This window comes from Pedobacter ginsengiterrae (assembly GCF_039537385.1).
Taxonomy (GTDB): Bacteria; Bacteroidota; Bacteroidia; order Sphingobacteriales; family Sphingobacteriaceae; genus Pedobacter; species Pedobacter ginsengiterrae.
The window spans coordinates 57,672-115,342 of record NZ_BAABAK010000009.1; the positions used below are offsets into that span (position 1 = coordinate 57,672).

General features: G+C 34.5%; 60 protein-coding genes (1 of these 60 only partly in view). 25 read left to right on the forward strand and 35 right to left on the reverse strand.

The genetic code is table 11. The annotated features are described in order from the left end of the window. The first annotated feature begins 40 nt into the window (after positions 1-40). Positions 41-451: a hypothetical protein gene (locus ABD692_RS08100; RefSeq protein WP_344766126.1), complete on the forward strand. Its 411-nt coding sequence runs from the start codon at positions 41-43 to the stop codon at positions 449-451. On the opposite strand, the gene ABD692_RS08105 is transcribed toward ABD692_RS08100, so the two are convergent. From ABD692_RS08105 to ABD692_RS08145, 9 genes are all read right to left on the reverse strand, one after another. After that, positions 441-944, reverse strand: coding sequence for a lipocalin family protein (locus ABD692_RS08105; RefSeq protein WP_344766127.1), 504 nt, complete (start codon positions 942-944; stop codon positions 441-443). The two genes, ABD692_RS08100 and ABD692_RS08105, sit on opposite strands and share 11 nt — an antisense overlap. A 50-nt stretch (positions 945-994) precedes the next feature. After that, entirely contained in the window at positions 995-2,053 is a 1,059-nt protein-coding gene (locus ABD692_RS08110; protein ID WP_344766128.1) for a hypothetical protein, read from the reverse strand. Continuing rightward, complete coding sequence (locus ABD692_RS08115; RefSeq protein WP_344766129.1) at positions 2,046-3,701, reverse strand: NAD(P)-binding protein; 1,656 nt, start codon at positions 3,699-3,701, stop codon at positions 2,046-2,048. The genes ABD692_RS08110 and ABD692_RS08115 overlap by 8 nt, the downstream gene beginning before the upstream one ends. Beyond that, positions 3,679-5,190: a polyamine aminopropyltransferase gene (locus ABD692_RS08120; protein WP_344766130.1), complete on the reverse strand. Its 1,512-nt coding sequence runs from the start codon at positions 5,188-5,190 to the stop codon at positions 3,679-3,681. Before ABD692_RS08120 ends, ABD692_RS08115 begins: the two co-directional genes overlap by 23 nt. Before the next feature lies 1 nt (position 5,191). Next, complete coding sequence (locus ABD692_RS08125) at positions 5,192-5,473, reverse strand: DUF350 domain-containing protein (protein WP_316763878.1); 282 nt, start codon at positions 5,471-5,473, stop codon at positions 5,192-5,194. A 123-nt stretch (positions 5,474-5,596) separates the two neighbouring features. Next, positions 5,597-6,913, reverse strand: a complete 1,317-nt coding sequence (locus tag ABD692_RS08130) for a hypothetical protein (protein WP_344766131.1) — start codon at positions 6,911-6,913, stop codon at positions 5,597-5,599. After that, on the reverse strand, positions 6,913-7,266 hold the full coding sequence (locus tag ABD692_RS08135) for an S-adenosylmethionine decarboxylase family protein (RefSeq protein WP_344766132.1): 354 nt from the start codon (positions 7,264-7,266) through the stop codon (positions 6,913-6,915). Before ABD692_RS08135 ends, ABD692_RS08130 begins: the two co-directional genes overlap by 1 nt. Positions 7,267-7,335: 69 nt before the next feature. Then, the gene (locus ABD692_RS08140) at positions 7,336-7,728 is read right to left on the reverse strand and encodes a cupin domain-containing protein (protein ID WP_344766133.1); all 393 of its coding nucleotides are present in this window, start codon (positions 7,726-7,728) and stop codon (positions 7,336-7,338) included. Next, positions 7,682-8,224, reverse strand: a complete 543-nt coding sequence (locus ABD692_RS08145; RefSeq protein WP_344766134.1) for a methylated-DNA--[protein]-cysteine S-methyltransferase — start codon at positions 8,222-8,224, stop codon at positions 7,682-7,684. The genes ABD692_RS08140 and ABD692_RS08145 overlap by 47 nt, the downstream gene beginning before the upstream one ends. 251 nt (positions 8,225-8,475) lie before the next feature. On the opposite strand from ABD692_RS08145, the gene ABD692_RS08150 reads away from it, so the two are divergent. The 4 genes from ABD692_RS08150 to ABD692_RS08165 all read left to right on the forward strand — a co-directional run bounded on the left by ABD692_RS08150 (position 8,476) and on the right by ABD692_RS08165 (position 11,709). Next, a complete protein-coding gene (locus ABD692_RS08150) occupies positions 8,476-9,141 on the forward strand; it encodes a heme exporter protein CcmB (protein ID WP_316763864.1) in 666 nt (221 codons plus the stop codon). A gap of 70 nt (positions 9,142-9,211) precedes the next feature. Further along, the gene (gene ccsA / locus ABD692_RS08155) at positions 9,212-9,874 is read left to right on the forward strand and encodes a cytochrome c biogenesis protein CcsA (protein WP_316763860.1); all 663 of its coding nucleotides are present in this window, start codon (positions 9,212-9,214) and stop codon (positions 9,872-9,874) included. 61 nt (positions 9,875-9,935) lie between these two features. Further along, positions 9,936-10,154, forward strand: coding sequence for a CcmD family protein (locus ABD692_RS08160; protein WP_344766135.1), 219 nt, complete (start codon positions 9,936-9,938; stop codon positions 10,152-10,154). A gap of 133 nt (positions 10,155-10,287) precedes the next feature. Next, positions 10,288-11,709 (forward strand): Glu/Leu/Phe/Val family dehydrogenase, encoded by a 1,422-nt coding sequence (locus tag ABD692_RS08165; protein WP_316763855.1) that lies wholly within the window; start codon positions 10,288-10,290, stop codon positions 11,707-11,709. Between the two features lie 280 nt (positions 11,710-11,989). Here ABD692_RS08165 and ABD692_RS08170 read toward each other — a convergent pair whose 3' ends face one another. From ABD692_RS08170 to ABD692_RS08185, 4 genes are all read right to left on the reverse strand, one after another. Beyond that, positions 11,990-13,600, reverse strand: coding sequence for a Na+/H+ antiporter (locus ABD692_RS08170; RefSeq protein WP_316763852.1), 1,611 nt, complete (start codon positions 13,598-13,600; stop codon positions 11,990-11,992). A 74-nt stretch (positions 13,601-13,674) separates the two neighbouring features. Then, a complete protein-coding gene (locus tag ABD692_RS08175) occupies positions 13,675-15,015 on the reverse strand; it encodes a hypothetical protein (RefSeq protein WP_344766136.1) in 1,341 nt (446 codons plus the stop codon). Between the two features lie 75 nt (positions 15,016-15,090). Continuing rightward, entirely contained in the window at positions 15,091-17,154 is a 2,064-nt protein-coding gene (locus ABD692_RS08180) for a hypothetical protein (protein ID WP_344766137.1), read from the reverse strand. Positions 17,155-17,216: 62 nt separating this feature from the next. Then, positions 17,217-17,897: a hypothetical protein gene (locus ABD692_RS08185; RefSeq protein ID WP_344766138.1), complete on the reverse strand. Its 681-nt coding sequence runs from the start codon at positions 17,895-17,897 to the stop codon at positions 17,217-17,219. Positions 17,898-18,163: 266 nt separating this feature from the next. On the opposite strand from ABD692_RS08185, the gene ABD692_RS08190 reads away from it, so the two are divergent. The 9 genes from ABD692_RS08190 to ABD692_RS08230 all read left to right on the forward strand — a co-directional run bounded on the left by ABD692_RS08190 (position 18,164) and on the right by ABD692_RS08230 (position 25,267). Further along, complete coding sequence (locus ABD692_RS08190) at positions 18,164-18,598, forward strand: cytochrome c maturation protein CcmE domain-containing protein (protein ID WP_316763842.1); 435 nt, start codon at positions 18,164-18,166, stop codon at positions 18,596-18,598. Between the two features lie 5 nt (positions 18,599-18,603). Further along, complete coding sequence (locus ABD692_RS08195; protein WP_344766139.1) at positions 18,604-21,069, forward strand: heme lyase CcmF/NrfE family subunit; 2,466 nt, start codon at positions 18,604-18,606, stop codon at positions 21,067-21,069. 1 nt (position 21,070) lies between these two features. Further along, a complete protein-coding gene (locus ABD692_RS08200) occupies positions 21,071-21,835 on the forward strand; it encodes a Rossmann-like and DUF2520 domain-containing protein (protein WP_344766140.1) in 765 nt (254 codons plus the stop codon). 40 nt (positions 21,836-21,875) lie between these two features. Continuing rightward, positions 21,876-22,208: a 2Fe-2S iron-sulfur cluster-binding protein gene (locus ABD692_RS08205; RefSeq protein WP_344766141.1), complete on the forward strand. Its 333-nt coding sequence runs from the start codon at positions 21,876-21,878 to the stop codon at positions 22,206-22,208. A 58-nt stretch (positions 22,209-22,266) separates the two neighbouring features. Next, entirely contained in the window at positions 22,267-22,512 is a 246-nt protein-coding gene (iscX, locus tag ABD692_RS08210; RefSeq protein WP_316763830.1) for a Fe-S cluster assembly protein IscX, read from the forward strand. A 76-nt stretch (positions 22,513-22,588) separates the two neighbouring features. Continuing rightward, positions 22,589-23,116 (forward strand): KdsC family phosphatase, encoded by a 528-nt coding sequence (locus ABD692_RS08215; protein WP_344766142.1) that lies wholly within the window; start codon positions 22,589-22,591, stop codon positions 23,114-23,116. 171 nt (positions 23,117-23,287) lie between these two features. Continuing rightward, the gene (locus ABD692_RS08220; protein ID WP_344766143.1) at positions 23,288-24,118 is read left to right on the forward strand and encodes a universal stress protein; all 831 of its coding nucleotides are present in this window, start codon (positions 23,288-23,290) and stop codon (positions 24,116-24,118) included. A gap of 118 nt (positions 24,119-24,236) precedes the next feature. After that, entirely contained in the window at positions 24,237-24,626 is a 390-nt protein-coding gene (locus ABD692_RS08225; RefSeq protein WP_316763823.1) for a hypothetical protein, read from the forward strand. Between the two features lie 77 nt (positions 24,627-24,703). Further along, positions 24,704-25,267, forward strand: a complete 564-nt coding sequence (locus tag ABD692_RS08230) for a Maf family protein (RefSeq protein ID WP_344766144.1) — start codon at positions 24,704-24,706, stop codon at positions 25,265-25,267. A gap of 15 nt (positions 25,268-25,282) precedes the next feature. Here the strand turns inward: ABD692_RS08230 and ABD692_RS08235 are convergent, their stop codons facing one another. From ABD692_RS08235 to ABD692_RS08250, 4 genes are all read right to left on the reverse strand, one after another. Further along, positions 25,283-26,197 carry a Ppx/GppA phosphatase family protein gene (locus ABD692_RS08235; protein ID WP_344766145.1) on the reverse strand — a complete coding sequence of 305 codons (915 nt, stop codon included), beginning with the start codon at positions 26,195-26,197 and terminating at the stop codon, positions 25,283-25,285. Between the two features lie 2 nt (positions 26,198-26,199). Continuing rightward, positions 26,200-26,916, reverse strand: coding sequence for an SDR family NAD(P)-dependent oxidoreductase (locus ABD692_RS08240; RefSeq protein ID WP_344766146.1), 717 nt, complete (start codon positions 26,914-26,916; stop codon positions 26,200-26,202). A gap of 116 nt (positions 26,917-27,032) precedes the next feature. After that, positions 27,033-28,373: an ABC transporter permease gene (locus ABD692_RS08245; RefSeq protein WP_344766147.1), complete on the reverse strand. Its 1,341-nt coding sequence runs from the start codon at positions 28,371-28,373 to the stop codon at positions 27,033-27,035. Between the two features lie 3 nt (positions 28,374-28,376). After that, positions 28,377-29,273: an ABC transporter ATP-binding protein gene (locus tag ABD692_RS08250; RefSeq protein ID WP_316763809.1), complete on the reverse strand. Its 897-nt coding sequence runs from the start codon at positions 29,271-29,273 to the stop codon at positions 28,377-28,379. Between the two features lie 515 nt (positions 29,274-29,788). Here ABD692_RS08250 and ABD692_RS08255 point away from each other — a divergent pair. Beyond that, complete coding sequence (locus ABD692_RS08255; RefSeq protein WP_344766148.1) at positions 29,789-30,634, forward strand: DUF6882 domain-containing protein; 846 nt, start codon at positions 29,789-29,791, stop codon at positions 30,632-30,634. Between the two features lie 97 nt (positions 30,635-30,731). Here ABD692_RS08255 and dnaJ read toward each other — a convergent pair whose 3' ends face one another. The 6 genes from dnaJ to ABD692_RS08285 form a co-directional block, all read right to left on the reverse strand. Next, a complete protein-coding gene (gene dnaJ / locus ABD692_RS08260; protein WP_316763800.1) occupies positions 30,732-31,895 on the reverse strand; it encodes a molecular chaperone DnaJ in 1,164 nt (387 codons plus the stop codon). A 92-nt stretch (positions 31,896-31,987) separates the two neighbouring features. Beyond that, positions 31,988-32,569 carry a nucleotide exchange factor GrpE gene (locus tag ABD692_RS08265; RefSeq protein ID WP_344766149.1) on the reverse strand — a complete coding sequence of 194 codons (582 nt, stop codon included), beginning with the start codon at positions 32,567-32,569 and terminating at the stop codon, positions 31,988-31,990. 194 nt (positions 32,570-32,763) lie between these two features. Next, a complete protein-coding gene (locus tag ABD692_RS08270; protein ID WP_316763794.1) occupies positions 32,764-33,444 on the reverse strand; it encodes a cell division ATP-binding protein FtsE in 681 nt (226 codons plus the stop codon). 1 nt (position 33,445) lies between these two features. Further along, the gene (locus tag ABD692_RS08275; RefSeq protein ID WP_269415359.1) at positions 33,446-33,649 is read right to left on the reverse strand and encodes a fructose-6-phosphate aldolase; all 204 of its coding nucleotides are present in this window, start codon (positions 33,647-33,649) and stop codon (positions 33,446-33,448) included. 46 nt (positions 33,650-33,695) lie between these two features. Next, on the reverse strand, positions 33,696-35,612 hold the full coding sequence (locus ABD692_RS08280) for a T9SS type B sorting domain-containing protein (protein WP_344766150.1): 1,917 nt from the start codon (positions 35,610-35,612) through the stop codon (positions 33,696-33,698). Positions 35,613-35,681: 69 nt separating this feature from the next. Beyond that, positions 35,682-36,695 (reverse strand): acyl-CoA reductase, encoded by a 1,014-nt coding sequence (locus tag ABD692_RS08285; RefSeq protein WP_344766151.1) that lies wholly within the window; start codon positions 36,693-36,695, stop codon positions 35,682-35,684. A 78-nt stretch (positions 36,696-36,773) separates the two neighbouring features. On the opposite strand from ABD692_RS08285, the gene ABD692_RS08290 reads away from it, so the two are divergent. After that, a complete protein-coding gene (locus ABD692_RS08290; RefSeq protein ID WP_316763782.1) occupies positions 36,774-37,124 on the forward strand; it encodes a 4Fe-4S dicluster domain-containing protein in 351 nt (116 codons plus the stop codon). Between the two features lie 138 nt (positions 37,125-37,262). Here ABD692_RS08290 and ABD692_RS08295 read toward each other — a convergent pair whose 3' ends face one another. Continuing rightward, complete coding sequence (locus ABD692_RS08295) at positions 37,263-37,715, reverse strand: universal stress protein (RefSeq protein ID WP_344766152.1); 453 nt, start codon at positions 37,713-37,715, stop codon at positions 37,263-37,265. A gap of 109 nt (positions 37,716-37,824) precedes the next feature. Between ABD692_RS08295 and ABD692_RS08300 the strand changes: the two genes are divergently transcribed. Beyond that, a complete protein-coding gene (locus ABD692_RS08300; protein WP_344766153.1) occupies positions 37,825-38,616 on the forward strand; it encodes a C40 family peptidase in 792 nt (263 codons plus the stop codon). Here ABD692_RS08300 and ABD692_RS08305 read toward each other — a convergent pair. The 11 genes from ABD692_RS08305 to hisG all read right to left on the reverse strand — a co-directional run bounded on the left by ABD692_RS08305 (position 38,613) and on the right by hisG (position 48,103). Then, on the reverse strand, positions 38,613-39,512 hold the full coding sequence (locus ABD692_RS08305) for a WD40 repeat domain-containing protein (protein ID WP_344766154.1): 900 nt from the start codon (positions 39,510-39,512) through the stop codon (positions 38,613-38,615). The genes ABD692_RS08300 and ABD692_RS08305 overlap by 4 nt on opposite strands. A gap of 17 nt (positions 39,513-39,529) precedes the next feature. Further along, on the reverse strand, positions 39,530-39,913 hold the full coding sequence (locus ABD692_RS08310) for a hypothetical protein (RefSeq protein WP_344766155.1): 384 nt from the start codon (positions 39,911-39,913) through the stop codon (positions 39,530-39,532). Positions 39,914-39,993: 80 nt separating this feature from the next. Further along, positions 39,994-40,602 (reverse strand): bifunctional phosphoribosyl-AMP cyclohydrolase/phosphoribosyl-ATP diphosphatase HisIE, encoded by a 609-nt coding sequence (hisIE, locus tag ABD692_RS08315; RefSeq protein WP_344766156.1) that lies wholly within the window; start codon positions 40,600-40,602, stop codon positions 39,994-39,996. Between the two features lie 88 nt (positions 40,603-40,690). After that, positions 40,691-41,446: an imidazole glycerol phosphate synthase subunit HisF gene (hisF, locus tag ABD692_RS08320; protein WP_344766157.1), complete on the reverse strand. Its 756-nt coding sequence runs from the start codon at positions 41,444-41,446 to the stop codon at positions 40,691-40,693. Between the two features lie 100 nt (positions 41,447-41,546). Further along, complete coding sequence (locus ABD692_RS08325; RefSeq protein WP_316763763.1) at positions 41,547-41,750, reverse strand: hypothetical protein; 204 nt, start codon at positions 41,748-41,750, stop codon at positions 41,547-41,549. Between the two features lie 5 nt (positions 41,751-41,755). Beyond that, positions 41,756-42,505: a 1-(5-phosphoribosyl)-5-[(5-phosphoribosylamino)methylideneamino]imidazole-4-carboxamide isomerase gene (gene hisA, locus ABD692_RS08330; protein WP_316763760.1), complete on the reverse strand. Its 750-nt coding sequence runs from the start codon at positions 42,503-42,505 to the stop codon at positions 41,756-41,758. 53 nt (positions 42,506-42,558) lie between these two features. Next, entirely contained in the window at positions 42,559-43,149 is a 591-nt protein-coding gene (gene hisH / locus ABD692_RS08335) for an imidazole glycerol phosphate synthase subunit HisH (protein ID WP_316763755.1), read from the reverse strand. A gap of 499 nt (positions 43,150-43,648) precedes the next feature. Next, positions 43,649-44,782, reverse strand: a complete 1,134-nt coding sequence (gene hisB, locus ABD692_RS08340) for a bifunctional histidinol-phosphatase/imidazoleglycerol-phosphate dehydratase HisB (protein WP_344766158.1) — start codon at positions 44,780-44,782, stop codon at positions 43,649-43,651. Positions 44,783-44,785: 3 nt separating this feature from the next. Continuing rightward, entirely contained in the window at positions 44,786-45,826 is a 1,041-nt protein-coding gene (hisC, locus tag ABD692_RS08345; RefSeq protein ID WP_344766159.1) for a histidinol-phosphate transaminase, read from the reverse strand. A gap of 87 nt (positions 45,827-45,913) precedes the next feature. Next, positions 45,914-47,191 carry a histidinol dehydrogenase gene (gene hisD / locus ABD692_RS08350; protein ID WP_344766160.1) on the reverse strand — a complete coding sequence of 426 codons (1,278 nt, stop codon included), beginning with the start codon at positions 47,189-47,191 and terminating at the stop codon, positions 45,914-45,916. 60 nt (positions 47,192-47,251) lie between these two features. Next, a complete protein-coding gene (gene hisG, locus ABD692_RS08355) occupies positions 47,252-48,103 on the reverse strand; it encodes an ATP phosphoribosyltransferase (RefSeq protein WP_344766161.1) in 852 nt (283 codons plus the stop codon). 270 nt (positions 48,104-48,373) lie between these two features. On the opposite strand from hisG, the gene ABD692_RS08360 reads away from it, so the two are divergent. The 8 genes from ABD692_RS08360 to ABD692_RS08395 form a co-directional block, all read left to right on the forward strand. Continuing rightward, positions 48,374-49,939 carry a L,D-transpeptidase family protein gene (locus ABD692_RS08360; protein ID WP_344766162.1) on the forward strand — a complete coding sequence of 522 codons (1,566 nt, stop codon included), beginning with the start codon at positions 48,374-48,376 and terminating at the stop codon, positions 49,937-49,939. A gap of 110 nt (positions 49,940-50,049) precedes the next feature. Further along, positions 50,050-51,588 (forward strand): L,D-transpeptidase family protein, encoded by a 1,539-nt coding sequence (locus ABD692_RS08365; RefSeq protein ID WP_344766163.1) that lies wholly within the window; start codon positions 50,050-50,052, stop codon positions 51,586-51,588. A 55-nt stretch (positions 51,589-51,643) separates the two neighbouring features. Next, positions 51,644-52,048, forward strand: coding sequence for a hypothetical protein (locus ABD692_RS08370; RefSeq protein ID WP_316763738.1), 405 nt, complete (start codon positions 51,644-51,646; stop codon positions 52,046-52,048). Positions 52,049-52,108: 60 nt separating this feature from the next. Further along, a complete protein-coding gene (locus tag ABD692_RS08375) occupies positions 52,109-54,148 on the forward strand; it encodes a vWA domain-containing protein (RefSeq protein ID WP_344766164.1) in 2,040 nt (679 codons plus the stop codon). After that, positions 54,145-55,401, forward strand: coding sequence for a dihydroorotase (locus ABD692_RS08380; RefSeq protein WP_344766165.1), 1,257 nt, complete (start codon positions 54,145-54,147; stop codon positions 55,399-55,401). The genes ABD692_RS08375 and ABD692_RS08380 overlap by 4 nt, the downstream gene beginning before the upstream one ends. 44 nt (positions 55,402-55,445) lie before the next feature. Further along, positions 55,446-56,114 carry a hypothetical protein gene (locus ABD692_RS08385; protein WP_344766167.1) on the forward strand — a complete coding sequence of 223 codons (669 nt, stop codon included), beginning with the start codon at positions 55,446-55,448 and terminating at the stop codon, positions 56,112-56,114. Positions 56,115-56,128: 14 nt separating this feature from the next. Then, positions 56,129-56,701: a DUF4199 domain-containing protein gene (locus ABD692_RS08390; RefSeq protein ID WP_316763726.1), complete on the forward strand. Its 573-nt coding sequence runs from the start codon at positions 56,129-56,131 to the stop codon at positions 56,699-56,701. Positions 56,702-56,835: 134 nt separating this feature from the next. Beyond that, a protein-coding gene (locus tag ABD692_RS08395; protein WP_316763723.1) for a glycosyltransferase family 2 protein crosses the window boundary here: on the forward strand, positions 56,836-57,671 show its 5' portion. 118 nt of this gene lie beyond the right edge of the window; only the first 836 of its 954 coding nucleotides appear in the window; it begins with the start codon at positions 56,836-56,838; its stop codon lies off the right edge, out of view.

Below are 57,671 nucleotides of genomic sequence, written 5' to 3' on the forward strand. Positions count from 1 at the left end.
ACAACTAAACAACTAAACAACTAAACAACCAAAAAACAATATGTTAATACTAAATAAATTCAGGGCTTGGTTAGGTATTTTATTATGCGTAATAGCTAGTTTCTGTCCGATGTTAAAAGTGCCGATTAAAGGCAATTGGAACTTGTACCAGTCAGACGCTCGCTTGTTTATGATTACTTATGCGATTATCGTAATCGCTATTCTTTTGCTATTTATTAGAAAGATAGGCGCGTTTAAATTTATGAGCTTCGTAATGGCTATTTGGTATGTTTTAGCTGTTGTAGCAGTGTACTTTACGGCAAATAATTACACCAAATATGACTTTGCCAATAAATTAATTGGCAAGGTTGTTCATTTTCAATGGGGCTGGATTGTATTTTTAGTTGGTGTTTTATTTATGCTTTTCAGTACAAAACGCGGAGAGAAAATTATAGCACAAACTAGTCTTTAAACTGCGCTGTAAGTTTATCAACTTCATAACCTTTAGCCTTGCAACGGGCAACTATTTCATCATGAGTTTTTTTCGGCATCGTTTGGTTACGACTCATAATGAATAGAAATTTATGATCTGGATGACCAACCACTACGTAAGAATAATCATTGGCCAATTCTATAATCCAATAATCAACTTTAATTGGCCATATAAACTGCGCTTGCAATTCGCCATTACTGCCATCTTCTAATGGAAACATTTTAGAGTTTCTCGAATAGATTTTCTCGTCTTTAGGTTTTTTGTAAGTGGTTAAAACATTGTAAAACCCCTCTTTATTAAGTGTGTATTTTGTTGTAGTTTCTCTACTGCCTTTATCAAAAATAGTAGGAATAGAGTATAATGAATACCAGGTGCCAGCATATTTTTTTAAATCTAACTTATCAACAGGTAAGTTTTTGTCAGCATGAAAAAAGCTGGTTAGAATTAATATAATGGTGCAAATCGTTTTCATAACATTAAAGGTTTAATGTTATTTACGCAACAACAGATTCATCGGTTTTACTAAAATTTATTTTTTGCCTTCCAGATAAAACCATCAAGCACATAATGAGTAGCTTGTGGTAATGCCAATAAGGGGATAAGTAAAGTAAGGAGCTCGCTGCCCATAACTTGTGGTAAACTGGCGAAAGGTTTAAATACAGATTGATGTTCTCTCCAAACTAATCCATCCCATAGCCCTTCTTCGAAATAGGCAAATAAAAATAAAATAACCAGAAAATAGAAAACTCCAAATTTTCCAAAACACAAATTTGTTAGTTTACTTCTTAAATTTGTATGAGCTAATTTTTTCTTTTCAAAAAACCAAATAAGAGCCATATAGGGAATGCCATGAGAGATAACATTTAAAGTGGTAAATGCCATATCGCCATTGAAATAAACAATACCAAAATACCAGGATAGAAGCGTACCAATTATAATAAGGTTTCTTGGGACATTGAAAGATTTTGTTTTTATCACTAATAAAAATTCTTTTATTGTGTAAACGGCGATAATTATTAAATAAACTACTGTTGTATATTTAATAATTATTTCGTTTTGAAACGAGAAGAAATCGCCCTCAATAAACCAATTGAAATTTCGAGCAGGAGTAAAGTGCCAAAATGTTAATGGATAAATCGTGGCTGCATAAATGGTTATTTTATCAATCACTTTAATCCATGAAGAATTTTTTTCATTTCTTGAATACAAGCTCATAAAACCATATTGCTGCCTAATAAAGTGATAAACAGCTAAATAAGCCAGGGTTCTCCAAAACCAAAGTGCATCGAAATGATACAGCATTACACCAATTATATAACAAATAATTGGGATTATTAGAAGCAGTGTACTATGTTTCTTTAAGGTAAGTGGATTGAAATAGGTTCGATAAAGTGTACTGTAAACATGTGCAACATCGATAAATACAATTAACAATACCCAATAAGCTAAAGGGATTCCAGCAGCATTTTGAAACTGGGCAGGAACAAGCAAAACCAAAAACAACGACAAAAAAGCTGGCGATAATATGAAAATTATATCGCTTGTTCTGCCATTTAGCCAAGGTTGATTCTGTTTATCCATTAGAATTTAAAGCTTGTTTTGCAGCATTAATTCCCTGATGGAAGGCTTCTTCGAAAATAGATATTCCGCTTAAATCAGTATGTGCAAAGAAAATTTTATCTGAAATTGGTTGTTTGGCTTTTTCTAAATACTCGCTCCAAATAAAGTTTTTTGTTGGTGCAATCATTCCGTGTCCCCAAATCCAAACATCTATATTTTCAATGGCTGCTGTAATGTTTGGGTGAATCATCTCTAGTTCTGGAATTATAATGTCTAACCATTGGTCGAAATCTCTTGTAAAGGCGGCTAATCTGGCTATCGATGGCTCAAAATCACATAATGGTAAATAGTAAGTAAGTATTTTTTTGTCTTCAGAAAGTTTTAGGTGTTGTTGTGCTGAATTAACATAACCAACCGACGCCGTGTTATATGCAACATTATCCCAGCATAAAGGTATTCCTTTAGAATCTGGTAGCTCGTTAATTGTAATGTTTGCAACCAACCATGGAGAATAGCTAAACTGTTTATAATCAATCCCTCTGTTAAAATTTCTAAGCAAACGATTATTTACAAATTGCGGCGAACATAAAATTATTTTTTCTGACTGTATAGATTCGGTAGTGCCATTTTGGGTATTAAAAACTATGGCATTTAAACTTCCGTCTGGATTCGGCTGAATGTCATAACATAAATTTGAAGTTTTAATATGGCTTTGAAGATTCTTTTCCAATTGCTTCATAATCCAACCATTACCTTCGGGCCAGGTTAAGATTGCATTCTGTTCTGCATTGGCAGCTTTTCCTCTACGCGATGCAAAATAATGTAATCCAGCCCACGCTGATATTTTATCCATTTTCTGCCCGTAATCATCTTTACATGCATAGTTTAGGTACCATAACAGATATTTCGAATGATAACCTTTTGTTTTAAGATAACTTTCGAACGATATCTTATCTAGTTTTCTGTAGCTTTCATCATTAGAGGATGAATTTACTGGAATATTGAAAACATATTTTCCATCGTTTCCTTGCGTGTTTTTAAGTTTATCTACCTCTGATAAAAAATCGCGAATTTGTTTTTTATCATCAGCTGGAACACCAAAATCAGGAATTAAACCCTCCTGCCATTCCCCATTAATTAGTAAACGCTCTTCAGGATCGAATGTTAAATAATAGTCGTTATAGTAAGGTAAACCTTTTTCGAAATGGGTAATTATATTTATCTCTTTAAGAAAATCGATTAATAATTTATCTTCATTATTGGCAATGGTAATATAATGAGCACCTAATGGGTAGGACGATATCTGATTGGTTCCAAAGTGAGCATTTCCTCCAGCATGATTTTCGAGTTCGAGAATTTCAAAATCAGATTCTCCATTTTGCTTTAACCACCTACCAGCTGATAAGCCAGAAATACCACTTCCGATAATTAAGGTTTTTACTTTCCTGGTTTTTGACGATGCTGGAATTTTTATTTTATCACGTAATATATGACCGGCTTTTGCATTAGGACCAAATAAATTCCCTTTAATATTGTACTTGTTAGGTTTTAGTTTTTTAAAACAACTGTTTAAAAAAATGCCACCAGTTATTAATCCAATCCTTAGAAGAAACGAACGCCTTTTTAAATAAGCAGAAAAATCATCTTTATAAAACGTTTGCCCACTCATCCTCAAAGTACTTTACTAGAATTTGGTTATTTAGTTTATTTATGTCAGTTTCAACCTTGCTCATATCTTTCGGAAAAAAAAGCATTAAGTCTAAACTTTCTTTCGACATGAATTTTAGTCCATGCAAATATTGTTGCGGTTTTTTGTAAACATTATCGGGCTCGGTTGCCATAATATAACCCCATTCGCCAAACGATGGAACATAATTATGATAGGGTATTGTTTTTAAACCTACACTTTCTAAGGTTTTATTAACAGTCCAGAAAGATTTCGGAGCAACGTATGGCGAAGTAGATTGGATTACCATTAAACCTTTTGGGGCTAAGATGCCTTTAACTAAAGTGTAAAATGAATTGGTGTACAATTTACCTACAGCATAGTTAGAAGGGTCTGGGAAATCTATCACAATGAAATCGAATTTTTTGCGCTGGGCTTTAATCCAGCTAAAGGCATCGGCATTAATAACCTTTACTTTTGGTGATAACAACGCATTTTTATTTAGACCCAGAAGAATCTTATTTGATTGAAAAAGCGTAGTCATGCCTTTATCCAAATCGACTAGAGTTACAGATTCAATATTAGGATACTTCAAAATTTCCCTAACTGCTAAACCATCACCGCCACCCATCACTAAAACATGTTTAGCAAAGGGAAGTGCTTGCAGGCCAGGGTGTACTAATGCTTCGTGATAACGATATTCATCATCTGAACTGAATTGAAGGTTCCCGTTGAGAAATAGTCGCAAAACTTTATTCTTTTTGGTTAAAATAATGCGCTGATAAGGTGTGCTTTTTGAGTAGATGATCGTATCGCTATAGGTTTGGCTTTCTGAAAAACTGGTAATTTTATCAGCATAAACAAATCCAATCAGCAAGGCAATTAAACTTAAAAATGATGCGCCTTGTAAATATTTCGATGCTTTAATTTCTTTTTTGAAGTTTAAACAAACAATTAATGCCACAGCAACATTTAGCATACCAAACATATATGCCGTTTTCACCAATCCCAGATGAGGGATTAAAAGAAGCGGAAATATCAGTGATGCGAGCAAAGCTCCAATATAGTCGAACGTAAAAACCTTTGATACTAAATCTTTAAATTCATAACGATCTTTTAAAATTCGCATAAGTAGTGGAATTTCTAGTCCAACAAGAATTCCTGTTAGACTTACAAATCCATAAAGTACGATTCTGAATGAGGCAATATTTTCAAAGACTAGAAACAGAACCGTTGAGCTGAAACCACCCACCAAACCGACTAAAATTTCAATCTGAATGAACCAGGAAAGAATATTTTTTTCGAAATATTTAGAAATCCACGAGCCTATACCCATTGAGAATAGATATACGCCAATTATTGTAGAAAATTGGGTTACAGAATCGCCAAGTAAATAACTAGCAAGTGTGCCAGCAATTAGCTCGTAAATTAAACCACAAGTTGCTACAACAAATACAGAAATTAATAAAAGAGCTGGAAGTTTTTTGTTCATTCTAACTGTGTATTGCCGAGCTAATGATAAGCGCTATTGCAATAATAAATGCTGCAAAAACTACTGCCAGAGCCATGTTTTGCTTTTCTAAAATTTCTTTCCAAAGATTTTCTGGCGTAATTTTTTCAATAACCCAGAATGCGAGAAAAAGTACAATTATCCCTATAACGGAATAAACCAAAGAGGCAATGATGTACTTCATGCTGATTAATTCATTTAAACTCATATTGTTTTTATTTATGATAAAATCTGTTGACGTGACCAGAGTTGGTTCTATTTCCATTGAACTCTGTATTTTTTTCTACGTTGTCTTTATAAAATGCCAAGCCAGTTAAGCCACTATAGCTATAAAAACCAATAATAACTAGCAGAACAATCAGGTAATATTTAATAGGTTTTATATCCATTAATCTTCATTTACAAATGGTGAGTAATCACTATTATTCCATCTCCCTTTTTCAAATTTGCGCATTAAATACCAACAAATTGCTGGATAAATACAAAGGAATAATATTGTTAAAAGCGTATTCCTCCACATGGTAACATTACTGGTTGCTTTTATATAAAGATTGTTTCGATAAACATCTCCAGAGGATGGATAAACATTTAAATGATATTTACCTCTAGGTATTTCGGATAAAAGAATTGTTTCTTTAGTTGAACCTTCACTCCACCTTTCTCCATCTTCATAACCATGATAAAATTCTATTCCTTTGCTTACTTCCCAGGTTCTATTATCTCCTTCGTTAACTAAAACAATTGTAGTTTCCAACCAATTATTATCTACTGCCGAAGCAATTTCAAATTCTATATTCGATGATTCGTCATCAATATAAAAAGATGGCGTAATAAATGATTTAAAAGAATCTCCTCCCGTTTTTTGATCATATGCGATCAAAAAGTCGGAGTTAACTAATTCTTTGTTGGGTTTTATTATCCCAAACAGCAGATGCAATAACAACACAAGAACAATAGCTATCCCTGTAATTTTTAATGAAGAAGTCCATCTGTCGTATTCTTTAGAGGGTTGATTTGCACCGACTCCCACCTTTTCAGGGAGTAAGCTTAAGTCAATATTAAAGATGTTTGCAATTACCTGTGGTTCTAAATATTCGCCGATATAATAATCGGTTGAAAGATTAGTAGTACCCGTAATCTCCTTTACAACCATGTATGGCGGGGCAATATATTCTGTTGCATTAACCTTTTCGTTTACAACATCCCAATCCAATTCACCAAGCATAGAGGTTACTATAGGGCTGTACTTATTAAAAATGGTGTATTCAACATCATTATAGCCAACACTTACGCCATAAGAAATTGGTGTTTTGAAATTAGGTACAAACTTTTCTCCACCAATTAAATTCCAGTGTCCATCGAATTCAGAAAGTGTTACATAGCCTTTACTTTGGCTGGTTAAAATATACTCTCTCCAGCAGTAAATTGTGCCAACTTCCCTTTTTTCCAGATATGCTACAACTTTAAATTCATTGTCGTGGATATTTGCGACCGAACCTAATTTTAATACAGGAGTTTTTTCGGGCTTTTTTAATTCTTTATTTAGCTTAGATAATTCGCTGCTGATGATTTGTAAATAAGAAAAGCAATATGAGCAGGTCGTAAATTTACTTCGGGGCGCATCATACAATACAATGCTTTCTTTGCAGATTGGACAATTAATTGTTTCAGATAGCTTAAAGAAAGGCTTAACTAAACTATCCATTAGCGAACAATTTCATTTTTTTGCAATTCCTTACCATCAAAAAAAGCCAATACCGATTTATAGATATTTTTAACTTTTTGCGTATTATCTTTTTGATAATTTGATAGAAAAATATCGAATGTGGCCAGTTTAAATTCGGGCCAGGTATGAATGGATAAATGAGATTCGGTTAAACAGATCACGGCAGTAAAGCCACCATTTTCAAAATCATGATAAACCTCTCCAACTTTTTCTAACTGATTTGATGTAATAAGTTCATCGAAAAGGTCTTTACAATCATAGAAAGAAGTTAATTGTTCCGCTTTATCAGAAGAGAATTCTGATAAAATGTGTAAACCTGGATTGTATTTCATTGGAGCGTTTGGTATAAGCCAAAAATATAAATTATTTTAAAGTTAAAAAGCTTATGAAATGAAATTAATTTATGGTGCTTTGTTTGCCTCGAAATAATCTTCAGCACCATCTTCTAAAGGAATATAAATCCTTTCCCATTCTTCACCCTCTATAATTTCCCAAGTATGGCCAGCACCTTGGGTATCATTTGCTATTAAAATAATTCCTGGTTCAATTATGAAAGTTTCTCCACTGGTAACCTGAAATTTTAATTTTCCTTTTAGGGTGATTACATATTGTCTTCTAGGTGCAGCGTGCGAAGTTTTTTGCAAAGAAATATCAGTTTGAGCAAAGAAATAATTGGCGTTAATATGTTGCCTAATTGGAATTGTCCCTTTTTCAAATTCACAACCGTCGTTTTCGATATTGATTAATCTAACAGCTTTTAAATAATTTTTGGTATCGGCTTTTTCTGATGTCATCTTCAATATATATATGTTTAAATTTAAGTTCTGTTTGGCCTTTTTGAGCAACTTCTCGCTCGTGTTGCAACAGCCACTGTTTTCTCCATAAGCCACCAGCATAGCCCACTAATTTACCGTTGCTACCAATAACCCTATGACAAGGAACCACAATGGCTATATCATTTTTGCCATTTGCTGCCGCAATGGCTCTAATCGCTAACGGATGATGTGCTGAAAATTTAGCATAAGAAGTGGTTTCGCCATACGCAATGGCCAATAAATTTTGCCAAACTTCCTGTTGAAATTCAGTCCCTTTTTGCTTGATCGGGAAATCGAAATGCTTTAAATTTCCTTTAAAATAATCGTTTAATTGCTGTGATACTTTTTTGGTTAGAACGTTCTCTGTTAAGTGATCAATGTTTTTTTCTGCAAAAGTTATGGAACACACGAATTCATCATCAGCTAAGATGGTCAATTTGCCAATCGGCGATTCAATAGTCGATGCGTAATCCATATAATTTATTTTTGCCACGGAAACACGGAGTTTACCAAAATAAAATGGAATCGTATTATATTTTTTAAAACAATATAAACGCCAAGTTTACGTGTATTCGGTGTTTCAGTGGCAAACTCATTTTTTGTCAACTCGATAAATTTTAACGGTAATCCGTGGCAAACTGTTTTGCTGCTTAAACTTTAGACAATATTACAACAATCCAACAATTTACCATCGCAATATTTACCAATAAAAGTATCTTTGCGGTTATGCAACTGGCCAAAGAGGTTAAATATTTAATCCATAAGGAAGTACTGTTAGAGTGGCGCTCCAAATATACCATCAATGGAGTATTGCTTTATGTAGTTTCTACTATTTTTACCTGCTATTTATCGTTTGTAAGTCTTGGCGATAAATTAACCTGGAATGCTTTATTCTGGGTAATTATGCTTTTTGCATCCATAAACGGTGTTTCTAAAAGTTTTCTGCAAGAAACCAAAGGTCAGCAATTATACAGTTATGTTTTAGCAAGCCCAGCTGCGGTATTAATATCGAAAACAGTTTATAATACCATATTAATGTTGGTTTTAACCACCATCGCATTAGGATTTTATACCTTGGTTTTCGATTCATTTACACCTCCAGATTTACTACTTTATTATGTTGCCGTAGTAATGGGGAGCATCAGTTTTTCTACGGTTTTCACTATGGTTTCAGCCATTGCAAGTAAAGCTGGTAACGGCGGAATGCTGATGGCAATTTTAAGTTTTCCAATTATCATTCCTGTACTTATTCTTTTAATAAAACTGGCTAAAAATGCAGTTGATGGTTTGCCATGGGAAAATAGTTATGATGAAATTGGCATGCTATTCCTGGTAAATGTATTAACCGTTGCAACCTCGTTGTTGCTATTTCCATATCTTTGGAGAGATTAATTAACGGGCGACGTAAAATGGATGATGGATCAAAACAATCAAATAACCAATAATAAAACAACAAAAAATAATGAATAAAACTTGGTGGAAAATTTTAGGTTCAGTCTTGGTAATCTATACTGCAATTGCAGGTTTATTACTTGGCGTTCCACGCTTACCTATTTTAAATGAATCAATCAGGAATTTATATTTCCACGTACCTATGTGGTTTGCCATGATTGTATTGTTTTCAATTTCTGTTTTTTACAGTATAAAGTCTTTAAGTTCGAAAAGTGAAATTGACGACATAAAAGCAGTAGAAAGTGTAAATGCTGGCATTATTTTCGGACTTCTGGGTTTGGTTACTGGAGCCATTTGGGCTAAATATACCTGGGGCCAGTTTTGGAGTTTCGATCCTAAACAAAATTTTGCAGCAATTTCTGTACTACTCTATTTTGCCTATCTAATTCTTCGCAATGCGATAGATGAGGAACAAAAAAGAGCTAAAATTTCTGCTATATATAACATCTTTGCCTTCCCGATGATGGTGGTTTTGCTTTTCGTTTTACCACGTTTAAAAGATTCTTTACATCCAGGTAATGGAGGTAATCCAGGTTTTAATAGTTACGATTTAGATAGCCGGATGCGTATGGTTTTTTACCCAGCATGCTTAGGTTGGATATTAATTGGTTACTGGGTTTACACCATCCGTTTCCGATTACGTTCAATAGAAAACAAACAACAACAAAATTAAAGCCGAAAGCTCGATGATTAAATCTCGGTTAACTAATCATTCAAAAAACTAAAAAAACGAAATGAAAAAGATACTTTTCTCCCTAATATTAATGCTTGCTACGGTACAATTATTTGCACAAGATAACGGCGTAGAAATGGCCGATAAGCTGCGTAGCGATGGTAAAATTTACGTAGTAGTTACCTGTATTGTTATAATTCTGGTTGGTTTATTGGCATATCTTTTCTCTATTGATAAAAGATTAAAAAAAATCGAAAAAGAAAACTCGACTAAAAACTAAGTTTAAACGTTTTAAACCTGTTTTTTGAACCAGAAACTGGTGGTGTTGGCTATACACTAAGTGTTTTTTCATTTGGATATATGCGGTTTTTTTAGGCAATTTTGCAGCATACTTAATTCATAAAAAATAAATAATGGCTAATCTAGCAGACGAGAACAAGTTTTTTGCAGATGTATGCAAGAACTTTGACAGTGCGGCTCAATTCACCAATCATCCAGAAGGTTTACTGAGCCAGATTAAAGCGTGTAACAGTGTGTATCGTTTTCAATTTCCAATTCGCAGAGGAAACGGTTTTGAAGTTATCGATGCATGGCGTGTAGAGCACTCGCATCACATGAGTCCAACTAAAGGCGGTATTCGCTACAGCGAAATGGTTAATGAGGATGAAGTGATGGCACTTGCAGCCTTAATGACATACAAATGTGCTATCGTAAACGTACCATTCGGCGGTGCAAAAGGTGGTATCAAAATCAATACTAAACAATATAGCGTAGCTGAGTTAGAAACAATCACTCGTCGTTACACTACAGAGTTAATTAAGAAAAATTTCATAGGTCCTGGTATCGATGTTCCTGCTCCAGATTATGGTTCGGGCGAACGCGAAATGAGCTGGATTGCAGATACATACATGACCATGAATCCTGGTCAGTTAGATGCATTAGGTTGTGTAACTGGTAAGCCAATCGCTTTACACGGGATCCGCGGACGTAAAGAAGCTACTGGTCGTGGTGTTGCTTATGCAGTACGCGAATGTGTTGATGTTGCAGAAGATATGGCTAAAATCGGCTTAAAAGCTGGTTTAGGAGATAAAAGAGTAATCGTTCAAGGTCTAGGTAACGTAGGTTATCATTCCGCTAAATTCTTAGCAGAATTTGGTGCTACGATTGTTGGTTTGTGCGAGTACGAAGGTGCTATTTACAATGCTAATGGCTTAAATGTTGATGAGGTTTTTGCTCACCGTAAAAATACAGGTTCAATTTTAGGTTTCCCTGGTGCTACCGATTTCAAAAACTCAATGGAAGGTTTAGAGCAAGATTGCGATATTATCGTACCTGCGGCTTTAGAAAACCAATTTACAGAGCTTAACATTCGTAACATTAAAGCAAAAATTATTGCAGAAGGTGCAAACGGACCAACTACTCCAGAAGCTGAAGCTATTTTCACTGAAATGGGTGGAATCATTATTCCAGATATGTATTGCAATGCTGGTGGGGTTACTGTATCGTATTTCGAGTGGTTAAAAAACCTTTCTCACGTAGCATTCGGACGTATGGAAAACCGTTATGCGGCTAATTCAAACGCAAATTTAATTGCTACTTTAGAAAACTTAACAGGAAAAACTATTCTTCCAGAACACCGTTTAATGATTGTTAAAGGCGCATCTGAAATGGAATTGGTAAATTCTGGTTTAGAAGATACCATGATTCATTCGTACCACGAAATCCGTGAGACTTTGAAAAATAAGCCAGCTACACAAACTTTAAGAACTGCAGCTTTTGTTAATTCAATCGATAAAATTGCTGTTTCATATATGAACTTGGGCGTTTGGCCATAGTAAGCTGAAAGTCGAAAGACTAAAGCTTAAAGCGAAAAATCCTTGCAGATGAATAATTTGCAAGGATTTTTTATTTAGAAAATGTATGGTTCTGAGTTTTGTGGGGCAGGGTTGGCCCCGCTTTCGTTGCAATCTTTTGTTAATGTCAGTCTAAGCATGTCGAAGATCTGCATCAAAAGTATTTTCACTCCAATCGGGTTTAGGTACAATAGAAACTGCAAAACAACAAATTATCATTCGATCTATATCGATTTTGTCGTTAATCGACACATTTGGCTGTTTATTCGGAAGAAGAAACACTTAATTCCTCCAAATCCAATCTCCATTCTTCTTTCCTGATAATATCATCATCAAAGTTTTTATTTCTTTTCAAGTGATGTAGTTCATCACGTTGCACCTGAATTAACGCGAGTACAATTTCATGGTAAGCTTTTAAATCTTGCTTATCAATATCACCTTTTTTAAAGGCTTGTATGGTATCCTTTTTTTCAATTAAAGAATGCTGCAACTCTGCTTTTAAATTCACCATCAATTCATTGTGGGTACATTGATATTGGTAATCTGCTTTCAATTTATCTAAAGAAAGATCAATTAATTTTAATTTGATCTGGCTAGTTTGTTCCTGTTCAGAAAGTTTGCTTTTCGCTTCGGGTATATTTAATAACTTAATTACAAAAGGCAAGGTAAGCCCTTGAACAACCAGTGTAACAAATATTACAACAAAGGTTATAAACAAAATCAAATTCCTCAGCGGAAACGGTATCTGATCTGAAATCATTACTGGTATAGAAAGCGCCGCTGCTAGAGATACCACACCTCTCATGCCCGCATAAATAATAATTACAAACGAATGCCAGGTCATATCCTTGTAGCGCTCTCTGGTTTTTTTGTTAAACAACTGCGTTATTCGTGCCGTAGATACCAACCATAAAAAGCGAACTACAAGAGCTAAAATACTAATACCAACACCATAACCAATCGCTTTTGCAATAGGGTAGTTAGGGCCTAAGCCGTTTACAATGTCGGGTAATGCCAAGCCAATTAAAATAAACACTACACCATTAAGCATAAAGGTTAAAGAAGACCATACCGACACCGTCTTTATTCTCGATTGTGAAGTAAGAATTACATGCGATTGACTGGAAAGTAACAATCCCCCAGAAACAACCGCCATTACGCCAGAAGCTTCGAAATGCTCTGCTACAACATACATAAAATAGGGTGTAAGCAGTGTTAAAACGGTATCAATATTATCTGTGGTTGGTAGCCAGCGGTGGATGGCATAAAATATTCCGCCAATGGCAAGGCCGATTAATATTCCCAAACCAGCAACCGATACAAAACTAACAGCTGCATCTTGCATAACAAATGTGCCACTTACAACAGTTGCCAAAGCAAATTTGAACACAATTAAACTGGATGCATCATTTACTAAGCTTTCGCCTTCTAAAAGTGCGGTAACTGTTTTAGGTATTTTTAAACCCTTTAAAACTGCTGCTGCCGCCACTGCATCTGGTGGAGAAACAATTCCACCCAACAAAAAACCAAGAGCCAAAGTAAAACCTGGTATAAATGCCACCGATGCGTAGGCAACTGCAACTGATGTGATGAAAACTAAACCCACTGCCATTAAAAATATGGCCCCTTTATATTCCCAAAAATCTTTCCATGACGTAAACCAGGCAGCTTCGTAAAGTAGGGGAGGTAAAAAAAGTAAGAAAACGATGTTCGGGTCTATTTTTAAGTTTGGCATTCCTGGAATAAATCCGATGGCCAAACCAGCTAAAACCAAAAATATTGGATAGGAAATTTTTATTTTCTGGCCAACCATAACGAGAAGTGTTACGCCAAGAAGTAGAACAAGAATTAAAATCAGGTTATCATGTAACATGCCGAAGAAATATTGTTTGTGGGTTTATGCACTAAATTTATTAAGAAATTTTGGATGTAGGCAGTAGATTAAGTTTACAAGCCTTTTAAAGTTTGATAAAGTGAATTAATATCGTCATCTATAAAGCTTAAATTTCCTTTAATTCTAACTTTGCCGCGATTAATTGCATCACCGTTAACCTCTAGTTGTTTCAAATTTTTTAAGTATGGTTTTAAAACAGGTAGATCCAACTGTCTATTCAACTTTGAGAAATTAATGTTCAATCCAAAAAAATCATCACTAGAAACTACAGATGGATTTAGAATAGCAGATTGCTTGGTGCTGAAAATTAATTGCTTTCCAGCTTCATTAGCAAAAACTTTATAAAGCGGGAATACAGATTTATTAAGTATTCCGCTATCTAAATGAATTACATTTTGTCGACTGAGATAATTTTTAAATCCAGCTGCTGCATCGATGCTGAATATAAAATTCGGTATTTTTCGCTTCTGTAAAGTTACTTTTTCAACCTTTTCAAAATCATCATTGTAGTCGTAGCTAATAACAGAATCAAGTTGATTGATTGTTCCTGTCCATTCAAAATCCAGGTAGCCTTCATAATACTTGGCTAAACTATCACTTTCTAAAACTATAGTTTTTAGTTTTAAAGGTTTGTTTACGGCTTTAGCAAAATCAGCATTCAACCAAAAATTTACACTGCTTTCTACATTGAATTTTCTGTGTTTGAGTGTTTTAGATGGTACAATCGTTTCCAATAAAAACTCAAAACTAAATTTTACTGCACCATTTTCAAAATTGATTGAACCTTGGTTTTTGAGATTTTGAAAAGCAATATGTTCGGTAGCTTGGGCGATGTTTTTAAAATTACTTTCAACAATTTTGATTTGATTTTTCTGTTTTAAAATGTCGGTCAATACCGAATCGTAGTTTGCTACTTCGTTAGAAACCACAAAGGCTGCTGCATCGTTATTATAGAGAATTGTAATATTCCCTAATCTGGATTTTCCATAATTTAAGCCTTCCTTTTTAAAGAGTTGAAATTTCAATGTGCCTTTCAAAAAGTTCTCAAAATCCTTTAAATTATCTATCGCTAACCTGGAGAATAAAGCAGTTTTAGGCTGATTTTGAATGCTGTAAAAGTAAATGCTAGCTGGAATTTTCAATCCATGTTCAAACCCCTCGATTTTTGAAGCTTTATTTTGGTTTGAATCTGATTTCAGATAAAAACCTGGATGAGCCAGTAGGTTTGTTGCCAAACTTTTATAAATCTCATCGGCACTAAATTTTATTAAAGCGGTAGTGTTTTTCGGTATTGAAATCTGATTGGCTTGATACTGTCTGTATTTAAAGGTGCCAACAAAAAAAATAAGCAGTGATAATAAAATCACTGCCGTTATTTTTAAAAATTTCTTCATCAAAATGTTTTTTTACCGCAGATAAACACAGATTTTCGTTTTGAATCTATGTTTTATCTTTGGTTAGTAATTTTACTATTTCGCTGCATTCTCAATTAAAGAGAACAAATATTTCAAAGCATTTTCATGTCCGTTCGGAATTTCAGCGCTAATATCAGCAGAAACTACATTGCCTTTAATCGGATTAGATTTCATGTAAATGTTTCCCATTTTGCCTAAAGTTTCATTAAACTTTTTAGCTGTTTCTTCACCACCAATTTCCGAATCAGGTACTTTGCCAACTAAATTTTTTGCATTAAACAAGAAACTAAAGTTGTTCTTCGCCAATAAATTTTTATGAGTTTTGCTAATAGCCGAGTTAAAACTGTTATTGCTAATGCTTTGCATTTCAGTTAATGAATTCCCGAAAAATACAATCCCATCTTTAATCATAAAATAAATATCTATCGGACTTTTCTTTTCTTCAATTTTATAAATACCGTTGTTCGTGCTAACATAATTCTTATTTATGCCGTATCTTATCAGCTTATTCATCAAACGGGTGTCTTCTGATGAAAACATGAATAAGAAATCGGGCAATGTTTCTTTTTTCGTTTTGGTTACTTCTTTACGGTTATAATCATCATCATACTCGTAAGTTGTATAAGTTACTTCTTTGCTATTTAAGCCGTTAATTACGAACAAAGCATCGCCTTTTACAACATTACTTACGGCTTCTTCGTCCAATAAAAGCGAGAATAAATCAGAACCTAATTCAATTTCCTCATCCATTTTGCCGCCTAAAAATGAGCCATAAGTTTGCTTCAACAACTTAGGGAATTCTTCCAAATAAGCTTTTGTATCAATAGAATAGCCCATAAAGCCTATTGCCTTTTCGCTATCTACATATTTCAGAAACTTTTTATTCAGTTTTCTATCCATAATTTTTTTGTAAGAATCAGCTTGTTCTTTTGCCAATTCTAAACCTGTAGAAATGCGGAAACTTGTTTTATCCATAAACAGTTTAGCATTTAAACTGCCATACCCTTTCATAATTCCAGCTTTGCCATAAGTGCCAAATTCTGGGGCAATTGAATTGTAAGCATCTTGCAAACTCGAGACCCAAATTTCTGCAATCGCTTTTTGATCTAAACTCGAAGTGTAAGATTTATTAGTCTCGATAGATTCGTAATTGGTGCTAAAAATCTTATCTGCTTGAATATTCATCCAAATAAAAGCCAATTGTTTTTTCTTTGCATCTTGTTCTGCTCTTTCTTTTTGATATTCATCATATCGTTCATCAGGATTTCCTGTTTGAGTCATCGCTTCAGCACCATCAACCACGTCAATTTCTTCTGCCATAGGCGCATCTGTAATTTCGACCTCGTTAATTTCTTCAATTTTTTTAACAGCAGGCTTTTTCTTCGCTGGTTTCTTTTTGCTTGATTTCTTAGAGGATGCCTTTTTTGTACTTGCCTTTTTTTGGTAAGCTTTTATATTCGGAGTGTATGGTTTTGATAAAACTGGCGGCGGTGGGGCTAAAACTACATCAACAACTTCATTCGGTTCTGTTGTGGTGGCATAAGTCGAGTCAATCGCTACAACTGCACTATCTGTTAGGTCATCATAATTATTTTGATACTTTATTTCTTTAATACCATAGCGGGCAGAATTAGCTGAATCAGCAAAAAATGAACTTCTTATACTTCCAGTTACAAAGTAAAGCATATTATTATTCCACTTGATAATGCTTGTACTGTCAGGCAAAATCATCGTTCTAATATCACCTTCGGTTTTAAATTTCTTTTCCTTCTCGTTAATTAGGCTTTCAAATTTTGTAGCATCCTTTAATGGAATTAAGAAGCAGTTATAGTTAATGCTATCGCTTAACTGATTAAAATAATACATATTCTTCTCCAGGTTAATCCCAAAATCTTCAATACTTGTAAAATTTTTATCGAGCGATTTTGAGGTTTCGGTTAGCAGCTTTTTACCAAGAAAAGATTCGTTAAAATCTTTAACGAACATCAGTTTAAATACATTATCACCCTTTATTGTGGCTACGGTAAATGCATTTGCTGGAATTTTTTTGACTAAATCTTGCGCCTTAGCTAATTTAAAGCTAAAAAGGAGAGAGAAAGCGATTAGAAGGTTTTTCATTTTATAGATATGTTTTTCAATGATGATTACATGATTTTTAATTATTTAAAATCATGACGGTTTTATTTAGATAGTTGTATTTGGTTGGAAACATTAATTTTTCCATTTATTAAATCCATAATACTGCTCTTTAGCATAACAGCTTTTTTAGACTTTGATACGTTTGATACTGGATTACTACTGCTTGTTACAGGAGATTCAAAACGATAAATACTTGTATAGGTTGCGGTATTAAAAACCGCTTTGTCCTGGCTTTTGAGTTTGTTAAACTCTGTTTTTGCTGTGCTAACAGCCTGGTATTTTCTGCTAAAGGTTTTCGTTGCTTTATTATAGCTGTAAGATGAGTTATTGGTGGCCTTAATTTTCTGTTGAGCCAAGATGTTCTTAGTAATGTTATTAATATTCGAAATATCTTTAAATGAAAAACTTATTGTAGCGATGTAATTATTAAAATCAGTACTGCTTTTAACATTGGATATACCTTCCGATTTTCGGAGATAAGCTACTGCCTCATTTAACTCCTGCTGAATTTTCTGTTTACTCGGAACTTTATAGCCCTGAACACTATCTAAAAGCATAACTGACGCTACTTTCGTTTTACTCTGACTTAAGTTTATAGTTAAAGTCACATCACCTGTTCCATCGTTTTTCATGTTAATTTCTTCAATAACTTGAAAACAAGAACTTAAAACAGGTATTAAAATAATAAATAATAAAAACTTACAGAGCTGCTTAAGCTTCATGCTAAAATCTAATTAAATCTACTGGGAATGTGAAAAAAGGAATGATTATCTGTCGCATCAAATTTAACATTTTAAGCCTATACTTTTAAGCTATTTTACATATAAACTACGTTTTTCTAAGAACGATTATAAATAGTCTCTAAAATTGATTTTTAATTCTACAAAAAATCAGGTATTTGTCAATATAAAGACAAGAAAAATGTAAAAGAATGTTCACTATGCCTATTTTTCTATCTTTGTTACCGACTTTTACAACTAATAGAAAAATGAAAAAAAGTGCAATAATTGGTTTGATTACCATTGCGATTTCAGTGGGAATCTTATTTAGCTTAAATGCGAATACGGATACTTATTCTAATTTCAAAGAAGCATCAACTTCTGGCAAAGAAGAGCACGTAATGGGCTATTGGGAAAAATCAATGGGCATTTACTATGATGCTGTAAAAGACGCCAATCATTTTGGCTTTCACATGAAAGATGAAAAAGGCGAAATTCGTGAAGTAATTTATAACGGAACTAAACCTCAGGATTTTGAAAAATCTGAGAAATTAGTGCTTATCGGTCAGATGAAGGGCGATAAATTCTATGCGTCGAAAATTTTGATGAAATGCCCATCTAAATACAACGATAACTTAGTTGAGATTAATAAAGATGGCAAGGTAGATACAGTGAACCAGAACGGCGAAAAAATATATAAATAATTTTAATGGATATTCAATTTGTAGGCGAGAGCTTGTTACCGGGTAAAATCGGACAGTTTTTTATTGTGTTGGCATTTAGTGCATCTTTACTATCAACAATTGCATATTTTTATGCCAGTCGCGAGAAAAATTTAGAGGATAAATCATGGAGAAACTTAGGCCGAGTTGGGTTTTTGGTTAACTGGGCTAGTATTATTGGTATCGGAGCCATCTTATTCTACTTAATTTTAGGCCATTATTTTGAATATTATTATGTTCAATCGCACTCTTCAAAGCAACTTCCAGTATATTATATTATATCAGCATTTTGGGAAGGACAAGAAGGTAGTTTTTGGCTATGGGCTTTCTGGCAATCGTTTTTAGGCGGCCTTTTAATATGGAAAGCTAAAACCTGGGAACGTCCTGTAATGACTGTTGTGGCATTCTCACAAGTGTTTTTAACATCGATGATGTTGGGTGTCGAGATTTTTGGCGAACGTATTGGTAGCTCTCCCTTTATCTTATTAAGAGATGCAATTGATTTAAAAGCGCAGGCGCCTGTTGTTTTTGCAAATCCAGAAAATTATAAAAACTACCTTAAGTTTATAACGGATGGTAAAGGATTAAATCCATTGTTGCAAAACTATTGGATGGTTATTCACCCGCCAACATTGTTTTTAGGTTTCGCCAGTATGGTTGTACCTTTTGCATACGGAATTGCAGGTTTATGGCAAAAAAGATATAAAGAGTGGATTAAGCCAGCTATGCCATGGACGCTTTTTGCAGTAATGGTTTTAGGTACAGGTATTATCATGGGTTCTTTCTGGGCTTACGAAGCGTTAAACTTTGGTGGTTTTTGGGCTTGGGATCCTGTAGAAAATGCATCACTCATTCCTTGGTTAACCTTAATTGGTGCTGTACACGTAATGATTGCCTATAAAAATACGGGTCATGCTTATTTTACCGCAATTGCATTAGTTTTCTTGAGTTTCTTACTGGTACTTTACGCATCTTTCTTAACCCGTAGTGGTATATTGGGCGATACTTCAGTTCACTCATTTACCGATATGGGTATGTTTGGACACCTGATTCTTTACAATGTTGTTTTTGCAGCTATTGCAGTATTTTTGCTCGTTATACGTTGGAAAGAGCTTCCAATTACAACAAAAGATGAAGAAACTTATTCTCGTGAATTTTGGATGTTTATTGGGGCTTTAGTGGTTACCATTGCCTGTATTCAAGTTATATTTTCTACTTCGGTTCCAGTATTTAACAAAGCATTTGGAACGAATTTCTCGCCGCCAATTGATGCGGTTAAGTATTACAATCAATGGCAAGCGCCTTTTGCGGTATTAATTACGTTAATTTCAGGGTTTTCTCAATATTTAAAATACAAAAGAACCGACCCACGTAAATTTTATAGCAGTTTAGTTTCGGCTATATTATTTTCTATAATTTTAACAGCTGGTTTGGTTTATGTTGCAGAAATTTACACCAATACGATGTATATTTTGATGACTTTTAGTTGTCTTTTTGCAATTCTTTCTAATGCAAGTGTTTTATATCAGGCATTTGGTGGCAAAGCAAAATTAGCAGGTTCGGCCATTGCGCATATTGGTTTTGCATTTTTAATTTTGGGCGCACTTATATCAGCAGCTACAAGTAAGCCAATCTCAATCAATGCGAACAACTTCATCCCTGTTAAGGATTTTGAAAAAACAGAGAAACCTGGCGAAAATATTATGTTGTACAAAAACGAGCCTAAGAAAATGGGCAAGTACACGGTAACTTATGTTAGCGATACAACAGAAGCACCAAATACAATTTACACTTTAAACTTTAAGGTTTACAATGCAGATGGTAAACTTAAAGAAGATTTTAATCTACATCCTCACGTTCAGGATAACGATAAAATGGGTTTAATTGCTTCGCCAGATACAAAGCATTATTTAACTTATGATGTGTACACACATATTACCAGTGCAGCAATTAAAAAAGAAGCGCATGACGATCATGAAGGGCATTCTGATGATGAGAATTATAAAGCACCAAGGATAGTTAAAGTTGCAGTTGGCGATACCATACACACTTCGAGCGGTATTGTAACTGTACAGGCGTTAAATAATAAGCCTGTTGCAAAAGATTTAACTTTGGCAAAAGGTGATTTTGCAGTGGGTTTACCATTAGAGATTAATGCAAGTGGAAAAATTTATAATACCGAGCCACTTTTCTTAATTAAAGGAAATAATACTTTCGATTTTGCCCGTAAGATAGAAGAACTGGATTTAAAATTCAGGTTTACAAAAGTATTACCTGATGAGAAAAAAGTTGAGCTTCAGATTTATGAAAAACCTCAGCAAGCTAAAGATTGGATTGTATTTAAAGCAATTGAATTCCCATTCATTAATTTATACTGGGCAGGTACAATTGTAATGGTTATTGGTTTCTTGTTCTCTATTTTCAGAAGAAGAAAAGAAGCTAAAACAGCATAAAATGAACATTGTTTTATTAGGTTCTGGAAACGTAGCAACACATTTGGCAATAGCATTAAAAGCTGTTGGCGAAAACATTGTACAAGTTTTTAGTCCTAATTTGGAACATGCAAAGCAACTTGCTGCTAAATTAAATACGCAGGCCATTAACAATTTAGCAGAAATTAATAACCAGGCTGATTTATACATTATTTCTGTTAAAGATGATGCGATTGCAGAAGTTGTAAATGGTTTATCCAACGTTGATGGATTAGTTGTTCATACTTCTGGAACAACAGATATTAAAGTTATTTCATCCGTTTTAAACAAAGCAGGTGTTTTTTATCCTTTGCAAACTTTTTCAAAAGCGAAAGAATTAAACTTTAATAATATTCCACTTTGTATAGAATCTACAGATGCCGAACAATTTGAAAAATTAAAAGTATTGGCGCATAAGCTAAGCAATAAGGTTTATGAGCTTGACGGTGAAAAACGAAAAGTATTACATTTGGCAGCCGTTTTTGCCTGTAATTTTACGAATCATTTATATTCGATGGCGAATGAGTTATTGGTGAAAAATGATTTGGATTTTGATATCATCAGACCGTTAATTGCGGAAACGGCAAACAAAGTTTTAATCGATTTACCTGCAAATGTTCAAACTGGACCAGCAGTTAGAAACGATGAAAGTACAATGAATAAGCATTTAAGCATGCTAGCAGACCTGCCTGAATTGCAGGAAATTTATGAAACCTTAAGTAACAGCATTAAATTAGTACACAAATAGTACAATTGCGGCTTTTGCTTATTACTTTTGCAAAATAATTATGAGCATTTTTAAACTAAAAATAAATTTTGAAGAAGCAGATCACGAATCAATAGAATTGCCTATTGCTGCTGGTGAATCTGTTTTAGACGTTTGCCTGGATAACGGAATTGATTTGCAACATAACTGCGGTGGTGTTTGCGGCTGTAGTACTTGCCACGTGTACGTAACGAAGGGCATGGATAATATCGAAGAGATTTCTGATAAAGAAGAAGATTTTATCGATAGAGCTGTTCGCCCAAGAATTACTTCGCGTTTGGGTTGCCAATGCTTGGTTATTAATGGCGATATAGAAGTAACCATTCCTGATCAATCAGGCTTTATGGGGCACTAACTGTCGGGAGCTTTTAGTCAGAGTACGGAAATCAATTAACAATTAACAATAACAAAACATGAATAACGATAAATTCGCTTTACCTTTTTACTGGAACGATTATGAAGACATTGCAATGTCTTTATATGAGAAATTTGGTGATGATTTTAATGAAACTAAAATTTACCGTATTCGCTTTACCGAATTATTAGAGTGGGTATTAGAATTGCCAAATTTTAAAGGAACTCGCGAACAAAGTAGCGAAGGCCATTTGGAACAAATTCAAACTGCCTGGTGCTACGAGTGGAGAGATAATCAAGATTAATTGGCAAGTTAAAAGTGCATATTAGCGGTTTTTACATATAAGCTTTTAAACTGATAATTCGCAACCTGTAACTAATATGTTTCTACAAAAGCTAAAAGATATTACCACTTTCATTTTTGATGTTGATGGTGTTTTAACAGATGGCTCTGTTCAGGTTACTGATATTGGCCAATCGTTACGCACTTTCAACATTAAAGATGGCTATGCTATGCAACTAGCGGTTAAACGTGGGTACAAGCTTTGCATTATTTCTGGAGGCGATGGAATTGCAATGGCTAAACGTTTTGCAAATCTTGGTATAACCGACGTTTTTTTAGGTGTTGGCGATAAAGTTGAAATCTTTAACAACTACCTTAAAAATAAAAATATTACTGCTGGTGAAGTGCTTTACATGGGCGATGATATTCCTGATTTAAAAGTGATGAAGTTAGTAGGATTAGCAACCTGTCCTGCTGATGCAGTTGAAGAAATTAAGGCTATTTCTACCTTTATTTCCCCATATAATGGAGGGAAAACAGCTGTCAGAGATATTATTGAGAAGGTAATGAAGGTGCAGGGCAGGTGGCACGACGACAATCCAAATGCGGCCGATTCGGGAAAGTAGATTACTTGTTGAAGTCTAGTAAAATTCTAATCCCTCTCATTCACTGCCAATATAAAATTATAATTTTCAGACATTAAAAATTTGCTATACATAAGATTATGTACGAAATTTACTTATTATTAATCAATCGATTGATTAATTTATATGGTTAGAAAATATTAAATTTAATATATGAGCACTTATCTTATCCCAGTAGATTTTTCGAAAACAGCAGAACATGCTGCTAAATATGCCGCAAAGTTAAGCAGAACTATGAGTGGCTATAAACTAATTTTGCTTAACGCTTATTACGTTTCTGAATATGAAACTATTCTTCCAACACTTGACTTTGTTATAACTACTGATGCACATATTGCAGAAGAGATTCATAATAGGTTAGAGGCTTTGGAGAAACTTAAACGTAAGCTGCTAGAAATTAATCCAGAAGCTGATATTGAAATTTCATTAACCAGGGAAACGATTCTAAGATCAATTGTAGAAAGGATCAATAAGGAAGAGATTGATTTAATAATTATTGGTAGCAATGGCAAAAAGGCGAAAGACGAAAGTGACATCGGTTCAAATGCGATCACAATTTCCAAAGCAAGCCCAGTTCCTGTTTTAGTTGTGCCGCCAAAGGCCGATTATCAATCTATTAGAAAAGTAATTCTGGCCTGCGATTTTAAAAAGGTAAAAGAGGTAATTCCGATGCATTCATTACGAAATATTTTAAGTAAACATGCAATCGAATTATTGGTATTAAATATCGATTCGAAAGATAATATTGATTCAGAAGAGCAACATTTCTTACATGATATGCTCAAAGATTTTTCTCCAGTTTACCATTATTCAGATCATCCAGATACGATAAAAGGCATTGTGAAATTTGCTAAAGCTGAAGAAGCACAGTTAATTATTGCGCTCCCAAAAAAATATAGCTTTTTCCAAAGTCTTCTGCACGAAAGTGTTTCTCAGAAACTAACAATTAAATCTCATGTACCTGTTTTGTTGTTAAAGGATTAAGGTTTGAAAAATTTTAACAATGCAACAAGTAAGTTACAGTTTGGTGTTAAACTATTAACTTTTTTAGCATTCAAACAAGTCTTAAAAAACAACTAAAAACAACTAAAAACAAAAAAACATGAAAAAATTAATGATGATTTGTGCTTTGTTATTTTCTGTAATAACTTATGCAAATGCACAACAAGGTGGTGGTCGTATGGGTGGAACACCTGAGGAACGAGCAAAAAGAAGTACCGACATGCTAGCTGAAAAATTAAAGCTTAGCGACGAACAAAAAACTAAAGTTTTAGCTATTTATACCGCTCAAGGTGCAGAAATGACTAAAGCAAGAGAAGCAGCTGGTGGCGATATGTCGGGCATGAGAGAGAAAATGACAAAAATGAACGATGAAACTAACACTAAAATTGATGCTGTTTTAACTGCAGAACAAAAACCAGCTTTTAAAACTTGGTTAGAAGAACGTAAAAAAGCAATGGAAGCCCGTATGAACGGAGGAGGTGGTAAATAATCCATTTCCAAATAATTAAGAATAACAAAAGCGGCTTTAAGTCGCTTTTGTTATTTTAGCGGAAAATTAATTCAAATATGCTTCAAAATACACCAATAATACTTGCTTCAAAATCGCCACGCCGACAAGAACTTTTAAAACTAATGGGATTAAATTTTAAGGTCGAATTAAAAGATGTTGATGAAAGCTATCCTGAAGATTTGAGCCCTGCGGAAATTGCTGTTTATATTTCTGAAAAAAAAACTAGGGCATTTTCGGCTGATGACGAAATAGTAATTACTGCCGATACAATTGTGGCTTTAAATGGAGAAATTTTGGGTAAACCAAATGATAAAGCTCATGCACAGGAAATGCTTAGAAAATTATCTGGTTCTAAACATGAGGTTTACACTGGTGTTACTTTAGTGCAGGGCGGTAAAAAAATATCATTTTATGATGTAACTGAAGTTAGTTGTAAAGTAGTTACAGATACAGAAATTGATTTTTACATTGATAATTACAAACCATACGATAAAGCTGGCAGTTATGGCGTGCAAGATTGGTGGGGAATTGTTGTTGTGGAAAAAATAAATGGTTCTTATACGAATGTAATGGGACTACCTACTGAAAAATTATACAATGAATTGCTTAAGCTGATTTAATAGAAAAGCATAGAACTATAGAAGACTTGCTAAAACACCCATTTTTAAATCGTAAGTAGATAAGCTTAGTTGATTTAACTTTAACCTTCCCATTACGTAATTGGTAATTAAGGCCGCTATTACAATCATGTCGATTCTTAAAGGAATCATTCCAGGCATTTCAGCTCTTTCTTGGTGCGTGCTATTGATAAGTTTTAGCGTTGTGGCAATATACTCGTCATAATTAAATGCATAAGTTTTAACTTTGCATATATCAACCTCTTGATTGTTTTTTCTGATAATTAATTCTGCAAAAGTTTCGAAAGCACCAGCCGAGCCAATTAATTTTGTTGGTTGATGTTTTTCACAAATTTCAAACAAATCAACAAGTTGGTTTTGAACATGGTTTAGAATGGCATGTTTTTCTCCATCGTTAATTGGATCTGATTTAAAAAACTGCTGCATTAGTCTTGCAGCGCCAATATTATAACTTTTCTTCCAGATTAGTTGCTCTGTATTGCAAAGAATAAACTCTATGCTTCCACCACCAATATCCATAATTAAAGATAAATCCTGAATTGCACCACTAAGTTTTACACCTTTATAAATCAATTCAGCTTCTTCATCACCACTTATCGTTTCTATTTCGATATCCGCTATCGCTTTAGCTTCAGATACAAATTCCGCACCGTTTTTCGCACTTCTAACTGCTGAGGTAGCTGTTGCTTTTACCTGATCAACATTAAACTCTTTAATGCTTAGGCTAAAATCTTGTAATGTTCTTATACCTCTGTTAAAAGCTGCAGGAATAATTAAATTATCGTTTATTCTCCCTTCGCCTAATTTTACAGGAACGTTGGTTTTATAAAGAATTTCGAAAGTTCCACCGAAAGATTCTGCAATAAGCAAGTGAAAAGTATTCGTTCCTAAATCGATAACTGCAAAGCGCATATTTATAATTTTGTGAATAAATATCGTGGTAAAATTTTAGATATCCACGCAAAGATGCGCCACCTTTTACTTACATAAAGCACTTCGGCACTTCTTTCTATACCAGCAATAATTTGATTAGCTGCCTTTTTAAGCGGTGTAACCCAAAATAAATTATCGCCTTTAGCCATTGCTGTATCCATAAATCCTGGGCGAATATCTAAAATATGAATGCCTAGTTTTTGCTGCTTAGATTTTTTAGATAGTCCTTCTAAATAGTTAATTTGATAAGCTTTTGAAGCGCTGTAGGCAGGTGCTTTTTCGTTTCCACGTAAACCTGCTACAGATGTTATTGCTGCTATGTAACCGTGTCCTTGTTGTTTAAAATATTCGAAAGACCAGGTAATAACATTAGTAAAAGAAACGACGTTGGTTTTTAAAGTATCCTGTTCAATTTGATTATCTAAGTTTTCATTTATTTCGCCGTAACCAGCGCTATAAATTAACATATCAAAACCATCAAGCCTTGCAATAAGAGAACCTAAGTTATCTAATAAATTTGGTTCATCATTTACATCAAAACACGAGGCGAAAATTTTGTTAGGCTTTAAAGCCTCAATTTCATTTAGCAAAGTTTGCCTTTTACCCGTTATGCCTACGGTATAGCCAGCATCCGACATTTTCAGGGCCAAGGCTCTACCAATACCCGATGTTGCACCAATAATTATAACTTTTTTCAAAGCTTTGAGCGTTTAGATTTTTATAGGAAATATTTTGAATAAAGTTAAGCGCAAAATATCGCTTTTATTGTATGTTTAAATTGATGGTTAGGTGTAATTATAACGCTTATTTTGACTTAATTTTTATACCAGAACCATTTCGCCATCTCTTTAAGGCTTGCTTTTTTACCATACATTAAAATACCAACTCTGTATATTCTTGCGGCAAACCAAACCGTACCGATAAATCCAATTACGAGGATGAACATCGATAAGGCCAATTCCCAAGCAGGTACACCATAAGGTAATCTTACAACCATAGCAATTGGCGAGGTAAAAGGAATCATCGAAAGCCAAAACGCAACGCTGCCGTAAGGGTCGTTTGTTACTACGCTTAGCGATAAAGCATAACCTAAAAGCAATGGCATCATTACAGGCATCATAAACTGCTGTGTTTCGGTTTCACTATCAACAGCTGAACCTATTGCGGCATACAGGGCACTGTAAAAAAGGTATCCACTTAAAAAGTAAAAAATAAATACCAAAATAATTTTGGCCAAGTCTAAATTCTGTAAGCTTTGCTGAATATTTCCAAGTGGACCATTAGTCATTGCTGCAGCCTGAACTTGCTGTGCAGAAGGATTTGCAGCCGATACCTGAGCACTCGATGAAACGATTTTCTGAGCATCATCTTTATTTATAAAAACAGTTACAGCCAAGGCCGATATAGAAAAAGTTAATACAATCCAAAGCAAAAACTGGGTTAAGCCAACCATGGCAATGCCGATAATTTTTCCCATCATTAACTGAAAAGGTTTTACCGAAGAAATCATGATTTCGATAATTCTGCTTGTTTTCTCTTCAATTACGCCTCGCATTACCTGCACTCCATAAAGCATAATAAACATAAACATAAGTACACCTGCAACAAATGCAATTATGGTGCTGGCGCCTGCACTACTGTTTTCTTCCTTACCGGTATCGCCTATTTTTTTAGTATCGATCTTAACATTGCTTTTCAGGTTATCTAAATCAGTTTGCGAAATGCCCGATTTTTTTAGTTTATAATCTCGAATTAAATCTTCAATCGAATCTGAAATTCTTCCATCTAAAGATAAGCCAGCTTGTTTCGTTCCAATTAGTTCGATGCCAGCTGGTTTATCAATATCAAAGTCGGGGAGATACAAAATGTAATCGTAATCGCTTTTCTTCAGAGTTTTCTTTAAGCTTTCGAAAGAATCATTAACATAAACATAAGTTACGTTTTTGTTCGAAGTTAGTTTTTCTGTTAAAGTTTTGTTTTGGTTTACAACAGCAACCTTGTCTGTTTTATCGTTAATCCCCTTAATCGAAAAATAGATAATTAAACCATAAAAGCCTGCAATAATTAAAGGCGTTAAAAAAGTCATAATAATGAACGATTTCTTTTTAACTCTCGATAAGTATTCTCTTCGTATAATTAGTAAAATTTTGTTCATAATTTATTTTTTTACACGCTCAATAAAAATATCATTCATACTCGGAATTACCTCAGCCAAGCGATTAATTCGAACTTTGGGTAGCATTTCGCTTAATACATCGTTAGCGGTATAACTTTCTTTAAGCTTAAATTTCAAGCATTTTCCGTCTTTTACATCGCTTGTTTCCAATACATCAAATAATGCATTATTCGTAAAGTCTGTGTCGCCAGCATATTCTATAACATACGTATTATTTCTGTACGATGCTTTAATGTCATCAACTGCACCATCCAAAATCTTTTTCGATTTATCGATCAATGCAATATTGTCGCAAAGTTCCTCAACACTTTCCATGCGGTGGGTAGAAAATATAAAAGTTGTGCCTTTAGCGTTTAACTCAAGAATTTCATTTTTAATTAAATCGGCATTTACAGGGTCAAAACCAGAGAAAGGCTCGTCCAAAATAATTAATTCGGGATTATGTAAAACTGTGGCAACAAATTGAACTTTTTGTTGCATCCCTTTACTTAAATCTTCAACTTTTTTATTCCACCAGGTTGCCATATCTAATTTTTCGAACCAAAATTTTATACGTTTTGTAGCTTCAGATGTGCTTAAGCCTTTTAATTTAGATAGATATAAAACTTGCTCACCAATTTCCATCTTTTTATATAAGCCACGTTCTTCGGGCAAATAACCAATTTGGTTAATGTGATTAGAGTTAAGTTTTTGTCCATTAAAAATAACTTCTCCGCTATCTGGGGCAGTAATTTGAGTTATAATTCTAATTAACGATGTTTTACCAGCTCCATTAGGGCCTAATAACCCAAAAATTTTGCCCTGTTCAACTTCCAGGCTCACATCATCAAGCGCACGGTGGGTTGCATATTGTTTAACAATATTTTTTACACTCAGCATAGTTAAAGTCTTTAATCTATTAGTCGCAAAAAGTATCCAAAGGTTACAAAAGGTAAAATGTTTTTTGAAAAGCAAATACAGAAGCATTTTGGTTACGATAGTCCTGCTGTACATTTTGGCCTTCGTACCTCAGGGCCGCCATTTCCATCAGGTTTATTTAACCCCAAACATTGCTTTTTATTAAAAAAATAATGTAGTAGCCATTTCAGATTTTTAACTAACGAAACATTTTTGTAGAATTTATTTCGTGTAATAAACAACTAAGTAGTTATTGTATAACTATCTGAATTATAGTTATTTAATTATATTTACTTTATCGTTAAACAGCTTTTTGTCAGGTTTTTGTGTTCTTGGTTTTGTATTACATACATTATCATTTATTTTCATTTATTAATTGGCTGGCAGAAACAGAAAAACTTCATTTATCAAACAGGATATGCTATTTTTTGAGTTATACTTAAAACTTAAAAGATTTTAGCTCAATTAATTACAGCTTTTTTATCATAAAGTTATATATGCTGCAGAATGTAAATAATCTTAACCAGAATAGCATTGGCGGAACTTACACCATAGCCGACAGCTTTCGTATAAGCTACAACGCTTTTGTTAGTTTGATAATTCCTGGCAAGAATAGCTTTTTAAGAAAAATTTTTTCTCGTACTGAACAGGAACAACCTGCTAAAATTGTTTCTATGAAATACACCAACTTCTGTAAATCGGAACAAGAGTTGATTGAAAGATATGGGGGAATTGCTTTTGATAAACAAATTGATGTTGCAGAATTAATTGGTGCAAATAGCTGGAGTTTGGATATGATTAATTGTGAAATTAGTTTTGGAAATAACCTGGTTATTCCTTTTCAGATTTTAGGCTCATTTTCGCGTTCATCGCAAAGTTGGCTTTGGGCTTGGGCAAATACTAAAGCCGAAATGGCAACTGATTCTTTAAACCATGCACTAAAGCTTAAAAAGTATGGTGAAGATAATAATATCGACTTTTTAAAGATTGATCATTTTGAAGCTTCGAATATAGATTTACATTTAATTGGTTTAACAGCATCAGGAATGATGAAATCGAGTGGATATTACATTGCAGATTACGGTAAGGGTGCGATGGTTTTTACATTAAAAAGTGATGCAATTGATAAGATTGCTAAAAACGAGCATGAAAGAATTTTAAGTGTTTTTCCTCAGTTAATATCCGATTTTGATGTTAACCATAAAGCTGCATTTAAATGTTATTTAGAAGAAAAAGGTTATAAAGTTTCAATAGAGAAGTATAAAATAACAGGTGTAAAGGGCATAAACCAAATTACCGCAGAGTTTGATAAAGATAGTATATTAACCAATTTGAACGGCTAAAAGCCCATATGAGAAACCAAAAAAACCGATGCTTTCGTATCGGTTTTTTTGGTTTAAATCATAATCGTCTAGAGTGGATATTCTCTAGCTAAATTTCTTATTCAAAATATTCTTTCATTCTATCGAAAAAGCTTTTTTCGTTTTTACCTGGCTGAGGTTTAAAGTTGGCAGAATCACGAAGTTTTTCTAAAATAGTGCGCTCTTCACTGCTTAAAGCCTTCGGTGTCCAAACATTAATATGAATAATTTCATCGCCTCTATGGTAAGAATTTACTTCTGGCAAACCTTTTCCTTTTAAGCGTAAAAGTTTTCCGCTTTGTGTACCTGGGTCTATTTTAATTTTTGCTTTACCATCAATTGTTGGTACTTCAATACTTATGCCTAAAGCAGCATCTGCAAAACTCAAGTGTAAATCGTAAACTATATTATTTCCTTCGCGTTTTAATGTATCGTGAGCAGTTTCTTCAATTAAAATAATTAAATCTCCAGGAACGCCACCATTAGGTGCTGCATTACCTTTACCACTCATACTTAATTGCATGCCTTCGCTTACCCCTGCAGGAATGTTAATTGTAATGGTTTCTTCCCCACGAACAACTCCATCGCCATGGCAAACATTACATTTTGCAGTAATTTGCTGGCCGCTACCATTACAAGTAGGGCAGGTAGATGCCGTTTGCATCTGGCCTAAAATTGTATTGGTAACTCTTCTAACCTGGCCACTACCTCCACAAGTACCACAAGTACTTACCGATGATTTATCTTTAGCTCCAGTTCCATCGCAAGTTTTGCAGGAAATAAGTTTGTTAACTTTTATTTTTTTCTCGGCTCCGTGAGCAATTTCTTCTAACGTTAATTTAACTTTTATACGAAGGTTAGAGCCTTTAGCTACACGGCGTCCGCCACGTTGCTGGCCACCACCGCCACCACCAAAAAAGCTTTCGAAAGGATTATGACCACCAAAAATATCTCCAAAATTACTGAAAATATCATCCATGTTCATGTTGCCGCCGCCATAACCTCCTGATGCACTGCTGCCAACACCTGCATGACCAAATTGATCATAACGTTGTTTTTTCTCAGGATTACTTAAAACTTCGTAAGCTTCTGCAGCTTCCTTAAACATATCTTCTGCAGCTTTATCTCCTGGGTTTTTATCAGGGTGATATTTGATAGCCATTTTACGATATGCCTTCTTAATTTCATCTGCAGGGGCGCTTTTGGTAACGCCTAATACATCATAATAGTCTCTTTTACTCATCTTTTTTATAAAATGATTGAATTTTGAATGGTAGTATTTAAGAATGTTTTCCCATTCCCTAATTCATTCCTTTCATTACTCAATAATTATTTTTATGCTCCAACTACAACTTTAGCAAAGCGGATAACATTATCATTTAACGTATAACCTTTTTCAACTTCATCAATTACTTTTCCTTTTAGCGCATCCGTAGGAGCAGGAATATTGGTAATTGCTTCGTGGAAATCAGTATCAAAATCTTTGTTAATGCTTTCTACATCTTTTAAGCCTTTTTGAGCTAATGTATTCTTTAATTTATGGCTAACCAATAAAATACCTTCTTTAACAGGTGCAACATCTGCAGCCGTTTCCATTGCTTTTAATGCACGATCGAAATCATCTAAAACTGGAAGAAGCGAAACGATTACATCTTTACCAGCAGTTTGTAATAATTCTACGCGTTCTTTTTGAGTACGACGTTTATAGTTGTCAAACTCGGCATATAAGCGTAAATATTTATCATTAAGTTGTTGAACTTCAGCTTGTAATTTTTCTTCGGCAGTTTGCTCTTCAACTTGCTCTACATTTTCTTGATTATCAGTGTTTTCTGGAGTTTGAGCCTCCAGTTTTTCTGATGCATTTTCAGTATTCATTATATTTTCTTCTGTAACGTTATTTTTCTTCTTATTAAACATAATATTAGGCTGAATTTTTTGTGTTAATCGCAACTACTTTGCCATAAAGCGAAATCAGCCAAGCTGGCAGATTTATATAGATTTATCTGAACAGATTGGCTGATTGACTGACAATAAATTTGCGATTGAAGATTTACGATTTTAGATTGGCATTCTATAATTCGTAATTTGTTAATCTAAAATCGTAAATCCAATTAGGCTATTTGTGCATCTTCATGAACAACACCGCTTTCGCATTTGATAATACGTGATGGAAAAGTTCTGATAATGTGGTAATCGTGTGTAGCCATTAAAACAGCGGTTCCATTTAGGCTAATTTGTTTTAATAGGGTTACAATTTCTTCTGATGTTTCTGGATCTAAATTTCCTGTAGGTTCATCAGCAAGAATAATTTCTGGATCGTTTAGTAGTGCTCTGGCGATTACAATACGTTGCTGCTCACCACCCGAAATTTCGTGAGGCATTTTCTTAATTTTTGAACGCAAACCTACTTTATCCAATACATCTTTTATGCGCTCGTTAATAAGTTTTTCGTCTTTCCAACCTGTAGCTTTTAAAACAAATTCGAGGTTTTTTTCTATAGTACGATCGGTTAATAGTTGAAAATCCTGAAAAACAACACCTAATTTACGACGTAAAAAAGGTACTTGGCTTTCTTTCATGTCCTTTAAGTCGAAACCAGCGATATTTCCGTTTCCACTTCCAATATGTAAATCGCCATATAAAATTTTAAGCAAACTACTTTTACCCGAACCAGTTTGACCAATTAAGAAAACAAATTCGCCTTTTTCTATATGTAAGTTTACGCTTGAAAGTACTAGGTGTTTTTGTTGAAATACATCAACATTGCTTAAATGAATTACGTTTTCTGCCATTTTATATTTCTAATTTAGCAATCTGCCCAAAAGGCAAATCTTTTACCATTTGCATAATATAGTCTAGTTTATCGCCTAAGCCTAATTTATCAAGAGATTTATCTGGCCTGTCTACCCTAAAATATGCAAGTAATGTAAACTTGTCATCTCTAAGCTGAACATAATCTGGAATTTTGGCGATGCCTTTTACTTTAATGATATACATTGAGTCCAAAAATAGCTATTTATGCTGAAAGCTGAAAGGCAAAAAATTAGCGAGTTAAGAAAATCCAGCCAGAGTAGGTTTCAAAATCCTCATTAAAATAAACGGTATAGTAGTAAACGGCAGACGGCAAATCTTTGCCTTCAAATTTACCATCCCACGGTTTATATACTCCGTTGCTTTGGTAAACTAAGTTGCCATAGCGATTTGTTATTTTCACTCGGGTATTGGTAAAAGCTTCGGTTGCGGGTATAGTCCAGTAATCGTTTATTCCATCGCCATTTGGCGAAAAAGAATTTGGTATAACTATTTTAGGATAAACTTTTACTAAAACATCATCTGTACTATTTAAGCAACCTGCGTTCGATTGGGCATGTAAAGTGTAGGTAATATCGAATGGAGGGGTTGCTTTCGGATTAAGTTTTGTCGGGTCATCCAAATAATCGTTTGGAGTCCAAAAATAGCTTACATCATCTCCTGTTACTTTACCGTTTAATATTACAGAATAACCATTTAAAGCTTTTAAATCTGCTCCAGCATCAGCTACTGCATTTTTTAAAATTATAACCTTAACGGTTGCCGTTTCTGAACAAATACCATTTGAAGCTGTTACCGTATAGGTAGTAGTTTCTTTCGGATTAGCAATCGGGTTGGCAATTTCTGAAGAAGATAAACTTTCGCTTGGGAGCCATTTATAACTAATTCCACCAGAAGCAAATAATGTAATTGGATTATTTTCGCAAGTTTCAACAGAAGTAAAACTGGTGGTTAAGAAAGGTTCGAGAACCACCAATGTAGTTGTAGAGGTGCTTGCACAGCCATTTAAAGTTGCAGTTACAGTATAATCTCCAGCCATATCGAATTGTGTATTACTAATAATTGGATTTTTATCTGTAGATGTAAACCCATTTGGACCTGTCCATTTAAACGTTGTACCCTCAGTAGCCGAGAGTTGAACGCTGGAGCCAATACAAGTTGGACTATTATTACTCGCAATTGTATTAAATTTTGCAGTAACGGTAATCGTTAAAGGATCAGAAGCTACACGGCAATTTACTGAATTGATATTTTGTCTTTCTGCGGTAATTAATCGATATTGATAAGATCCAATTGCTGCTCCTGTAAGGTTAACAGTGGTTTGCGTAGTGTTTTGTCCTGGAATGTCAGTCCAAATGTTACCAGTTAATGATTGCCATTGATAAACAGCATCGACATAAGTAGATGCAGTAATGTTTGCAGCTAAAGCATAGTTTCCTGAATTACCTTCACACACACTAATATTTGAAGGCACATTATTTACAGATGAGGTAATAATAGGACCGCAAGCTCTGAATGTTATATCATCTAAAGCGATATCATTTCCAATTCCACCAGGACCACTATTTGAAATTTTTAAAACTAAATCTGTTTGGTTGGTTGTTGTAAAAGTGGTTGCATATTGAATCCATTTTGGCGTTGGGCCATCTTCAATGTCATTTGTGTTATACTTCCCCACTGGTGCCCCTGCCGTAGTTTCAATAGTAAAAGTGATATTAGGTTTTTTGCCCGAATAATTTAACAGGTTAATAATCCATGCAGCAAATTCGTAAGTTGTTCCTGGGCAAAGACCTGATATATTTGTTTGATAAAAAATACCAGGGTTTTCAGAAGCATTTACAACCATCATATAGCCATTCGGATCGTTTGGTGTATGGTTAGGTATTTGATGCCAACCATTACCAATTTGATTATGCATACCATTGGTGCTTTTGGCTATGGTATATTCGCCATCATCAGGACTATCCTGAACATACAAATAATTTGTATTTGCCGTACTTAAAGGAGCTGCGAAATTAGATGTTCCAGAGCCAAAATTTATATTTATAACAGGGTCGCCTAGTGCGCCATTACAAACCTGTTGCGAAAATGTAATTGTTGAGAGAAATACCAGAAAACTCGAGAGTAAGACTTTGAGCAGATTACACATTTTGGGGAGCATTTTTATCACAATATCTTAATAAAAAATTAAAATGACCGCAACTGTCTTATTTATTGGTTATAAAACGTTTAAAAAATCAACAGTATTTACGTTATCGGCATAATCCCAAAGTTTTGGATGCTGGCTTTGGCCAAAGTCAAAAGTATTTATGCCTAAATTAGCTTTAGTAATAACGCACTGAATTTGCGCTGCTTTATCTTTCAATTTGTCTTCCACATCTGTAAGATTTTTATATTCTTCATAAAAAAGAGCAGCCAAGGGCGATGTCAAGCTTTCATCTTCTTTTAACAGCAAAAAGCCATTATCAAAGTGCTTAACCATATTAACCAGGTAAATAGATTTATTGTAATCGTAATTGTTGTTATACTTAAAATGATTGATTATTGGTTGATAGCTTTCTATTCCTTCATAAAATTTAGCAATATCGTAGCCTTCAGGGAAATAAATTTTTGATACATTTCTACAACCTAAGCCAAAGTAATCAAAAATATCTGCTCCTAAATTTTGAATATCTTCAAAACTTTCGTTTCCTGTTAAAACTGCAACACTATTTCTGTTTTTTCTGATAATGTTTGGAACCTTACTGAAATAGTAATCGAAATAACGAGATGAATTATTACTTCCAGTTGCAATAACCGCATCGAAGTCTTTAAGCCGTTCTACATATTCAATATTATTTTGTAATGCAGGTTCTAAAATAATCAGCTCCGAAAGAATTGCTGTAATCAGTTTATCATCGGCCGATGAAAGTTTAATTAGAGCGATATTTCCTGTTGCTAAAACACTTAAAACATCATGCAAGCCAACCATTGGTATGTTGCCCGCTAGGATTAAACCAACTTTTTTTGGGGTTGAACTAAACTCTACTGATTGAAACCAAATATCGATATCTTCTTCATTTAACATCTCCGAAAAAGATAAAATTGATTTTTTTATATTCTCAGTAGTAAACCATGCATTACTACTTTCTGCTCCATGAAATGCATTTTCTAGTATGTCAGTAGAGTTGGTAAGGTTTTTGCCAAGCTTTTTAAAGGCAATTATTACTTTTTCTTGAGTTAATGCTGACATATTTAGAATTATTATTAATTGATTATATCTTATATTTGCAGCGCAAAGGTAAACTAAGCAAAAGAATTAGACGAAGACATGGCGATTAAAATAACAGATGAGTGTATAAATTGTGGGGCTTGCGAACCAGAATGCCCAAATAATGCAATTTATGATGCCGGTACTGCATGGCGTTTTTCTGATGGTACAAATTTAGAAGGCGTTATAGATTTTGGTAATCAACAAATTGAAGCTGATGCATCGCAAGAGGCAGTTTCTGATGAAGTTTATTACATCGTATCGGATAAGTGTACAGAATGCAAAGGATTTCATGACGAACCCCAATGTGCTGCGGTTTGCCCGGTAGATTGTTGCGTAGATGATGAAGACATTCGCGAAACTGAAGAAGAGTTATTAACTAAAAAAGCTTGGTTGCACCAGGAAGGTTAATTATTTTCAGTTATGGATAACCATACTGAGCGGAATAAAGATTATATGTTAAAAAAGTTCTAATGAAAATTAGAACTTTTTTTTGGTACTAATTTAAATATTAACAAAGTTTTATCAAATAATTGGTTGCCTAACCAACTAGTCTAGCTCCGATTTGTTTGGAATAATTAAAACAGGGCAAGCCGACTTTCTGGCAACGTGTTCGGCAACGCTACCCATTAAAAAATGATACAAGCCTGTTCTGCCATAGGTTCCAATTACAATTAAGTCTGAACCCCATTCATCAGATTGTTGAATAATTCCATGTGCAGCGGTATCAACAACGCTTAAATAATCAGTTTTAATACCGTTGCTGTATTTAGATTCTATTTCCTTTAATAAAATATGGCTGTTTTCTTCACTATTATCGTAAGTTTCTAAAAATACGGGCGCTAAGGTTAAATCAGGATTTACATTTGCAGGTATTGGCTCAATAATATTTACCAATGCCACTTCTGCACCAAATTTTTCGGCAATTTCGTAACCTGCCTTTGCGGCCTTTTCTGAACAGGTACTATTATCTACAGCTATTAATATTTTTTTAAAATTCATGTTGAGCAGATTTAAATGTGATCATCATAAAAATAACAAATTTGCTCGCAAAATGTTAGCGGGTAAATGTAATTTATTAGTTTTATGCAATAATTCAACTGAGCAAAAAATGGAAAATCAATATGGCATTTGCAGGGTAGCTATTGCACCGTTAAGAGCAGAAGCGTCTGATAAGGCTGAAATCGTATCTCAATTATTATTTGGAGACCATATAGAGGTAATTCAAAAAGAAGAGCGATGGTGGCTAATTCAAAATGGTTACGATGGTTACGAAGGCTGGATCGATTTCCGACAACTGGCACCAATTTCTCAAAGCCAATTTGCTGATATGCACGATTGTAGATTGTTTGCTCCGAAAAACTACAATAACATTTTAAAAGCTGAAGATGGTAGTTTATACCATTTAAGCACGGGAAGTAATTTACCGTTTTACAAAGATGGTTATTGCTATGTTGGAGCAGAGAAATTCGAAGTTACTTTCGAACCTCATAACAGTACAAATGCCGATTTTAAAGCTGAAATTACCTCAACTAGTAAGTTTTTTCAAAACATACCTTATTTGTGGGGCGGTAGAAATATTTTTGGTCTAGATTGTTCTGGCTTTGTACAAACAGTTTTTAAACTGTTAAACATTAAGCTAAATCGCGATGCCTCGCAACAAGCAGAGCAAGGAAAATTGGTTGGGTTTTTGGCCGAATGTAAACCTGGCGATGTTGCCTTTTTCGATAATGCCGAAGGTAAAATTACCCATGTAGGTATTATGCTTAGTGCGAATGAAATTATACATTCATCGGGAAAGGTAAGGATAGATCCAATAGATGATGAAGGAATTTTTAATAAAGAATTAGGCAAGTACACACATAAATTGAGGATCATTAAACGTTTTGTGGATAATACTTAATCTTCCATCTCCCAAACCATCACTTGCCGGTCATCGCCTGTGCTAATTAAATATTTTCCATCATTGCTCCAAATCAACTTATTAATGGAGTGTGTATGGCCAATGCCACCTTTCTCTAAACTCAAAATTTTATAGAGCTTAAAGTTTTCTGCATCCCATAACTTAATTTTTTTGTCCTGACTGCTTGTTGCAAAATAGGGTAGAGTAGGATGGAACGCTATATCGTAAACCGTAAACATATGTGCTGGAATGGTTTGCAATAGTTCGTATGTTGGCAAATTCCAGATTTTTAATTGTGCATCTCTGCTCCCCGAAATTAAATATTTTCCTGTAGGATGATAGGTTAAGGAAGTAACCGGCAAAGAATGACTGTCTAAATTTTGTTTGATACTATAATCAGCAAGGTTATAAATTTTGATTAAATGATCTTTACAACCGAAAGCGATTTCCGTTTCATCTGGAGAAATAGCAATCGCCCTCACAGTATCGTAAGCAGCTTGAAAGCGATAAATCTCCGAAAAATCTTCAAGCGACCAAACGGCGACAGCGCCATCTTCGCCTGTGGTTAAAAGTTCGTTTTTACTTTTTACCACCTGAATATTAAAAATGGGTTTTGTGTGTGCGCTAATTCTTGCAATTACCTTTTCTTCGTTTAAATCATAAACACTAAAAGCACCACTTCGTTCGCCAACAAAAAGTTTGTTGTTGTGGTAGTACAGGTAATAAACAGAACTTTGTACTGGCATTTTAACCTTTACAAAAGCCATCGTTTCCAACGACCATTCTACAACGCCTTTATCATTTCCAGCGCTAAAAAAAGTTTCCGCTTTATCTGAATTTGCTAGGGCATAAACAGGGTTTTGGTGGCCTGAAAAAGTTTTTAAGTGTTTAATCATTTTATGTTTCTCTGTTCTTACTTTAAATTTAGATTTGACATTTTTTTGTTTTCTCTGTAAGCAATAACAAACTGAGCAATTATTAAAAGGTCAATAATCAGCTTTGTAATAATCAAATATTGGGGAGGACCAAACGCCGAGGCGTTTGCAAAATTCACTTGAAAAAGTATTTGAAGAGTAATTAGAATGGTAATGATTGAAAAAAGCACACTTAAAAATCCTAAATATAAATGCCATTTTTCAAACTTTTGGCTATTTTTTATAAAATGAAATAGTGTAACCCAATTGAAAAAAATAGATGGTATGATAAGGGCTAAATCAAGATAATTTTCACTGCTTTTGAATATCGCTATGAATATTATTCCTAAAAAAAGATTTAGATAACTAATGTATTTAAGCATGTGTAGGTTTGAAATTCTTTTATATTAATTTAAATTTTGGCTATGTAATGCTATTGTCAACTTGAAATCTATACCAAAGCCTATTGATGTCTTTTCTCTAAATTCTTTGCAATATCTTGAATAGATAAGCCTTTCTCTTTCAATAAAAATAATAGATGAAAGACTAAGTCTGATGCCTCCCCAATTAAGTCTTCTTCAGTTTCTGCCAATGCAGCTATCACGGTTTCAACGCCCTCTTCGCCAACTTTTTGAGCGATTTTGTTTAAGCCTTTGCTACGCATTTTGTTAATGTACGAGCCTTCGACAGGATTTTCATATCTATCGGTTATGATGTTTTCCAATTCAAAAATGAAGTTCTGATTGAATTCTGTTTTGAAACAGCTTCTACTTCCCGTGTGACAGGTTGGCCCAATTGGATTTGCTTTAATTAAGATTGTATCATTATCACAATCGATATGTATAGATTTCACGAAAAGGAAATTTCCACTTTCTTCTCCTTTGGTCCACAAACGGTTTTTAGAGCGAGAGTAAAAGGTCACTTTACCTTCAGCTTGTGTTTTTTCAAATGCTTCGGCATTCATGTAGCCTAACATTAAAACTTCTAAAGTTTGTTCGTCTTGTATTACTACAGGGACCAAACCATCACTTTTATTAAAATCTATATTCATAGTATTCTCTTGTTCCGTCATTGCGAGGTACGAAGCAATCCTAAAGCGATGGGTTTTAACGCCTTCCTAAATAGTAAGATTGCTTCGTGACTCGCAATGACGAGTTTATTTATATCCTAACAGGAATTCCATTCCTTTTTAATTCTTGTTTTAAATCTGGTATCAGGATTTCGCCGTAATGAAATACCGAAGCAGCTAATGCCGCATCAACATTTGCTTTTTGAAAAACCTCTGTGAAATGTTCCATACTACCTGCACCGCCTGAAGCTATAATCGGAATGTTGATCATTTGATTTACTTTGAGTAGTAAATCGCAATCAAAACCCGCTTTTGTGCCATCATGGTCCATAGAAGTTAACAGAATTTCGCCTGCACCTAAATCTTCAGCCTGTTTAATCCAAGTCTCAGTTTCCAATTCGGTAATTAATCGTCCACCGTTTAAATGGACCATATTTTTACCACCAACATATTTGGTGTCGACCGCTAAAACCACAAACTGAACACCAAAAGCCTTTGCAAGCTCTTCAATTAGTTTAGGATTTCTAACCGCTGCCGAATTAATACTGATTTTATCCGCACCAGCATTTAACAAAGCTTCTGCATCTGCAAGCTCGGTTATTCCACCACCAATAGTAAATGGAATATTCAGTTGGCGGGCCACAGATTTAACCATCTCAATCATTGTTTTACGGCGTTCGTGAGTGGCTGTGATGTCCAGAAAAACTAGCTCATCGGCACCTTGCTGTGCATATTGTGCAGCCAATTCTACAGGATCTCCTGCATCGCGTAAATCAACAAAGTTTACGCCTTTTACTGTACGCCCGTCTTTAACGTCTAGGCAGGGGATTATTCTTTTACTCAGCATTTGCTTGGGTTTTCGTCATTGCGAGGCACGAAGCAATCTTAAAGCACCAGCTATAGTTTTAAGATTGCTTCGTGCCTCGCAATGACGAGTTTGTTAAATTTTATCTTTTTACTAATCCAAAAATTATCGATGCACCGCCAATTATTAATGCAGGTATAAAAAGCAAAATGCAATATTCACCAATTATACTTACCGTTCTCCAATGATCTCCCATATAGCTAAATGTAGCCGCAATAAAGAGCAACATGGAAATACCTAGAAATAAAAGCACAATTCCGACAATGATAAAATTTTTTGCTTTCATCCAATTTAAATCGAACTCAGCATCTTCAAATTCCACTCTTTAATCTGTTCGATGGTAATTCTATCCTCATAAATCGCTTTACCAACCACCACGCTTCTAATAGGGAATTTTGCTAAATCGTAAATATCTTCCATTGAGCTTACACCGCCTGATGCAATTAACTTAATCATAGGCGAATGTTCCAACAGTTTTTTATACAAATCGATTGCTGCGCCACCTAATTTTCCATCCTTGCTAATATCTGTACACAAAAAACGGAAGAAGCCTAATGCCAAACATTTATCAACGTAATCCATTAATTTAATTGGCGAACTTTCCATCCAGCCAGAATATTTAATCACTTCGTCTAAAACATCAATAGCAATAACAATACGGTTTGCATAGTTGTCTTTTTTTGCAAATGCTTCGCTTAATTGTTGTAAAAAGTCTGGATTGGTAATGGCTTGTGTGCCCACAATAACACGATGGATTCCTGCATCAAGCAAGTTGGTTACTTGCTCAATCGTCCGGATTCCGCCACCGTATTGCACTTTCATCTCGGTTTTTTTAATGATTTCAAAAAGAGATTTCTGATTGCTGAAATCGCCTTTTGCACCATTTAAATCAATAATATGGATAAAATCTGTTCCGTTTGAACGGTATTTTTCTATCATTTCAGCGATAGAAACATCATATTCAGTTTTTTGGTTGTAATCGCCTTCACGTAGGCGAACAACTTTTCCATCCAAAATATCAATAGCAGGAATTATGTACATTTTTTTTAAGTTAAAAGTTGAAAGTGAAAAGTTATTTAAATATTAACTATTCCTCAGCTTAAGTTTGAAAAATTTTTTAATATCTGTTCGCCAGCTTTGCCCGATTTTTCAGGATGGAACTGAACGCCGTAAAAATTGTCTTTTTGCACCGCTGCCGAAAATTTTAGTCCGTAATTGGCAGAAGCGATGTCAAAAGTAGGGTTATATTCAATAAAGTACGAATGAACGAAGTAAAATTGTGCATTAACTTCAACACCCTCGAATAGCGAATTGTTTTTATGCTGAACATCATTCCATCCCATGTGTGGGATTTTGATATTCAACGACTTATCGAATTTTTTGGTTTTAACAGGAACGATATCTAACAATGCCGCATCGCCCTCTTCAGAATGTTCGGTAATCAGCTGCATGCCCACACAAATGCCTAAAACTGGTTTTTTTAAGGCTTTTATTGCTTTAATCAGGCCGGTGTGTTTTAGTTTTTCCATCGCAGCACCTGCATGTCCGACACCTGGAATGATGATGTGGCTATATTTTTCTAAATCACTTTCAGTGTTTACCATGCCATACTGCAGGTTTAAACGCTCCAAAGCTGCGGTTAAAGAGAAAATATTGCCAGCACCGTAGTTTACTATTCCAATCATAATTATTATCAATATTTAGTATCATGTATCAGAACAAGATACTTTTTTATAAAATTTGAAAACGAATGTCAGTTTTTCAAAGGTTCTGCAGTCCCGCTATTCGTTTCAAGTTTTTTTACTTCTGTCATTCTGAGGCACAAAGAATCTGTTTCATCGGTTGCAGATGCTTCGTGCCTCAGCATGACAGTTTATTTAAGGTTAGTGCTAAGTAAAAACCTTTCCACTACTATCGGGTTTATTTAACAAAGTATGTGCAACCCGTAAATCTCCTAAAAGTGCCTTTGCTTTCGCACTCTATATATGGCTTATATTTACGTTAAGTCTGTAGCTCCCTGTTTAGTGCAATGTCATCAATTAATGCAAAACAAAAAAGAATTGTCATCCTGAGCGTAGTCGAAGGACAGATTATTTTTTGTTTTCGACCATCGAAATGGTCTTCGACTACGCTCAGACTGACAACATTTGTGTTTAAGTTAGTGACATTACTGTTCAAGGGGGGTTAAAGCAGCCCCTTTGTACTCGGTAAAACCATTTTCTCTGCATCACGCTTAATTGCCATTTTTATCGCCTTTGCGAAAGCCTTAAATATAGCCTCAATTTTATGATGCTCGTTATCTCCCTCAGCTTTTACGTTCAAATTGCATTTTGCAGCATCGCTGAACGATTTAAAAAAGTGATAGAACATTTCTGTAGGCATATCGCCAACTTTCTCACGTTTAAATTCAGCATCCCAAACAATCCAGTTACGGCCGCCGAAATCGATAGCAACCTGCGCTAAACAATCATCCATCGGTAAACAGAAACCATAACGCTCAATGCCAAGTTTGTTGCCTAAACCTTTAGCAAAAGCCTCTCCAAGGGCTATTCCGGTATCTTCAATGGTGTGGTGTTCATCGATATGTAAATCACCTTTGGCAATCACTTCCAAATCAACACTTCCATGTCTGGCAATTTGGTCAAGCATGTGGTCGAAAAAGTTTAAACCAGTTTCGATTTTCGCTTTTCCAGTACCATCTAAGTCTAAATTAATGCTAATATCAGTTTCATTTGTCTTGCGAACATGGTTAATTTTTCTACTTCCAGCTTTGAGTAAGTTGTAAATATCTTCCCATTTCTGCGTTTCCAAAATGATGATGTCCAACAAAGTTTCATGTTTGTCTAAAGCCTCGGTAGAACCAAGAGCATCATTCTGGCGAAGAAAAATTGCTTTTGCTCCCAGATTTTTAGCCAACACTACATCGTTTAATCTATCGCCAATCACGTATGAGTTTTTCAAATCGTAATCGCCATTGAAATATTTTGTCAATAATGCGGTGCCTGGCTTGCGGGTAGGAGCGTTGTCTTTTGCAAAAGTTCTATCAATAACAATTTCGCTAAAATTAACCCCTTCGCCAGCAAAAGTATCAAGCATAAAATTATGAATTGGCCAGAAGTTTTCTTCGGGATTCGATAGTGTGCCCAAACCATCCTGATTCGTAACCATCACTAATTCATAATCCATTTCGGATGCAATTTTCGAAAGGTAATAAAGTGAGCGAGGATAAAATTTAAGCTTGGCAAAACTGTCTACTTGTTCATCATCGGGCTCGATATTTAAAGTTCCGTCTCTATCTATAAATAGTACTTTTTTCATCTTTTAGAAATTTTTCAGAATGGTTAACAGTTTATCGTTTTCTTCTTTTGTACCAACAGTAATTCTCAAACAACCTTCGCATAAAATAACTTTCGACCGATCGCGGACAATAATTCCTTGCTCTACTAAAGTGTCATAAATTTTTGTTGCATCTGTAACTTCAGTCAATATGAAATTCGCATCAGATGGGTAAACTTTTGTGACGATATTTAGTGCATTTAATTCGATAGAAAGTCGTTCTCTTTCGGTAACAGATTCCTTAATCCAGGTGTTAACTTGTGCGATGTTTTTTAAGGCTTCAAAAGCTAAGTCCTGAGTCGCCTGATTGATGTTGTAAGGTGGCTTTATTTTGTTCAAAACATCAATAACTTTTCGTGATGAAAATGCCATTCCTAAACGTAAAGCTGCAAGCCCCCAAGCCTTAGAAAAAGTTTGCAAAACAACCAGGTTTGCGTACTCGGTTAGCTCCTGAATAAATGTCTTTTGTCGGGCGTAATTTATGTACGCTTCATCAACCACAACGATGCCTTTAAAGTTGGTTAAAATCGTTTCAATATCTTCGCGGTTTATCGAATTTCCTGTTGGATTATTTGGAGAACAAATGAAAATTATTTTGGTGTTTTTGTCAATGGTTTCTGCAATTTTTTCCATGTCTAACTGAAAGTTCGTTAGCAAGCTTACTTTGCGGATTTCTACATCGTTTATGTTGGCCGAAACTTCGTACATTCCATAAGTGGGAGGCAAAACTATTACATTGTCTTTTCCAGGGTTACAAAAGGCACGGAATAATAAATCTATGGCCTCATCACTTCCATTGCCTAAAAATGTATTTTCAATAGGCACACCTTTAATTTTACTAATCGCATCCTTTAAATCCAACTGCAAAGGATCTGGGTAGCGATTGTAATTTGCAGGTAGGGGAGAACCGTAGCTGTTCTCATTTGCATCTAGAAAAACTGATGCCTGTCCTTTAAACTCGTCTCTAGCGGTAGAATACGGTTTAAGGTTTCTTATATTTTCTCTTACTAAATCGTTAATGTCCATTTTCTTGGTTATTTAAGTTTTAGTTTTAGTTGTTTGGGTTGTTTCCTTCAATTATATCGAAACAGCCATTAACCAAAAACCAACCAACTATTTTAATCTAATTGTAATCGCATTCTTGTGTGCTTGTAATCCTTCAGCAGCTGCAAGTGTTTCAACGGTAGCTCCAATATTGTTTAATCCATTGATATTTAGATGCTGAAATGTTATCTTTTTAAGGAATGCATCAGTTGAAACTCCTGAATAAGCTTTAGCAAAACCACTTGTTGGTAAAGTGTGGTTTGTTCCTGAAGCGTAGTCTCCTGCGCTTTCTGGAGTAAGATTACCTAAAAATACCGAACCTGCATTGATTATCAAGGGAATAAGGCTTTCGAAATTTTCGGTGGCTAAAATTAAATGTTCAGGCGCATAGTCGTTAGAAAAATCCATTCCAACAGTTATATTATCAACCAAAATTGCATAAGAATTTTCAATTGCCTTAGCTGCTATTTCCTTTCTTGGTAGTATAGATAGTTGATTTTCAATCTCTAAAAGTGTTTTTTCTATTATTTCTTTTGAAGTAGAAACTAAAATTGCCTGACTATCAGTTCCGTGTTCAGCTTGCGCAAGTAAATCTGCAGCTACAAATGACGGGTTGGCAGTCTCATCTGCGATCACTAAAACCTCCGATGGACCAGCTGGCATATCAATCGCAACCTTATTTTGAACCATAGTTTTGGCGGTAGTAACATAACGGTTCCCTGGGCCAAATATCTTATAAACTTGTGGTACGGTTTCCGTTCCGAAAGCCATAGCAGCCACCGCTTGCGCACCACCAATCAGGTAGATTTTTTTAATGCCTAGTAGCACGGCACAGTAAGCAAGATAACAGTTTGTTTTTCCATCACTTTGTGGAGGAGAGCAAACTACTATTTCTTTACAGCCAGCGATAATTGCAGGTGTAGCGAGCATTAAAAATGTACTTGGTAAAACAGCAGTTCCGCCTGGAATATATAGGCCAACCTTTTCTATTGCTCTCGATTCCCGCCAACAAACCACACCAGGCATGGTTTCTATTTTGTCTTCCGTTTTTAATTGAGATTGATGAAATGCTTTGATGTTCTGATAAGCCGTTTCAATTGCGTGTTTTGCATCGGCTGGGATGTTAGAAGCAATGTGTTTTAATTCCTCTGCATCTAAATAAAGCTTTTCTAATTCTACTTTATCAAAGGCTTTAGCGAAATTAAATAGCGCTTTATCTCCATCATTTTTTACGGTTTTAATGATATCTGCAACACGTTCTTCAACCAATTTATCGTCTTCAATTTGTCGCGAACACAGTTCTTCAATTTTTGATTTAGATAAATCTGTATAATTATAGACTTTCAATGTGTTATAATTTAAAATTAACTAATAGTTAATGCTTTTTTATGCTTTTTTAGCCTGTTTTTAGGTGATGATTTTCTCAATTGGCATCACTAAAATACCTTCTGCGCCAGCTGCTTTTAAGCTGTTAATTTTATCCCAAAAATCTTCTTCAGCAATTACCGAATGTACGGCAACCCAGTTCGGTTCGAACAACGGAACTACCGTTGGACTTTTAACACCTGGTAACAAATCAACAACTTTTTGTAGGTTATCTTTTGAAACATTTAGTACAACATATTTGTTCGATTTTGCACTGAGCACCGAACGAATTCTTTGTAGCAATTCTGCAACTTCAGGGTTGTCAAGTATCGATTTATTTCCGATTAAAACAGCCTCCGATTGCATCACATCTGCGAAAGGTTTTAGTCCGTTGCTTTTTAAAGTTCCGCCTGTAGAAACGATGTCGAAAATGGCATCACTTAGTCCTAATCCTGGTCCAATTTCTACCGAACCTGAGATTGTTCTGATGTCTGATTTTATTCCTTTTTCTGTTAGGAATTTTTCGAGAATTACAGGGTAAGAAGTAGCAATTGCTTTGCCGTTTAAGTCTTCTAATTTCTGAATTTCACTACCTGTTTGAACAGCGATTTTTAGGGTGCATTTTCCAAAACCAAGGCGTTGTAAATACTCCACATTTGCCTTTGTTTCTGTGATTACATTTTCGCCAACAATTCCTAAATCGGCAATGCCATCCTGAACGTATTCTGGAATATCATCATCGCGAAGAAAGAGAATTTCTAAGGGAAAATTTTGAACGGTTGATATTAAAGAGCTTTTATAGTTTTCGAAAGAAAGACCACAATTTTTTAGTATTTCTACAGATTTTTCGTTTAACCTACCCGATTTCTGGATAGCAATTTTTAGTGTTTTCAAAGTATTGAATATAGAGTGTGCAAGAAATTATTCTACGGAAAAAAAGTTTTGAAGTACAAAACAAACATATCATATCGCCTAACGGCGATGATGCAAATGTAAGTGATGGTTCAAAGTTAATTTCATATATTTATTTCTGCCAATATCAATGCTTTAGCTGATTAGCGATGGCAAATATAGTGTTTGAAATGGGAAATCAAAAAATAATGGCACTTAATTTGCCAATAATGTCTTTTAAAGAATTAAACTTATTTTTGAGCTAAATATTACGTGTTGAAGAACTTCCGCTTTCTAATTATTCCTTTTATTGTTTGTATCTCGGCCTGTAACTGGTTTAAATCACCTCCTGAGATCGGTAAGGTGTTGTCTGAACACTTTAAAAACAAGATATATAAAGATTTCGACACAGTAGCTTATGATAGCGTTTTTGTGAAAACATTAGATAGCCTTTCGCACAGTTTTATTAATCCAAAGACTATTAAAGCCTTTTATGCTTCACATAATGGTGAGCCAAGACTGATTACAAAATTCTACACAAATGGGGAATTAGATTCTTTAAGCACTTATTTACAGAATAGTAAAATCCACGGATTTAATCCAGAGGTTTTTAAAACATTAGAAATAAAATCGCTTTTAAATGAGCTTGCGGCTAACAAATTTAAGAAAGTAGAAGATAGTTATATCGTAATTGCTCGATTGGAAGCCCTTTCGGCAAATGCATACTTAAATTATAATAATTTTTTAAAATATGGGGTTGTTAACCCACGTAATATTTTTTCCAGATACTACATTAAGGTTCTTCGTCCTGATAGTGCTGGAATGATGAAACTATTAGCCTCAGATAATCTTTTGGATACATTAAAGGCGGTTCAACCTAAATCTACACAGTATAAAGCCTTACAAGCTGCCTATTTAAACGCCAACAGTGAAAGTGAGAAAAGAATTTTACTGCTAAATATGGAGCGTTTCCGTTGGAAAATGCCAGAAATGGGTGATAATTATGTGCAAGTTAATATCCCAGATTTTAAATTAACTTGGTTTGATAAGGCTGATACCGTTATTAGTATGAAGGTTTGTGTTGGCGGTAAGCGTGAGAATGGATATGAAGATAAATTAAAAGCGTTTGCAAAATCGGGCAATTTAGATGACAAACCGAAGAACCACGAAACTCCATTGTTGTATAGTAAAATCAACTCTATTCAAGCAAACCCAGTATGGAATATTCCTGTAAGTATTGCACAAAGTGAGATTTATTGGATGGCTAGAAAAGATCCTTATTATTTATCAAATAGTAACATAAAGGTTTATTATAAAGACAAGCTGATCGGTGAACCTGACACAATTAACTGGAACAAATATTCAAGAGATAAATTACCTTTTAAATTTAAACAAGGTTCGGGTGGTGGAAATGCTTTAGGCAAGTTCAAATTTATCTTTGATAATAGCTCTAGTATTTACCTACACGATACTAATAATAAGAACGGTTTTAACTTAGCTAATCGGGCTATAAGCCATGGTTGCGTACGTATAGAAAAACCTTTAGAATTTGCTGAAAAACTTGTGGGAGATAGTTACACCTATGATAAGTTAAGAGCTGAAGTGGATTTACCTCCAATTGATAGTACTCACGTAAAATGGTATAAAAAAAGACTGGCACAAAAGGCTGATACTACTAAGTCTTTTCAACTTAAGCCAGCATGGTTCGGCCCTAAGAAACAGGTACCATTAATCATCACTTATTTTACAGCCTGGTCGCAAAACGATAAAATCCAATATCGCCCTGATGTTTACGAAATGGATGAAAAACTTTGGATTGCCATGAAGAAAACAAGATAAAACTACATTTGATGGCTTTAGAGGTTCATTCCTGGCATTTCTAAATAACCAATATTAAAATTATACATCCCAAAATAAAATGATTACCAATTTTTTAGCGGATTTATATTTTGAAAACTTTTATTGCCATTTTTTTTCCAGCAGCTTTAGTCTATTTTTTCGTTGCCCATACATCTAAACCTTCTACTGGCGAGTTGCTTGCTAAAAGTTTGGGAAAAGACATTTATAAAAACTTTGATTCGATTAAATACGATTCTGTTTTTCTTAATGAATTCAATAGTCTATGTAAACAAAACCAAAATTTCTTAACCTTAAAAAAACATTTTGGAGACAAGGTTAGTCCTGATTTTACCATCCGCTTTTTCGGAGCTAAAGGTTTGGATACTTTAACCAATCATCTTGATCATAGCTTCGTACATGGTTTCAATTCAGATACTTTTTACACCAGGGAGCTGAAAGATTTGATTGTCGCTTTAAAGGCAGATCACATAACTAATATTGATGAAAGTTATTCGAAGCTGGCTCAATTGGAAATCCTTGCTTTCTTAAAATATACCAGTTATTTAAAGTTTGGCGTTGTAAATCCAAAGAAAATCTATTTAAGGTATAATATCGATGTAAAGCAGGCCGATAGTTTATTTATACCACAGATGTTGGCATCGGTAAGTATTATCGATACTTTAAATAACATTCAAAATAAATCAAAGCAATACGTTGCATTACAGAAAGCTTATTTGAGCTTAAAGAACGATTCTTTGAAGAAAATTCTGGCTATAAACATGGAAAGATTAAGGTGGGTTTTACCAGTTAAAACAGGTAAATACATTCAGGTTAATATTCCAGATTTCCGTTTGGTTTATTTTAACGGGGATGATACCATTACCACGATGAAAGTTTGCGTTGGCGAAAAAAGAGATGCTGATTACGATAAGAAAATAAAAATTTACGAAAAAACACGAGACTTAGAAGATAAGCCCAATAGTAGAGAAACTCCTCAACTGTTTAGTACTATTAAAACCATCTATTCGAACCCCGAATGGAATATTCCAGAGAGTATTGCGCAAACCGAGATATACACAATGGCAAAGCAAAATTCGAGTTATTTGCGCCGACACAATATTTTGGTTTACCACAAAAATAAACTGATCGAAAATCCATCTAACATAAGGTGGTATAAATACGATAGAAAAAAGCTGCCATTTCTGTTTGTTCAACAATCTGGTCAGGGCAATTCTTTAGGTAAATTAAAATTTATATTCCCGAATGCCAGCAGTGTTTATTTGCACGATACGAATATTAAAAGCGTATTTAAATTGCAGGATAGAGCAATTAGTCATGGTTGCATTCGATTAGAAAAACCTTTACAGCTTGCCTGGCATATTATGGATAATGAAACTAGCTTTGAAAAAGTTAGAACAGAACTAGGTTTAAAACCATTAAAAGAAACTGCGGAAAAGAAAAATGTTATCATTAAACAAAAAAAAGCTGAAAAACCACAACTAAAACCCATGCGGTTTCTGCTCGATAATGAAACACCCTTACTTATTACCTACCACACGGCATGGGCAAAAAATGGTAAAATAGAATATCGAAAAGATGTTTATAAAATGGACGATAAACTTTGGATAGCAATGAAAAAAATAATTTAATTCTTAGTTTTGTGCATATTCAATACATTTCGTAGTTGATTATTTTTTAAAAAAAATGCAAGAAACCCCAACTTTTAACCATCAGGCCGATATTGTAAATAGCGCAATCAGATTTATCAACTCGTGGTTTAAACAATCTAAATCTATTACCGAAGAAATGAGCGATTTCTTTATTCTTCCTGGTGGCAAGGTAATTGGCAAGGATGTAATTACTGCGAGGCTAAAAGGTATTTTTGGAAAATCGGATGAATATGTGGGCGGACGATATGATATTATTGATGCGAATTTCGATTTATTAGGAGATGGAAAAGGAATGGGCTTTGTAGAAGGAGTTGCAGGTTTTAGGGCGGTTCTTCAAAAGCAATCGAAAATTGTGAGCGGTCCTTTTAAATTATATTTTGCCTTACAAAATGGAAGCTGGAAAATTGTAAACATAGAATTTCCTGGATTTGCTTATTAGTACGAGTTTATTACAATAGTAATTCTCCACTTTCCATATTTTTTCTATCTTTGATTTTTAATGAATTTCCTTTATCCGGGCTTTCTTTTTGCACTATTATCGGTTGCTATCCCGGTCATCATTCATTTATTTAATTTCCGAAAATTTAAAAAGGTATATTTCTCTAATGTTCAGCTTTTAAAAGAGGTAGAACAACAAAACTCATCAAAAGAAAAGCTTAAAAATCTGCTTATTTTATTGTCGCGTATTCTGGCAATTATATTTCTTGTGCTGGCATTTGCTCAGCCTTATATTCCTTTAAACAATCAAAAAACTACTGCAGTAAATAATTCGGTAAGTATTTACATTGACAACTCTTACAGTATGGAAGCCATTAATAAAGATGGTAGCCTACTTGACGAGGCGAAACGGAGAGCTAAAGAATTAATTAAAGGTTTTGGTATTAATGATCGCTTTCAACTTTTAACAAATGATTTTGAAGGCAAGCATCAGCGTTTGCTAAATAAAGAAGAATTTTTGAAAGCTTTAGATGATGTAAAAATTTCTGCCTCGAATAGAAATTTACAGCAAATTTTAAACCGCCAGGGAAATATATTAACAAGTGCGGCTAATAAGTATAGCTTTCTCATTAGTGATTTTCAAAAAAATATCGCTTCAGTTAAAAAACTCGAAACCAAAACGGATATTCAATATTCGTTTTTGAAATTAAATGCTACAGCTTTACCAAATGTTGGAGTGGATAGCGTGTGGACATTATCGCCAAACCATCAACCTGGCGCAAATGAGAAATTAGTTGTTCAGATTAAAAATTACTCGGAAGAAGAAGCGGTAAATATTCCATTAAAATTAGCCATAAACAACCAACAGAAAGGCTTAAGCTCGGTTACTATTCCTGCAGGGAAGACAATAAAAGATACTTTAAGCTTTTCGGGATTAAAATCGGGATGGAAAAAAGGTGTAATCAGCATAAAAGATTTTCCTGTAACTTTTGATGATTCGCTTTCTTTCAGCTTTAAAGTTGATGAAAGTTTACCTGTTTTAAGTATAAATGGACCGAATGCTGGCAGCTACATTAAAGCGCTTTTTGGCGCCGATAAGTATTACAAACTCACCGAAAATAGCGAGAGCAATATCAATTACAATAGCCTCTCTAATTTTGGTTTAATTGTGTTAAACGGGTTGAGTAATCCATCGAGTGGCTTGGCGCAGCAATTAAAAACTTATTTAACCAGCGGAGGTTCGGTTGTTATATTTCCAGATTTAGATTCGGATATTAAAGTTTACAATTCATTTTTGGGCGCATTATCATTACCTCAAATTCAGAATTTAAATAACACGGCTTCGAAAGTTGATCAAATAGATTTACAGCATCCAATTTTTAAAACTGTTTTTGAAGAAATTCCCAAGAATTTAGATTTACCAACTGTGAATCGTTATTACGATTTTGCCGAAAACAATGCCTCAAATAAAGAGAATATAATGTCTTTACCTGGCGGTAAGTTATTCTTTTCGAAATATGGAATTGGTAGCGGACAGGTTTATTTATCGGCAACTGGCTTAAATGCAAATGATGGAAACTTTGCCCGTCATCCTGTATTTGTACCATTAATGTATCGATTAACTTTAAATAATGGATTGGATGATGCATTGTATTATAATCTTGGCAATGATCGTGCCTTGGCGAGTAAACAGCTTACGTTGGGTAAAAATCAAACTTTAAAGCTCACCGCAAAAAACTTCGAAATTATTCCTGAAGTTAGACAAGCGGGAGGTAAAACACTAATTTACACCGCCGACCAAATAAAATTACCTGGTTTTTATAACCTAAATTTGGCCGATTCGGTTATCGGTGTTTACAGTTTTAATATAGGTAGAACCGAATCGGATATGCATTACCTGAGTAAAACTGAGTTGGATAACCTTGCCGAGAAAAGTAACTTAAAAATATACGATACCGATAAAGATGCAGTGAAATTAATTGCTGGCTCAAATAAAATCGGACAAACATTATGGAAACTTTGCCTAATTTTGTCGCTGATTTTTATTGCAGCAGAAATTCTGCTCATCAGATTTTTTAACAACCCTAAAAAAACAATATGAATCTCCTTGTACAGCATGTAATTATTGCCGACCCGCAAAGTAAATTTAATAAACAACAATGCGATGTTAGGATAGAAGGTGGTAAAATTAAAAGCATAGGCAAGTTATCACCAGAAAAAAATGAAACAGTTTTTGATGCTGAAGGTGCTTTTTTATCGCCAGGTTTTTTCGATTTAAATTGCGTTGCCGGCGATCCAGGCTTTGAGACTAAAGAAGATATCGAAACTTTAACTGCTGCTGCAAAAGCGGGTGGTTTTACTGGCTTGGCTTTATTGCCGCAGGCCAGTCCAGTTGTGCAATCAAAATCGCAGGTAGAATATATTATAAATAAAGCTAAAAATAATCTGGTTGATGTTTTGCCTGTGGGCTCAATCAGTCAGAATCGAGAAGCAAAAGAGCTTGCTGAGTTATTTGATATGCAAAGAGCTGGAGCTATTGCATTTTCTGATGGCGATAGAGCAATTCAAGACGATGGTTTTATGAGCAGAGCCTTACAGTATGCAAAGGGATTCGATGCTTTGCTGATGGTTTATCCCGAAAACAAATCGATTGCAGGAAAAGCGCAAATAACAGAAAGTAAAAACTCGGTTCTTTTGGGAATGAAGGGTTTACCGCCATTAGCAGAAGAAATGCATATTGCCCGCGATATTTTCTTAGCAACCTACAATGAAACTAAAATCCACATCAGTAATATTTCAACGGCTGGTTCGGTTGCTTTAATTCGCAAAGCTAAAAAAGATGGCGTTCAAATTTCTTGTGATGTTACCGCGCATCATTTAGTTTTTACAGAAGAACTTTTAGTCGATTTTGATAGCAATTATAAAGTAAAGCCACCATTACGCAGCAAAGCTGATATTAAAGCACTGATTGCTGGTTTAAAAGATGGAACAATTGATGCTATTACTTCTCAGCATCGACCAGAAGAAATAGAATTTAAAAACGTGGAGTTTGAAATTGCTCACTATGGAATAATTGCATTACAAACCGTTCTTCCATTGTTGATAAAAGCTGGTTTAGATTTAAACCTAATTGTCGAGAAGTTAAGTATCAACCCAAGAAAATTACTAAATTTAAATAGCCCAATTATTGAAGAAGGTATTGAAGCAAACTTTACCGTTTTTGCAACTGACAAAAAGTGGTTATATAATTCGAATACAAATTATTCAAAATCGGCAAATAGCCCACTTTTAGGCACTGAGCTTACAGGTAAAGTAACATTGGTTTATAATAATAATCAATACCAAGAAAACTAGAAGCTACACCAAGTTTTGATACGATATACTTGATACTATAAAATATGGATAATAGAGTAAAAAAAGCACTAAGTGCTTCAATAAATAAATACGCACAACTAGCTTCAGTAGATGCGGGTAGTTTTGAAAATGAATTAATTGCAGCTTTTGAGTTGGATATTAATTTTATGGATAAAGTAATAGCCTTTGATGCTGTTTTTGATTCGAACAGTAAATTTGAAGAATTAAGAGAAGTTTTCTTCGATTTATTGATGGTGAACTTTTTCAGTAGCGATGTACAGAAATTAGAAGAAGACTATCTGGAAAGTGAAGAATGGGCTAATATTGAAGAAGAAACCATCGACAGAGGAACCGAACTTTTAAACCTTTTACTTTACATCAAAGAATGCCATGATGAAGATTTAGATCCAGAATTGGGCGATTTCTTAAAAGAATTTTTATTGGTTGAAGATGATGAGTTTCAAGATGAATTTGAAATTTATGAAGAACTAATCAGCAACCAGCAACTTGCCGAAAGTAGTATCGAAGAGATTTGTAAAACGTCTTCAACACTAAACATCAGCGAAGAAATGAAAGAATTATTTGTTCCTTTTATGGCGTTTTTCCTCGATTCAGAAGGAAGTGCAACTACAACAAAAGAGTTGGAGCAATTTAGTAGTAACAAACCGTTTGATACTGCATCTTATGTATTGATTACAACTATTAATAACTAAAACCAAACAAATTCATGGAAACACCAGAAACAGCAGTTAATTTAAAAACAGAAGCTTTGAAAAACGGCGCAATTTGGGGTGCTATAAACGTAATAATTTTTCTAATTACCTGGTATATAATGCCAAATATGATGAGTTCTTATGTTTACAGCGGCTTAAGTTTTGCAATCGGAATTGCACTTGCAGTTTTCTTTTGTATTGATATGAGAAAAAAAGCTGGCGGCTACTGGACTTTCGGAGAAGCTTTATTCAAAATATTTGTAATGTTCGTACTGTCAATGGCAATTATGTACATTTTCAATATTGTTTTTGGCAAGTTTATCGATACCAGTTATCCAAGTACAATGAAAGAAATGATTTTGACTAAAACTGAAGGCACATTTAAATCTTTGGGTATGGAAGGTGAAGCTATGGATAAGGCAATAGCAAGCACATCAGAAAGTTTAGATAAACAATTTACGCCAACTTTTAGCCAGGCAGTTGTTGGTTTCGGTATTGCAGCGGTGTTTTATTTTATTGGGGCAATAATTTTTTCGCTAATCTTTAAAAAGACTCGTCCAGTATTTTTAGCGGTAAACGAAGAATAATCAGTTCTGCACAAAAATTTAGAACGTGCAAGTTTTATCATTTAAATTGATGAAATTTGCACGTTTTTAATTTAAAAGAGTTTGTTGATAGATTTTAATCTGAATACTAAATACTCAAATCTTGATACTCATACATGGATATATCAGTAGTAGTACCTTTATATAACGAAGACGAATCTTTACCCGAATTAACGGGATGGATTGCTAAAGTGATGAACGAAAATAATTTCAGCTACGAAATTGTATTGGTTGATGATGGCAGTACCGATAAATCGTGGGAAGTTATAGAATCTTTGAAACTACAGAATGATGCGATTAAAGGCATTAAATTCCGTAGAAACTATGGTAAGTCTGCAGCTTTAAATGTTGGCTTTGAAGCCACTAAAGGTGATGTAATTATTACAATGGATGCCGATTTACAAGATAGTCCTGATGAAATTCCTGAACTTTACCGCCGAATTAAAGAAGAAAAACTTGATTTAATTTCTGGCTGGAAAAAGAAACGTTACGATCCAATTACTAAAACCATTCCGACCAAATTGTTTAATGCAGCCACAAGAAAAATGAGTGGAATTGAATTAAACGATTTTAACTGCGGCTTAAAAGCTTACAGAAGCGATGTGGTGAAAACAATTGAGGTTTATGGCGAAATGCATCGATACATACCTGTAATTGCGAAATGGGCAGGTTTTGGTAAAATTGCAGAGCAAGTTGTAGAGCACAGAGCTCGCAAATATGGTACCACCAAATTTGGTTTCAGCAGGTTTATAAATGGATTTTTAGATTTACTTTCTATATTTTTCGTTGGTAAATTTGGTAAGCGCCCGATGCACTTTTTTGGTTCTTTGGGGGTTTTGAGCTTTTTAATCGGAACGATTATGGCCTTGTGGATGATTGGTGTTAAACTTTATCACATTGCTGCCCATATTCCTTATAAACGCGAAATTACCGATCAGCCTTTGTTTTACAT

Excerpts from the sequence above, each read along its gene's own strand:
- ABD692_RS08280 (WP_344766150.1), bottom strand. The coding sequence starts at position 35,612 with ATGTGTAATCTGCTCAAAGTCTTACTCTCGAGTTTTCTGGTATTTCTC.
- ABD692_RS08220 (WP_344766143.1), top strand. The coding sequence starts at position 23,288 with ATGAGCACTTATCTTATCCCAGTAGATTTTTCGAAAACAGCAGAACAT.
- dnaJ (WP_316763800.1), bottom strand. The coding sequence starts at position 31,895 with ATGAGTAAAAGAGACTATTATGATGTATTAGGCGTTACCAAAAGCGCC.
- ABD692_RS08100 (WP_344766126.1), top strand. The coding sequence starts at position 41 with ATGTTAATACTAAATAAATTCAGGGCTTGGTTAGGTATTTTATTATGC.
- ABD692_RS08225 (WP_316763823.1), top strand. The coding sequence starts at position 24,237 with ATGAAAAAATTAATGATGATTTGTGCTTTGTTATTTTCTGTAATAACT.
- ABD692_RS08385 (WP_344766167.1), top strand. The coding sequence starts at position 55,446 with ATGGATAATAGAGTAAAAAAAGCACTAAGTGCTTCAATAAATAAATAC.
- ABD692_RS08120 (WP_344766130.1), bottom strand. The coding sequence starts at position 5,190 with ATGAACAAAAAACTTCCAGCTCTTTTATTAATTTCTGTATTTGTTGTA.
- ABD692_RS08265 (WP_344766149.1), bottom strand. The coding sequence starts at position 32,569 with ATGTTTAATAAGAAGAAAAATAACGTTACAGAAGAAAATATAATGAAT.
- ABD692_RS08205 (WP_344766141.1), top strand. The coding sequence starts at position 21,876 with ATGAGCATTTTTAAACTAAAAATAAATTTTGAAGAAGCAGATCACGAA.
- ABD692_RS08125 (WP_316763878.1), bottom strand. The coding sequence starts at position 5,473 with ATGGAAATAGAACCAACTCTGGTCACGTCAACAGATTTTATCATAAAT.
- ABD692_RS08275 (WP_269415359.1), bottom strand. The coding sequence starts at position 33,649 with ATGTATATCATTAAAGTAAAAGGCATCGCCAAAATTCCAGATTATGTT.
- ABD692_RS08310 (WP_344766155.1), bottom strand. The coding sequence starts at position 39,913 with ATGCTTAAATACATTAGTTATCTAAATCTTTTTTTAGGAATAATATTC.
- ABD692_RS08180 (WP_344766137.1), bottom strand. The coding sequence starts at position 17,154 with ATGAAAAACCTTCTAATCGCTTTCTCTCTCCTTTTTAGCTTTAAATTA.
- hisF (WP_344766157.1), bottom strand. The coding sequence starts at position 41,446 with ATGCTGAGTAAAAGAATAATCCCCTGCCTAGACGTTAAAGACGGGCGT.
- ABD692_RS08300 (WP_344766153.1), top strand. The coding sequence starts at position 37,825 with ATGGAAAATCAATATGGCATTTGCAGGGTAGCTATTGCACCGTTAAGA.
- iscX (WP_316763830.1), top strand. The coding sequence starts at position 22,267 with ATGAATAACGATAAATTCGCTTTACCTTTTTACTGGAACGATTATGAA.
- ABD692_RS08295 (WP_344766152.1), bottom strand. The coding sequence starts at position 37,715 with ATGAATTTTAAAAAAATATTAATAGCTGTAGATAATAGTACCTGTTCA.
- hisH (WP_316763755.1), bottom strand. The coding sequence starts at position 43,149 with ATGATTGGAATAGTAAACTACGGTGCTGGCAATATTTTCTCTTTAACC.
- ABD692_RS08375 (WP_344766164.1), top strand. The coding sequence starts at position 52,109 with ATGAATTTCCTTTATCCGGGCTTTCTTTTTGCACTATTATCGGTTGCT.
- hisB (WP_344766158.1), bottom strand. The coding sequence starts at position 44,782 with ATGAAAAAAGTACTATTTATAGATAGAGACGGAACTTTAAATATCGAG.
- ABD692_RS08160 (WP_344766135.1), top strand. The coding sequence starts at position 9,936 with ATGAAAAAGATACTTTTCTCCCTAATATTAATGCTTGCTACGGTACAA.
- ABD692_RS08165 (WP_316763855.1), top strand. The coding sequence starts at position 10,288 with ATGGCTAATCTAGCAGACGAGAACAAGTTTTTTGCAGATGTATGCAAG.
- ABD692_RS08150 (WP_316763864.1), top strand. The coding sequence starts at position 8,476 with ATGCAACTGGCCAAAGAGGTTAAATATTTAATCCATAAGGAAGTACTG.
- ABD692_RS08370 (WP_316763738.1), top strand. The coding sequence starts at position 51,644 with ATGCAAGAAACCCCAACTTTTAACCATCAGGCCGATATTGTAAATAGC.
- hisIE (WP_344766156.1), bottom strand. The coding sequence starts at position 40,602 with ATGACGGAACAAGAGAATACTATGAATATAGATTTTAATAAAAGTGAT.
- ABD692_RS08105 (WP_344766127.1), bottom strand. The coding sequence starts at position 944 with ATGAAAACGATTTGCACCATTATATTAATTCTAACCAGCTTTTTTCAT.
- ABD692_RS08305 (WP_344766154.1), bottom strand. The coding sequence starts at position 39,512 with ATGATTAAACACTTAAAAACTTTTTCAGGCCACCAAAACCCTGTTTAT.
- ABD692_RS08255 (WP_344766148.1), top strand. The coding sequence starts at position 29,789 with ATGCTGCAGAATGTAAATAATCTTAACCAGAATAGCATTGGCGGAACT.
- ccsA (WP_316763860.1), top strand. The coding sequence starts at position 9,212 with ATGAATAAAACTTGGTGGAAAATTTTAGGTTCAGTCTTGGTAATCTAT.
- hisC (WP_344766159.1), bottom strand. The coding sequence starts at position 45,826 with ATGGACATTAACGATTTAGTAAGAGAAAATATAAGAAACCTTAAACCG.
- ABD692_RS08235 (WP_344766145.1), bottom strand. The coding sequence starts at position 26,197 with ATGCGCTTTGCAGTTATCGATTTAGGAACGAATACTTTTCACTTGCTT.
- ABD692_RS08270 (WP_316763794.1), bottom strand. The coding sequence starts at position 33,444 with ATGGCAGAAAACGTAATTCATTTAAGCAATGTTGATGTATTTCAACAA.
- ABD692_RS08380 (WP_344766165.1), top strand. The coding sequence starts at position 54,145 with ATGAATCTCCTTGTACAGCATGTAATTATTGCCGACCCGCAAAGTAAA.
- ABD692_RS08110 (WP_344766128.1), bottom strand. The coding sequence starts at position 2,053 with ATGGATAAACAGAATCAACCTTGGCTAAATGGCAGAACAAGCGATATA.
- ABD692_RS08200 (WP_344766140.1), top strand. The coding sequence starts at position 21,071 with ATGAACATTGTTTTATTAGGTTCTGGAAACGTAGCAACACATTTGGCA.
- ABD692_RS08285 (WP_344766151.1), bottom strand. The coding sequence starts at position 36,695 with ATGTCAGCATTAACTCAAGAAAAAGTAATAATTGCCTTTAAAAAGCTT.
- ABD692_RS08140 (WP_344766133.1), bottom strand. The coding sequence starts at position 7,728 with ATGACATCAGAAAAAGCCGATACCAAAAATTATTTAAAAGCTGTTAGA.
- ABD692_RS08115 (WP_344766129.1), bottom strand. The coding sequence starts at position 3,701 with ATGAGTGGGCAAACGTTTTATAAAGATGATTTTTCTGCTTATTTAAAA.
- ABD692_RS08145 (WP_344766134.1), bottom strand. The coding sequence starts at position 8,224 with ATGGATTACGCATCGACTATTGAATCGCCGATTGGCAAATTGACCATC.
- ABD692_RS08185 (WP_344766138.1), bottom strand. The coding sequence starts at position 17,897 with ATGAAGCTTAAGCAGCTCTGTAAGTTTTTATTATTTATTATTTTAATA.
- ABD692_RS08170 (WP_316763852.1), bottom strand. The coding sequence starts at position 13,600 with ATGTTACATGATAACCTGATTTTAATTCTTGTTCTACTTCTTGGCGTA.
- ABD692_RS08130 (WP_344766131.1), bottom strand. The coding sequence starts at position 6,913 with ATGGATAGTTTAGTTAAGCCTTTCTTTAAGCTATCTGAAACAATTAAT.
- ABD692_RS08245 (WP_344766147.1), bottom strand. The coding sequence starts at position 28,373 with ATGAACAAAATTTTACTAATTATACGAAGAGAATACTTATCGAGAGTT.
- ABD692_RS08135 (WP_344766132.1), bottom strand. The coding sequence starts at position 7,266 with ATGAAATACAATCCAGGTTTACACATTTTATCAGAATTCTCTTCTGAT.
- ABD692_RS08230 (WP_344766144.1), top strand. The coding sequence starts at position 24,704 with ATGCTTCAAAATACACCAATAATACTTGCTTCAAAATCGCCACGCCGA.
- ABD692_RS08195 (WP_344766139.1), top strand. The coding sequence starts at position 18,604 with ATGGATATTCAATTTGTAGGCGAGAGCTTGTTACCGGGTAAAATCGGA.
- ABD692_RS08215 (WP_344766142.1), top strand. The coding sequence starts at position 22,589 with ATGTTTCTACAAAAGCTAAAAGATATTACCACTTTCATTTTTGATGTT.
- ABD692_RS08290 (WP_316763782.1), top strand. The coding sequence starts at position 36,774 with ATGGCGATTAAAATAACAGATGAGTGTATAAATTGTGGGGCTTGCGAA.
- ABD692_RS08190 (WP_316763842.1), top strand. The coding sequence starts at position 18,164 with ATGAAAAAAAGTGCAATAATTGGTTTGATTACCATTGCGATTTCAGTG.
- ABD692_RS08175 (WP_344766136.1), bottom strand. The coding sequence starts at position 15,015 with ATGAAGAAATTTTTAAAAATAACGGCAGTGATTTTATTATCACTGCTT.
- ABD692_RS08250 (WP_316763809.1), bottom strand. The coding sequence starts at position 29,273 with ATGCTGAGTGTAAAAAATATTGTTAAACAATATGCAACCCACCGTGCG.
- hisA (WP_316763760.1), bottom strand. The coding sequence starts at position 42,505 with ATGTACATAATTCCTGCTATTGATATTTTGGATGGAAAAGTTGTTCGC.
- ABD692_RS08390 (WP_316763726.1), top strand. The coding sequence starts at position 56,129 with ATGGAAACACCAGAAACAGCAGTTAATTTAAAAACAGAAGCTTTGAAA.
- ABD692_RS08325 (WP_316763763.1), bottom strand. The coding sequence starts at position 41,750 with ATGAAAGCAAAAAATTTTATCATTGTCGGAATTGTGCTTTTATTTCTA.